At 56.3% G+C, this 57,671-nt stretch carries 52 protein-coding genes, 1 pseudogene and 2 riboswitches (2 of these 55 cut by a window edge); of the genes and pseudogenes, 21 read left to right on the forward strand and 32 right to left on the reverse strand.

What is annotated here, in order from left to right:
* The 6 genes from AC1RSM_RS06120 to AC1RSM_RS06145 all read left to right on the forward strand — a co-directional run.
* Positions 1-323 carry the final stretch of a response regulator transcription factor gene (locus AC1RSM_RS06120; protein ID WP_492930471.1) on the forward strand. Its footprint begins 352 nt before the window's first position, so only the last 323 of its 675 coding nucleotides appear in the window; its start codon lies beyond the left edge, outside the window; it ends in the stop codon at positions 321-323.
* Complete coding sequence (locus AC1RSM_RS06125) at positions 323-2,851, forward strand: sensor histidine kinase (RefSeq protein WP_492930473.1); 2,529 nt, start codon at positions 323-325, stop codon at positions 2,849-2,851. Before AC1RSM_RS06120 ends, AC1RSM_RS06125 begins: the two co-directional genes overlap by 1 nt.
* 104 nt (positions 2,852-2,955) lie before the next feature.
* A complete protein-coding gene (locus AC1RSM_RS06130; protein WP_492930475.1) occupies positions 2,956-4,041 on the forward strand; it encodes an ABC transporter substrate-binding protein in 1,086 nt (361 codons plus the stop codon).
* Between the two features lie 70 nt (positions 4,042-4,111).
* Positions 4,112-5,878 carry an ABC transporter permease gene (locus tag AC1RSM_RS06135; protein ID WP_492930477.1) on the forward strand — a complete coding sequence of 589 codons (1,767 nt, stop codon included), beginning with the start codon at positions 4,112-4,114 and terminating at the stop codon, positions 5,876-5,878.
* Entirely contained in the window at positions 5,875-6,945 is a 1,071-nt protein-coding gene (locus AC1RSM_RS06140; protein WP_492930479.1) for an ABC transporter ATP-binding protein, read from the forward strand. The genes AC1RSM_RS06135 and AC1RSM_RS06140 overlap by 4 nt, the downstream gene beginning before the upstream one ends.
* A 91-nt stretch (positions 6,946-7,036) precedes the next feature.
* Positions 7,037-7,124: riboswitch (glycine riboswitch) on the forward strand.
* Between the two features lie 4 nt (positions 7,125-7,128).
* Positions 7,129-7,207: riboswitch (glycine riboswitch) on the forward strand.
* A gap of 48 nt (positions 7,208-7,255) precedes the next feature.
* On the forward strand, positions 7,256-8,617 hold the full coding sequence (locus AC1RSM_RS06145; protein ID WP_492930481.1) for a D-amino acid dehydrogenase: 1,362 nt from the start codon (positions 7,256-7,258) through the stop codon (positions 8,615-8,617).
* Here AC1RSM_RS06145 and AC1RSM_RS06150 read toward each other — a convergent pair.
* The 3 genes and pseudogenes from AC1RSM_RS06150 to AC1RSM_RS06160 all read right to left on the reverse strand — a co-directional run.
* A pseudogene (locus AC1RSM_RS06150) lies at positions 8,562-10,739 on the reverse strand (ATP-dependent DNA helicase); the annotation flags it as partial. The gene AC1RSM_RS06145 and the pseudogene AC1RSM_RS06150 overlap by 56 nt on opposite strands.
* Positions 10,736-12,403, reverse strand: a complete 1,668-nt coding sequence (locus AC1RSM_RS06155; protein ID WP_492930483.1) for a VRR-NUC domain-containing protein — start codon at positions 12,401-12,403, stop codon at positions 10,736-10,738. The pseudogene AC1RSM_RS06150 and the gene AC1RSM_RS06155, both read right to left, overlap by 4 nt.
* Positions 12,404-12,441: 38 nt before the next feature.
* Positions 12,442-12,957, reverse strand: coding sequence for a MarR family winged helix-turn-helix transcriptional regulator (locus AC1RSM_RS06160; RefSeq protein ID WP_492930485.1), 516 nt, complete (start codon positions 12,955-12,957; stop codon positions 12,442-12,444).
* A gap of 85 nt (positions 12,958-13,042) precedes the next feature.
* Here AC1RSM_RS06160 and AC1RSM_RS06165 point away from each other — a divergent pair, with 85 nt between their 5' ends.
* Positions 13,043-13,927, forward strand: a complete 885-nt coding sequence (locus AC1RSM_RS06165) for an EamA family transporter (RefSeq protein WP_492930487.1) — start codon at positions 13,043-13,045, stop codon at positions 13,925-13,927.
* 89 nt (positions 13,928-14,016) lie between these two features.
* On the opposite strand, the gene AC1RSM_RS06170 is transcribed toward AC1RSM_RS06165, so the two are convergent.
* Positions 14,017-15,324, reverse strand: a complete 1,308-nt coding sequence (locus tag AC1RSM_RS06170) for an aminotransferase class I/II-fold pyridoxal phosphate-dependent enzyme (RefSeq protein WP_492930489.1) — start codon at positions 15,322-15,324, stop codon at positions 14,017-14,019.
* A 77-nt stretch (positions 15,325-15,401) separates the two neighbouring features.
* On the opposite strand from AC1RSM_RS06170, the gene AC1RSM_RS06175 reads away from it, so the two are divergent.
* The gene (locus AC1RSM_RS06175) at positions 15,402-16,205 is read left to right on the forward strand and encodes a YggS family pyridoxal phosphate-dependent enzyme (RefSeq protein WP_492930491.1); all 804 of its coding nucleotides are present in this window, start codon (positions 15,402-15,404) and stop codon (positions 16,203-16,205) included.
* The gene (locus tag AC1RSM_RS06180) at positions 16,202-16,471 is read left to right on the forward strand and encodes a hypothetical protein (RefSeq protein ID WP_492930492.1); all 270 of its coding nucleotides are present in this window, start codon (positions 16,202-16,204) and stop codon (positions 16,469-16,471) included. Before AC1RSM_RS06175 ends, AC1RSM_RS06180 begins: the two co-directional genes overlap by 4 nt.
* A 140-nt stretch (positions 16,472-16,611) precedes the next feature.
* Here AC1RSM_RS06180 and AC1RSM_RS06185 read toward each other — a convergent pair whose 3' ends face one another.
* Together AC1RSM_RS06185 and AC1RSM_RS06190 are read right to left on the reverse strand one after the other, a co-directional pair.
* Positions 16,612-17,928, reverse strand: coding sequence for an MFS transporter (locus AC1RSM_RS06185; protein WP_492930494.1), 1,317 nt, complete (start codon positions 17,926-17,928; stop codon positions 16,612-16,614).
* Between the two features lie 270 nt (positions 17,929-18,198).
* Complete coding sequence (locus AC1RSM_RS06190) at positions 18,199-19,338, reverse strand: FAD-dependent monooxygenase (RefSeq protein WP_492930496.1); 1,140 nt, start codon at positions 19,336-19,338, stop codon at positions 18,199-18,201.
* 413 nt (positions 19,339-19,751) lie between these two features.
* On the opposite strand from AC1RSM_RS06190, the gene AC1RSM_RS06195 reads away from it, so the two are divergent.
* The 7 genes from AC1RSM_RS06195 (at position 19,752) to AC1RSM_RS06225 (ending at position 27,869) form a co-directional block, all read left to right on the forward strand.
* On the forward strand, positions 19,752-20,231 hold the full coding sequence (locus tag AC1RSM_RS06195; RefSeq protein ID WP_492930498.1) for a MarR family winged helix-turn-helix transcriptional regulator: 480 nt from the start codon (positions 19,752-19,754) through the stop codon (positions 20,229-20,231).
* Between the two features lie 79 nt (positions 20,232-20,310).
* Entirely contained in the window at positions 20,311-21,474 is a 1,164-nt protein-coding gene (locus AC1RSM_RS06200; RefSeq protein WP_492930500.1) for an NnrS family protein, read from the forward strand.
* A gap of 96 nt (positions 21,475-21,570) precedes the next feature.
* Positions 21,571-23,571 carry a DUF8189 domain-containing protein gene (locus AC1RSM_RS06205; RefSeq protein WP_492930502.1) on the forward strand — a complete coding sequence of 667 codons (2,001 nt, stop codon included), beginning with the start codon at positions 21,571-21,573 and terminating at the stop codon, positions 23,569-23,571.
* A 244-nt stretch (positions 23,572-23,815) separates the two neighbouring features.
* The gene (locus tag AC1RSM_RS06210) at positions 23,816-25,249 is read left to right on the forward strand and encodes a hypothetical protein (RefSeq protein ID WP_492930504.1); all 1,434 of its coding nucleotides are present in this window, start codon (positions 23,816-23,818) and stop codon (positions 25,247-25,249) included.
* 302 nt (positions 25,250-25,551) lie between these two features.
* Complete coding sequence (locus AC1RSM_RS06215) at positions 25,552-26,037, forward strand: DUF2753 family protein (RefSeq protein ID WP_492930506.1); 486 nt, start codon at positions 25,552-25,554, stop codon at positions 26,035-26,037.
* Between the two features lie 53 nt (positions 26,038-26,090).
* On the forward strand, positions 26,091-26,702 hold the full coding sequence (locus tag AC1RSM_RS06220) for a superoxide dismutase (RefSeq protein WP_492930508.1): 612 nt from the start codon (positions 26,091-26,093) through the stop codon (positions 26,700-26,702).
* Between the two features lie 231 nt (positions 26,703-26,933).
* Entirely contained in the window at positions 26,934-27,869 is a 936-nt protein-coding gene (locus AC1RSM_RS06225; protein WP_492930510.1) for a helix-turn-helix domain-containing protein, read from the forward strand.
* A 45-nt stretch (positions 27,870-27,914) separates the two neighbouring features.
* Here the strand turns inward: AC1RSM_RS06225 and AC1RSM_RS06230 are convergent, their stop codons facing one another.
* The 12 genes from AC1RSM_RS06230 to AC1RSM_RS06285 form a co-directional block, all read right to left on the reverse strand.
* The gene (locus tag AC1RSM_RS06230) at positions 27,915-29,024 is read right to left on the reverse strand and encodes a class II histone deacetylase (RefSeq protein ID WP_492930512.1); all 1,110 of its coding nucleotides are present in this window, start codon (positions 29,022-29,024) and stop codon (positions 27,915-27,917) included.
* 86 nt (positions 29,025-29,110) lie between these two features.
* Positions 29,111-29,743 (reverse strand): ATP-binding cassette domain-containing protein, encoded by a 633-nt coding sequence (locus tag AC1RSM_RS06235; protein WP_492930514.1) that lies wholly within the window; start codon positions 29,741-29,743, stop codon positions 29,111-29,113.
* Positions 29,744-30,065: 322 nt separating this feature from the next.
* On the reverse strand, positions 30,066-31,004 hold the full coding sequence (locus AC1RSM_RS06240) for a ZIP family metal transporter (RefSeq protein ID WP_492930516.1): 939 nt from the start codon (positions 31,002-31,004) through the stop codon (positions 30,066-30,068).
* Between the two features lie 270 nt (positions 31,005-31,274).
* Positions 31,275-32,816 (reverse strand): GTPase, encoded by a 1,542-nt coding sequence (locus AC1RSM_RS06245; RefSeq protein ID WP_492930518.1) that lies wholly within the window; start codon positions 32,814-32,816, stop codon positions 31,275-31,277.
* A complete protein-coding gene (locus tag AC1RSM_RS06250) occupies positions 32,816-34,078 on the reverse strand; it encodes a GTPase (protein WP_492930520.1) in 1,263 nt (420 codons plus the stop codon). The genes AC1RSM_RS06245 and AC1RSM_RS06250 overlap by 1 nt, the downstream gene beginning before the upstream one ends.
* Complete coding sequence (locus AC1RSM_RS06255; protein ID WP_492930522.1) at positions 34,075-35,256, reverse strand: benzoate/H(+) symporter BenE family transporter; 1,182 nt, start codon at positions 35,254-35,256, stop codon at positions 34,075-34,077. Before AC1RSM_RS06255 ends, AC1RSM_RS06250 begins: the two co-directional genes overlap by 4 nt.
* A 140-nt stretch (positions 35,257-35,396) precedes the next feature.
* Positions 35,397-35,672 carry a muconolactone Delta-isomerase gene (gene catC / locus AC1RSM_RS06260; RefSeq protein WP_492930524.1) on the reverse strand — a complete coding sequence of 92 codons (276 nt, stop codon included), beginning with the start codon at positions 35,670-35,672 and terminating at the stop codon, positions 35,397-35,399.
* Between the two features lie 38 nt (positions 35,673-35,710).
* Positions 35,711-36,514, reverse strand: a complete 804-nt coding sequence (pcaD, locus tag AC1RSM_RS06265) for a 3-oxoadipate enol-lactonase (RefSeq protein ID WP_492930526.1) — start codon at positions 36,512-36,514, stop codon at positions 35,711-35,713.
* A complete protein-coding gene (locus AC1RSM_RS06270) occupies positions 36,514-37,179 on the reverse strand; it encodes a 3-oxoacid CoA-transferase subunit B (protein WP_492930528.1) in 666 nt (221 codons plus the stop codon). Before AC1RSM_RS06270 ends, pcaD begins: the two co-directional genes overlap by 1 nt.
* 26 nt (positions 37,180-37,205) lie before the next feature.
* The gene (locus AC1RSM_RS06275; protein WP_009454565.1) at positions 37,206-37,901 is read right to left on the reverse strand and encodes a 3-oxoacid CoA-transferase subunit A; all 696 of its coding nucleotides are present in this window, start codon (positions 37,899-37,901) and stop codon (positions 37,206-37,208) included.
* Positions 37,902-38,042: 141 nt separating this feature from the next.
* On the reverse strand, positions 38,043-38,978 hold the full coding sequence (gene catA, locus AC1RSM_RS06280) for a catechol 1,2-dioxygenase (RefSeq protein WP_492930530.1): 936 nt from the start codon (positions 38,976-38,978) through the stop codon (positions 38,043-38,045).
* A gap of 59 nt (positions 38,979-39,037) precedes the next feature.
* On the reverse strand, positions 39,038-40,222 hold the full coding sequence (locus tag AC1RSM_RS06285) for a muconate/chloromuconate family cycloisomerase (protein WP_492931477.1): 1,185 nt from the start codon (positions 40,220-40,222) through the stop codon (positions 39,038-39,040).
* 143 nt (positions 40,223-40,365) lie between these two features.
* Here AC1RSM_RS06285 and AC1RSM_RS06290 point away from each other — a divergent pair, with 143 nt between their 5' ends.
* The 3 genes from AC1RSM_RS06290 to AC1RSM_RS06300 all read left to right on the forward strand — a co-directional run bounded on the left by AC1RSM_RS06290 (position 40,366) and on the right by AC1RSM_RS06300 (position 42,714).
* Complete coding sequence (locus AC1RSM_RS06290; protein WP_492930532.1) at positions 40,366-41,238, forward strand: LysR family transcriptional regulator; 873 nt, start codon at positions 40,366-40,368, stop codon at positions 41,236-41,238.
* 106 nt (positions 41,239-41,344) lie between these two features.
* The gene (locus AC1RSM_RS06295) at positions 41,345-42,220 is read left to right on the forward strand and encodes an alpha/beta hydrolase family protein (protein ID WP_492930534.1); all 876 of its coding nucleotides are present in this window, start codon (positions 41,345-41,347) and stop codon (positions 42,218-42,220) included.
* A 26-nt stretch (positions 42,221-42,246) separates the two neighbouring features.
* Positions 42,247-42,714, forward strand: a complete 468-nt coding sequence (locus AC1RSM_RS06300; protein WP_492930536.1) for a MarR family winged helix-turn-helix transcriptional regulator — start codon at positions 42,247-42,249, stop codon at positions 42,712-42,714.
* A 184-nt stretch (positions 42,715-42,898) separates the two neighbouring features.
* Here AC1RSM_RS06300 and AC1RSM_RS06305 read toward each other — a convergent pair whose 3' ends face one another.
* Positions 42,899-44,566 (reverse strand): 2-isopropylmalate synthase, encoded by a 1,668-nt coding sequence (locus tag AC1RSM_RS06305; RefSeq protein ID WP_492931479.1) that lies wholly within the window; start codon positions 44,564-44,566, stop codon positions 42,899-42,901.
* 285 nt (positions 44,567-44,851) lie between these two features.
* On the opposite strand from AC1RSM_RS06305, the gene AC1RSM_RS06310 reads away from it, so the two are divergent.
* The gene (locus AC1RSM_RS06310; RefSeq protein WP_492930538.1) at positions 44,852-45,682 is read left to right on the forward strand and encodes an AraC family transcriptional regulator; all 831 of its coding nucleotides are present in this window, start codon (positions 44,852-44,854) and stop codon (positions 45,680-45,682) included.
* A 64-nt stretch (positions 45,683-45,746) separates the two neighbouring features.
* On the opposite strand, the gene AC1RSM_RS06315 is transcribed toward AC1RSM_RS06310, so the two are convergent.
* The 3 genes from AC1RSM_RS06315 to AC1RSM_RS06325 all read right to left on the reverse strand — a co-directional run bounded on the left by AC1RSM_RS06315 (position 45,747) and on the right by AC1RSM_RS06325 (position 46,911).
* Complete coding sequence (locus tag AC1RSM_RS06315) at positions 45,747-45,935, reverse strand: hypothetical protein (protein WP_492930540.1); 189 nt, start codon at positions 45,933-45,935, stop codon at positions 45,747-45,749.
* Positions 45,928-46,476, reverse strand: coding sequence for an ATPase (locus AC1RSM_RS06320; protein ID WP_492930542.1), 549 nt, complete (start codon positions 46,474-46,476; stop codon positions 45,928-45,930). The genes AC1RSM_RS06315 and AC1RSM_RS06320 overlap by 8 nt, the downstream gene beginning before the upstream one ends.
* Before the next feature lie 114 nt (positions 46,477-46,590).
* Entirely contained in the window at positions 46,591-46,911 is a 321-nt protein-coding gene (locus AC1RSM_RS06325) for an ArsR/SmtB family transcription factor (protein ID WP_492930544.1), read from the reverse strand.
* Between the two features lie 246 nt (positions 46,912-47,157).
* Between AC1RSM_RS06325 and AC1RSM_RS06330 the strand changes: the two genes are divergently transcribed.
* On the forward strand, positions 47,158-47,532 hold the full coding sequence (locus tag AC1RSM_RS06330) for a DsrE family protein (protein ID WP_492930546.1): 375 nt from the start codon (positions 47,158-47,160) through the stop codon (positions 47,530-47,532).
* 229 nt (positions 47,533-47,761) lie between these two features.
* Here the strand turns inward: AC1RSM_RS06330 and AC1RSM_RS06335 are convergent, their stop codons facing one another.
* The 10 genes from AC1RSM_RS06335 to AC1RSM_RS06380 all read right to left on the reverse strand — a co-directional run.
* Positions 47,762-48,196 carry a GNAT family N-acetyltransferase gene (locus AC1RSM_RS06335; protein ID WP_492930548.1) on the reverse strand — a complete coding sequence of 145 codons (435 nt, stop codon included), beginning with the start codon at positions 48,194-48,196 and terminating at the stop codon, positions 47,762-47,764.
* Between the two features lie 261 nt (positions 48,197-48,457).
* Positions 48,458-49,498 carry a hypothetical protein gene (locus AC1RSM_RS06340; protein WP_492930550.1) on the reverse strand — a complete coding sequence of 347 codons (1,041 nt, stop codon included), beginning with the start codon at positions 49,496-49,498 and terminating at the stop codon, positions 48,458-48,460.
* 4 nt (positions 49,499-49,502) lie between these two features.
* A complete protein-coding gene (locus AC1RSM_RS06345) occupies positions 49,503-50,693 on the reverse strand; it encodes an MFS transporter (RefSeq protein WP_492930552.1) in 1,191 nt (396 codons plus the stop codon).
* The gene (locus AC1RSM_RS06350; protein WP_492930554.1) at positions 50,690-51,883 is read right to left on the reverse strand and encodes an acyl-CoA dehydrogenase family protein; all 1,194 of its coding nucleotides are present in this window, start codon (positions 51,881-51,883) and stop codon (positions 50,690-50,692) included. Before AC1RSM_RS06350 ends, AC1RSM_RS06345 begins: the two co-directional genes overlap by 4 nt.
* Complete coding sequence (locus AC1RSM_RS06355) at positions 51,880-53,541, reverse strand: AMP-binding protein (protein WP_492930556.1); 1,662 nt, start codon at positions 53,539-53,541, stop codon at positions 51,880-51,882. The genes AC1RSM_RS06350 and AC1RSM_RS06355 overlap by 4 nt, the downstream gene beginning before the upstream one ends.
* Entirely contained in the window at positions 53,538-55,355 is a 1,818-nt protein-coding gene (locus AC1RSM_RS06360; RefSeq protein WP_492930558.1) for a CoA transferase, read from the reverse strand. The genes AC1RSM_RS06355 and AC1RSM_RS06360 overlap by 4 nt, the downstream gene beginning before the upstream one ends.
* An 83-nt stretch (positions 55,356-55,438) precedes the next feature.
* The gene (locus AC1RSM_RS06365) at positions 55,439-55,711 is read right to left on the reverse strand and encodes a MoaD/ThiS family protein (RefSeq protein ID WP_492930560.1); all 273 of its coding nucleotides are present in this window, start codon (positions 55,709-55,711) and stop codon (positions 55,439-55,441) included.
* A gap of 66 nt (positions 55,712-55,777) precedes the next feature.
* Entirely contained in the window at positions 55,778-56,185 is a 408-nt protein-coding gene (locus tag AC1RSM_RS06370; RefSeq protein WP_492930562.1) for a M67 family metallopeptidase, read from the reverse strand.
* Positions 56,186-56,204: 19 nt separating this feature from the next.
* Positions 56,205-57,377, reverse strand: coding sequence for a molybdopterin-synthase adenylyltransferase MoeB (moeB, locus tag AC1RSM_RS06375; RefSeq protein WP_492930564.1), 1,173 nt, complete (start codon positions 57,375-57,377; stop codon positions 56,205-56,207).
* Positions 57,378-57,538: 161 nt separating this feature from the next.
* Positions 57,539-57,671 carry the end of an MFS transporter gene (locus AC1RSM_RS06380; RefSeq protein WP_492930566.1) on the reverse strand. 1,103 nt of this gene lie beyond the right edge of the window, so 133 of the gene's 1,236 nt are visible here — the last part of the coding sequence; its start codon lies off the right edge, out of view; the stop codon is at positions 57,539-57,541.

Here is a 57,671-nt window from a genome sequence, read left to right on the forward strand (position 1 = left end):
GTCCTGCCAACACTCAAGCGGAGCTATGGCAATTAGGTCACTTGAGCATTGATGTCGCGGCGCGACGCATCAACTGCAAGGACCAGACCGTCGAATTTGGTCAGCGCGAGTTTTGTTTGCTGGAATTGCTGCTGAGCCGGGCCGGACAGGTGGTGACCAAAGATCGCCTGATGACCCAGCTATTCAACTTTGATGAAGACTGCAGCCCCAACGCTGTGGAGCTACATGTGTCGCGTCTACGACGCAAACTGAGCGACATTGCCATCCGCATCGATACAGTACGGGGCACCGGCTATATGGCCAGCCTGGGCGATGAACACTGATGCGTCGCCCCCTCTCTATTCAACATCGCGTGCTGGCCTTGGCAGTCTGCTTGCTGGCGGTGGCTTTGCTGGCACTGGGGCTGGCCTCTCGTCAATACGCCCAACGCGCCGCCGACTCTGCCTATGATCGCTTGTTAAAAGCGGCGGCTTTGACCATTGCCAATGCCATTCAAATCGACCAGGGCCAACTGTCGCTTGAACTGCCCTACTCGGCCATGGCCATGCTCCCAGAGCAGGAGCACATTTTTTATAGCGTCCACTCCGCTAACACCCTGATTTCTGGCTATCCAGACCTGGGAGCCAGTCTGCCTGCGGCCACCAGTGCCGAGCCGCGCTACGACACCATTTCCTATCAAGACACACCCGTGCGCATCGCCACCATAGGCCGTCTGCTAACGGGCGAGCACTCCTTGGGCCGGGGCTGGATCACCATACGCGTAGCGGAAACCTTGGGGACACGGCAGGCACTGGCCGATGAACTGCTCAGCCGTAGCACCTTATCGCTGGCCGGTCTGATTCTGGTGGCGCTGATGATTACCAGTTTAGGGATACGACGGGCCTTCGCGCCACTGGCCGAGCTGGAAAATGCCCTGAGAGAACGCTCTCACGACAATCTGCAAGCCATCGACACCCCCGTTCCTAAAGAAATTCGCCGTTTGGTGGAAACGCTGAATGCCTTCATGCAGCGCCTGCAAACAGCAGTTGGGACACTGAACAACTTGGTCGCTGACGCCGCTCATCAAATTCGCACTCCCTTGGCCGCCGTCCATTTGCAAACCCAGTTAGCGCTGGACGAGCCTAGCTCCGAAACCATACGCCCACGGCTTCAGCGTATTTTGAATAATGCTACCCATGCCACTCATTTGCTCAATCAGCTGCTGATGGATGCCACCGTCAGCCATCGGCTGGATCGCAGCACCATGCGGCCGCTGGACGTGGCTTCGCTGGTGCAGGAAATTCAGGGCCGAGTCGATCCGGATAGTGCACATCGCTTGCAAGTGCATATCACCCCCTCGGCCCGGCGTGCTCAGGTTTTGGGCGATCACGTGTCGCTGCGGGAAATGCTGCGCAATGTGATCGATAACGCCATGCTCTACAGCACGCAGCACGTTTCAGTACGTGTCTACACTCGGCCCACGGGGCTGGTCGTATTCGATGTTTCTGATGTCGGGCCGGGTATCAGCGACGAAGACAAAGTCCGTTTGCTTGAACGCTTCCAGCGCGGTCCGGCCAGCCAAGGGCGTCCCGGTTCCGGTCTGGGCCTGTCTATCGTCCGCACGGTTGTGCAAGCCCATCAGGGCACTTTATTGCTGCGCGACCATGCACCGCAGGGGCTGACGGTCCGCATTCAACTCCCAGCTCAATTGCATGCTGCACAAGCTGGGCTGACCGCCGGCCGCACTCTGGCTGCCCTGGCCTTGCTCGGACTAGGGCTGATCGCTCAACCCCAATCCGCTCATGCCCAGGAGTCGGCTTTGCGTGTGGACATGGGCATACGAAGCCACGACTATCCTGCCCTGGCCTCCAAATTAGCGCCGCAAGATCAGGCTTTGCTAGTCATCGCGGGCCCTACCGATACGGAGCTCTTTGAAGTGCTGGTGCATGACTTCCAGCAAACCCAGCCTCAGCTACGCATCCGTTATCACGAGATGGACTCCAGCGCTCTGTATCGGCACACCGTTCAGGGCAGTTTGCCCGCAACAGACCTGCTCATCAGCTCCGCCTCGGACCTGCAAGTCAAGCTGGCGAATGATGGCTACGCCCGCTCGCACAGCTCCAACTTGACCCAGGCCATGCCGGGCTGGGCGCGTTGGCGTGACGAGGTATTCGGCTTCACGCTGGAGCCCGCCGTCATCGCCTACGCCCCCTCCCGCCTGCCTGCTGATCTGCCGGCCTCCCGCGAGGCGCTGTTGCAGTTACTGGAACGCAATAGTGACGATCTGATGGGACGGGTGGGCACCTATGATATTCAGATCAGCGGCGTGGGATATCTGTTCGCTCTGTACGACGAACGCACGTCCTCCACCTTTTGGGGCATGGCCAACGCCTTGGGACGCGTAGGTACGCGGCTGTATGCCAATACCGCCGCCATTCTGGATGATTTGGACAACGGCACGCTGGATGTTGCCTACAACGTGCTGGGCTCGTATGCCCTGGCTCGCCAAAAGGCAGGGTCCAAGATTGAGATCGTCGTTCCCAGCGATTATGTCTCGGTGTTTACCCGCAGCGCGTTGATCCATAAACAGGCTCAAAGACCGGATTTAGCGGCCCTCTTTATCGACTATCTGCTCTCTGCCCGAGGCCAGGAAATAATCAGCGGTCCTGCCGGATTAGGTCCGCTAAAAGCAATCGAAACAGGCAGCTGGTTCACAAAAACCGTTGAAAATCAAACCATTGGAATCATTCAACCCCTGGTCTTGAACCCCACTTTGTTGGTTGGCCTGGATCACACGCGGCGGCAACGTTTCCTGCAAAACTGGCGGCGCCTGGTCACTGATACCCCTGCAAGCTTGCGCACGCTTCCCTGACAGGAGGTGACAGGTTGCTGACAGCATGAGTCAACACAATGAAATGACATTGATCCCTCTTAAGTCCCGCGCCACGACGGGACACTGAACCAAGGAGACTCCTGATGTCAACATTTACTCCCGCTCGCCGCCTGACCTTGCTGGCCCTATCCTTAAGCGCCAGCATGATGGCCGGCCAAGCGGCCTGGGCTCAAACTGATCTGAATGACGCAGCCGATAAAGAAGGCAAGGTCATCATCTATTCCACGACCGATACCAAAGCGGCCAGCCCCCTGGTCAGCGCCTTTGAAACGGCCCACCCCAAGATCAAAGTCGAATACCACGACATGAACAGCACCGAGCTGTATAACCGCTACATCAGCGAACAGGCCTCGGGCAGCAATAGTGGTGACATTGTGTGGAGCTCCTCCATGGATTCGGCCATGCGTCTGGCAACCGATTACGCGGCCAGTTACGAATCTCCAGAAATCCCGTCTTTGCCCAGTTGGGCGGTATGGGAAAACAAGGCTTTCGGCACGACGTACGAGCCCACCGTGTTCATCTATAACAACCGTTTGATCAAGCCCGAGGAAGTCCCCAAGACTCATGCAGAACTGGCCAAACTGGTTGAAAGCGATAAAGACCGCTTCCGCAATAAAGTCACCACCTACGATATTGAAAAATCCGCCGTAGGCTACATGCTGGCCGCTCAAGACAGCAAGAAGGGCCAAAGCTACTGGGACTTCATCAAAGGGGTAGGTTCGGCCAACCTGGTCTTGCAGTCCTCCACCGGCACGATGATGGAACGCGTGAGCTCCGGTGAAAACCTGATTGGCTACAACTTGCTGGGCTCGTACGCGGAGACCCGTGCCGTCAAAGACAAGTCCATCGGCATTGTCTATCCCTCGGACTACACCCTGGTCTTGTCACGTGTGGCTTTCATCAGCCAGAAAGCACAGCACCCCAATGCAGCGCGCGTCTTTATGGACTACATGCTGTCCAAAGACGGGCAGGACGTACTGGCCAACAAGTCCGAACTGGCCTCGATCCGCTCTGATGTGGAAGGCGACAATGATGTGGACGGCCTGACCAAAAAACTGGCCGGCGTAGAGCTCACTCCCATTCCAGTGGACGCCTCCTTGTTGGACTTTCTGAAGCAGAAAGAGCGCCTGGACTTCATCAAGCAATGGCGCGCTGCCGCCAATAAATAAGACACTCTGTCTTTGAATCGGGTGGCGGCCTGGCCGCTACCCCGTCTCTTTTCCGCCTGGAATCCTTATCATGCATGCCTTACGCCTTCGGTGGCAGGCCTGGCCGCGCCATATCGTCGTCCTGGTGACGGCCCTGGCCATCTATGTGCCGCTCAGCCTGATCATCATCCAAAGCCTGCTATCCGCCCCCTTTTTCGCGGCTGACAAGTCTCTGGGGCTGGATGCCTTCCGCTTCATTTTTGACGACCCGGACTTTTACAAAGCGCTGGGCAGTGGCTTCATCATGGCCTTTGGCCTGGCCGCCATCTCCATTCCTTTGGGGGGCATTCTAGCTTTCCTGATGGTGCGAACCGATTTGCCCGGCCGTACCTGGATCGAACCGCTGATTCTGGTCCCGATTTTTGTATCCCCCATGGTGCTGGGCTTTGGCTATATTGTGGCCGCCGGCCCGGTCGGGTTTTTCTCCACCTGGACGCTGGATCTAATCGGCTTTGTCCCCTGGAACATTTATTCCTTCACCAGCATCGTCATCATTGCCGGGCTGACTCACGTTCCACACGCCTATCTGTACATTTCTTCGGCCTTGCGCAGCATGGGCTCGGACGTAGAAGAAGCCGCCCGCAGTGCCGGTGCCAGCCCCTGGCAGGTGATGCGCTCGGTCAGCCTGCCCATGGTGCGACCAGCCATCCTGTATGCCGGTGTGCTGCTGTTTTTCCTGGGCCTGGAAGTCTTTGGTCTGGTGCTGGTCCTGGGTGATCCTGAAGGCCACTTGGTACTGGCGACCTATTTGTACAAGCTCACCAATAAGTTGGGCATCCCCTCCTATCACTTGATGGCAGCCGTCGCGGTCATTCTGATTGCCATGACCATCCCGCTAGTGATGCTGCAACGCCGTCTGATGCGCACCGCCAATCGCTTTGTGACAGTAAAAGGCAAGGCCTCCCAAGCCCGCCCCCTGCCACTGGGCCGCTGGCGCTGGACGGCCACGGCCTTGGTTGCCTTATGGCTGTTCTTCACAGTCATCGTGCCTATCGTGGGGGTGGTGTTGCGTGCTTTCGTGTCTAACTGGGGGATAGGCATTTCGCTGTTTGACGTGCTTTCTCTGGACGCATTCAGGCAAGTGTTCGGGCAAGCCAATCTTTTGCGCGCCATCATGAACTCGATCGCCATTGGTGTGATCGGCGGAGCGGTCGCCGTGGCCTGCTACACCTTTATTGGATTGGCCATGCACCGCAAGCCCGACGGCATCACACGCTTTTTGGATTACAGCGTGCTGGTACCACGCGCGGTGCCCGGTTTGCTGGCCGGTTTGGCGTTCTTATGGATGTTCCTGTTTGTACCCATGTGGCTGGACCAGTCCCTGGAAAACGGCTGGCTATCCGTTCTGCCCATGTCCGAATGGTTGCGTGGCGCCGTCGTCGGCCCCTTGCGCGCCCTGCGCAGCACTATCTTCAGCGTCTGGCTGGCTTATAGCGTGGTGTGGATGGCCTACGGTTTACGCCTGATTTCTTCCACCCTGCTGCAAGTGGGGCCGGAGCTGGAGGAAGCAGCACGCAGCACCGGTGCTCGCCCCGGCCAAGTGACCCGCCAAATTACCTTGCCTTTGGCGAAGTTTGGCCTGATCGGATCGTGGTTGCTGATGTTCCTGATCTTCGAACGGGAATACTCCACGGGCGTCTATTTGCTGACGCCCGGAACAGAAACTATTGGTTCCATGCTGGTCTCTTTATGGGCCACCGGTGCTATCGACATTGTGGCCGCCCTGTCCTTTATCAATATCGTGCTAGTGGTCATTGGCCTGACCATCGCATTGCGCTTCGGAGTGAAACTACGATGACCGAGCTGACTGTAGACAATATCCATCTGGCCTATGATCGCAACCCCGTGCTTAAAGGGGTGTCCATGAGCCTGAACAAAGGTGAAGTAGTATCCCTGCTGGGTGCTTCAGGCAGTGGCAAGACCACCTTGCTGCGCGCCGTGGCGGGTTTGGAACAACCCTCCCAGGGACGGATTGCCATCAACGACCAAGTTCTGTACGACTCCCAGGCGCGTCTGGATCTGCCTGCCGAAGATCGTAATCTGGGTCTGGTGTTCCAGTCCTATGCCCTGTGGCCCCACATGACGGTGCAGGAAAACGTCGCCTACCCCTTGACGCTGCGTAAGGTCAACAAAGCAGACAGCCGCCAAAAAGTAGACGCCATTTTGGATCAATTAGGTTTGAAGGGCTTGGGGGAGCGTTATCCCAGCCAGTTGTCCGGTGGGCAGCAACAGCGCGTGGCTATTGCCCGTGCCCTGGTTTACAACCCGCCTGTGATTTTGCTGGATGAGCCCCTGTCCAATCTGGATGCCAAGCTGCGCGAAGAGGCTCGTGTATTTCTGCGCGAGCTGATTGTGGAGATGGGCCTGTCGGCCCTGATGGTTACCCACGATCAGGCCGAGGCCATGGCCATTTCTGATCGCATCTTGCTGCTAAATGGCGGCAATATCGAACAGGAAGGCACCCCGCAAGAGGTCTACAGCTCGCCCAAATCCCTGTACACCGCCGAGTTCATGGGGTCCAACAACCGCTTGCAAGGCACGGTCAGCGAGCAACGCGATCAGCAAACCCGCTTGAGCGGGCCCGGCTGGGAGTTGTGGGGCCACGCGGGCGCAACCTTGACGCCCGGCCAACAGGCAACGGCGGTGATCCGGGTGGAGCAAGTGCAACTAAATAGCCAGCCCGGCCCCAACACTCTGCCTATGCAACTGTCTACCAGCATGTATCTGGGCGACAAATGGGAGCACGTGTTTCGCATGAGTGATCCCTCCGCAGGCACTTTGCGTGCTTTCGGACCGGAGCCTATACCGGGTGGCCTGCATCACTTGCAGATTCCGGCCTCCAAATTGTGGATTTACCCATCGTAGATCCGCTCTACCACCAAGAGCCGCTGGACCCGGCTCTTGGTTTACCCTGATTGCAAACTTTTGTAAGCACAGCTAATGTAGTCGCGTCATTGCAGGCGGTATGAAAGAGACCTGTTCAGTCAGGCGCCGACGGAGCAACCACCCCGGAATCTCTCAGGCAAAAGGATCGTACCAGCCCGACACTCTGGAGAGCGGCGCACGGCGCCCACCGAAGGAGCCCAGCCCATTAAAGGCTGGATAAACTCTCAGGTCACAGGACAGATGGGGTATTGCCACTATTGGGTGGCAATTCACCTGTCAGGAGCCTGTTATGTCGCATATTGCCGTCATTGGTGCCGGTATTTCCGGAATCACCACCGCCTACGCCCTTAGCCTGAAAGGCTACCAAGTCACCGTTATCGACCGTTTGCGTTACCCCGCAATGGAAACCTCCTTTGCCAATGGTGGGCAGCTTTCCGCTTGCAACGCCGAGGTCTGGAACAGCCGTGGCACGATTCTGAAGGGCTTGAAGTGGATGATGCGCAAAGACGCCCCACTGCTGTTCAATCCCAAACCCAGCTGGCACAAATACAGCTGGATGGCCCAGTTTGTGGGCGCCATCTCCGGCTACGAACGCAACACTGTTGAAACGGTGAAGCTGGCCATCACGGCGCGCGAAAACCTGTATCAGTGGGCCAAAGACGAAAACATCGACTTTGACCTGGAACAGCGCGGCATTTTGCACATCTACCACACCGCAGGTGGCTTTGAGTCTGGCAAGAAAGTCAGCCAGCTACTGCACAAGGGTGGTCTGGAGCGCCGCACGGTCACCAACGATGAAATCCACCAGATCGAACCTGCCCTGCAAGGCACGTACTACGGTGGCTTTTTCACCCCGTCGGACGCCACGGGCGACATACATAAATACACCCGTGGTCTAGCAGCCGCTTGCGCCAAGCGAGGCGTGAAATTTCTGCAAGACACGGACGTATTGGGGATTGATTGCGGCCCACCGCATCGCATCCAGCTGCGTACCGGCGAAGGCGCAGAGGCTCATACTCATACCCTGTCCGTGGATGCGCTGGTCGTGTGCGCCGGGGTAGGCAGCCGCCATCTGGCTCACCTGCTGGGCGACTATATCAATATCTACCCTGTTAAAGGCTATTCGATCTCTGCCTACCTGGATTCACCCGAAAGCCAGGCAGCCGCCCCTTGGGTCAGCCTGCTGGACGAAGAGGCCAAGATCGTGACCAGCCGTCTGGGCAAAGATCGCCTGCGTGTGGCCGGTACCGCGGAGTACAACGGTGGCAACAAGGATATTCGTGCCGACCGTATCGCCCCGTTGACCAATTGGACCCGTCGCAACTTTCACGATGCGGCCACTGACCGCGTCGTGCCATGGGCTGGTTTGCGCCCCATGATGCCGGACATGATGCCGCGCGTAAAAGCTGGCAGCCGCCCTGGCGTGTACTACAACACCGGCCACGGCCACTTGGGCTGGACCTTGTCTGCCGCCACTGCTGAAATCATCACCGAGGTGATTGCTCAGCACGAACGCCAGTCTGCACCTGCTCAATTTGCCACCAGTCCGGCAGCAACTGCTGCACCCGCCGCTGCCCATAGCGCTCGTCCAGCAGATACACAAAGCCTTGATCCTGTTCATCGCGAATCACACGACCCGCGGCCTGTGTAATTTTGCGTAGCGCCGGATAGAGGTAGGTATAGTCATAGGCCCGCCGCTCCCCAAAGAGCCGGGCCATGACTTGTTTTACAGACTCATTGGCGGGATTGAACTGGGGCAAGCCCAAGGTGGCAATAAAGGCGCCAATCAAGCGCTTGCCCGGCAAGTCCACCCCTTCTGAAAACGCCCCTCCCAAGACAGCCAGCCCCACACCCCGCCCTTCTTCTGTGAAGCGCTCCAGAAATTGCGCTCTTTGCAGATCGCTCATCCCTGCTTGCTGATGCCACAACGGCATCTGAGGCCAACGCTGTTGCAAGGCCTGGCTGACCTGCTCCAGATAGTCAAAGCTGCTCAAGAACAAGAGATAATTGCCCGGCTGCTCTTGATACGCCTGCCCGACAATATCGCACAGCCCGTTGAGGCTTTGCGCCCGATCGGCATAGCGCGTGGACAAATCCGTGTATTGCCGCACCCGTAGCTGTTCAGCCCGATAAGGCGACGCCACATTCAATTCGCTAGTGCTTTGCGGCAATCCCAACACATCACGGTAAAACTGCGCCGGGTTCAAGGTGCCTGAAAACAGCACCACACCATGCGCGTCACCATAACGCGCAGCAAGAAACGGGGCAGGCACGATATTGCGTATCGTGAGCACCACCCCATCGTGGCGTGCCAAAATATCAAATAAAGAATGGGAGCCGAATTGCCCGGCCAGCTCCACAAAATACAGCAGCTCGAAGTAGAACTGCAGCAAAGGGCTGTCCTGTGGCATGGGAGTATCCGCCACATATGCCCCCAAACGGGCGGACAGATATTCGCATTGCTCCAGCAAATCCTCCGGGATCTTCTCCAAGCCCCACTGGTCTGTGCCCTCCTCCGGCAGCAAATCATCCATCAGTCGCGTCAACGGAGCGAAATGACGTTTCAGGGATGAGGGCGAGGCTTTGCGTGCCATGCGCAAGTGCGTCTGCGAGAAAGACACGGAATACATGGAACGGGCGCGTTCGACCAGATTGTGGGCCTCGTCCACCAGCACCGCACTGCGCCACTGCTGCGCCAGGGTTTGGCTATAGAGCAAAGCATGGGTGTCAAAAAAGTAGTTGTAGTCCCCTACCGCCACATCCACCCACCGCAGCATTTCCTGCCCCAAGTAATACGGGCAAATGTGATGTTCGCTGGCGACCTGCTGCACATGATGACGATCCAGCATGGGCTGCTCCAGCGCTTGCTGTCGTGCGGCGGGAAGGCGATCATAAAAACCTTCTGCCAAAGGGCAAGACTGGCCATGACAGGCTTTATCTGGATTTGGGCATTGCTTGTCGCGCGCAACCATCTCCAGCACGCGCCATGCCCCCTCGCCCTCCGGGCTCAAACGGGTCAAGGCATCCAAGGCCATTTGTCGACCCGAATTCTTGGCAGTCAGATAAAACAGCTTGTCCAGACCGGATTCCGGCATAGCCTTCAGGCCAGGAAAAACCACAGCCAAGGTTTTGCCAATACCTGTAGGTGCTTGAGCCAAGACACATTGAGCATCACGCTGCGCCCGAAATGCGGCTACGGCCAACTCACGCTGACCCGCACGAAACTGCCCAAAGGGAAATTGCAATTCTGTACATGCTTGATCTCGCGCCAGGCGATGCTTTTGCTCCTGGCGCCCCCATTCCACGTAAGCGCGGCATTGCTGTTCAAAAAATGCCCATAAATCAGCGCGTTCCAGGTACTCGGATACAAAAGTCTCTTTGTGCTTATCTACGTGGTAATACACCACGCTAACCGTCACTCCGGGAAGATCCCGCTCCTGGCACAACATGGCCGCATAGACCTTTGCCTGCGCCAGGTGCAGGCGACGATGATGCTCGGGAATCCCTTCAAACGTGCCGCGATAGGTTTTTAACTCTTCCAGGCAGGCGGTTTTCGGATCAAAGCCATCAGCTCGACCCCGCACCAGCAAGCCATCCATTTCATGGGACAGGGACACTTCAGCCTCGTAGTGGCTGGGCCTGCGCAAGCGCAATTGCTGGTGGCCCAATATGCCCTCTTGAGCCGTAGCGGCCGGGGTAAATCGCAAGTCCAGATCACCACTACGAGCGGTAAATTCGCATAAGGCTCGAACGCCTACCGTCCAGGCTTTCATGAGAGCTCCGGCCGGGTCACGTAACAAACACGTGCCGGAATGGCATGCTGCTCGAAGTAACTGAGCCAACGACGTTGATTGTCCTGTAGGCGATCACCCGGACCTTTTACTTCAATCAATTCATAACTTTGCTGGGAGGGTATAAAGCGGACCAAATCAGGCAAGCCGGATCGGTTATCGCGCCAATCTTGCAAGATGCGCTTGAACACCAGTTTCAAATGTTGGGGCGGGATGCAATGCAAGGCCTGCTCAATAATGGACTCACCCAAAGCGGGCCAGATCAGCAAGGGGCATTGAATCCCCTGCTTGTCCCGCCACCGCTGCCAGATCAGAGCCTTATAGTCAGCCCCTTCCAAGACGCTTAAGGCCTCATCAAACAAGGCTTGGCGACGGGAGACAAAATCCGGGTTTCCCCAATCTGCCGGGCAAGACTGGTAAGGATGAAAAAAAGCGCCCGGCAAAGGAGCGAAAATCGCCTCCCAGGACAATAAGCCCAATAAAGCGGGAAACAGCGCATTTTCAACATAAAACACGGGGGCCAAGGGACTATCGAAATGAGTTCGCACTTGTGATTCGACCCGGCGGCCATCATCATCCAGGATCAAATCACTGCGTTGGGTACGACCACGGGGCTTGCTGATGCTGTGATCAGGGGGCGGGTCCACCAACAATTTGCGACGCATACGAGGCAACATACGCCGCAGTTTTTGTGACTCACTTTCGTTCTCGGGTTCTGTCCAAGCCTGACAAAACAAAGGCCATGCCCCTGCATACTGCTCTTGGCGTTCCAGCACCCGAAGCTGACGATAGCGCGCGCCTGGCCAGGCTGTGGTGCAATAGGCTTGCTCGGCCAGGGGCCACCACATCTGGCGCTCGGCCTGCTGGCCTAACTGAAACAGGGTCTTGGCCTTGCGACGCTGCAACCACTCGCTATCCGTTTCTATTGCCAACACGGCATCAAAACGCTGTGCCCACTGCTCGGGGTCGGCCTGATCCCCACTGTCACGCAACTGCGACAAGGCCTCGTACAAACGCACATCATCACTATGGCGAAAGGCGCGGTTGGACTGATCCAGCGCCACACGCTCATAGCGATACAAGCCTAGATCGCTCAGCACGAACTCTGACCAATCCTGATAGTGGTTGCCAAAAAACAGCAGCTGCAGGCGCTGTCCCCAATGCATCACTTGGGGGGATAAACGCAATAAGGGAGCCTGCAAGCTCAGGTCCTTACACCAGTCCACAAATGGGCGGGCCTGTTCACCACGCTCTTGAGCAAGCCATTCCCGATAGTCCGACTTACGCCCACCTGCGGGTAAGTCGCTGAACAGACGGCGCAATTCCGGCAAGGTATGGACCGAGAACAAGGTCTCCAGATCCAGCTCCGGATCTGTATAAATCAAGCCGCACTCGCTTAAGGCCTGCACGGCAGCACTCAAATCCGGGATTTCCGGATAGCGCAGCTTGTCGATACGAAACACCGGTCCTTTGCGCATCAAAAGCCGGACCAACAAGGCTTGGGACGCTTGCGAGGACTGCCGAAAAAGATGACCGCATTGGACGTGCTCGTCCTCCAGCAGGTCCGAACTGGCGTGCTGGACCCACTGCAAAACCTGATGGAAATTATGCAGATAGTAAAAAGGAGGGAGCTCTGGCGGTGTCATAGTAGGCTGTGTATATATCCAGCTACTTTAGCACTCCTTCACGCTTGGCGCGACTCCAGCAAGCGCATCCAATCCCGCAGCAAGGCGTTCAAGCTGTGTCGCTGTGTCTCATCCAGGCCTTCCAGCAAGCGCTCCTCACTGGCCAAGTGATCGACAACGACGGCGTCCACACAGGCCAATCCGGCCGGGCTCAAACGCACCAAAATACGACGCGCATCCTCTGGGTCCGCAATGCGTTCAATCAAGCCCTGTTTTTCCAGGCCTTGCAAGCGATGCGTCATGGTTCCCGAGCTGACCATCAAGCTTGAAAACAAGGCGGTGGGAGCCAAGGTATAGGGTGGCCCGGAACGTCGCAAACTGGCCAGCACATCGAATTCCCCTAATTGCAGGCCATGACGCCGAAAGTTTTCGCCCATCTGTTTTTGCACCAGCTGAAAGCAGCGTGTCATGCGTCCCAACAAGGCCATCGCGTCCAGCCCGTCCAGATCAGGGCGCTGCTCGCGCCATTGTTGGATGATCAGGTCTACCGCATCGTGTTCTTGGCTTGTACTCATGATTTCTCGATTTCGTAATTTATCTTGATATTAAGATAAATCATCCCTACACTGGCATTTATCTCGACATCAAGATACTTTCACCATGAATCGACTTTCTCTTTGGATTGTGACGGCGCTGACCGCGCTGGGGCCCGCTATCTGGGGCTCTACGTATATCGTCACCACGGAAATCCTGCCGCCGGACCGCCCTTTTATCGCCGCTTTTTTGCGCTGTTTCCCAGCTGGCCTGATGCTGTTGTTGTGGAGCCGTCGCATGCCGGCTCGCAGCGAATGGGGACGCACGCTGATTTTGGCCGCTTTGAATATTGGGGCTTTTCAGGCGCTTTTGTTTGTGGCCGCGTACCGCTTGCCCGGCGGCTTGGCGGCAGTCGTCGGCGCCGCCCAGCCTTTGGTTGTGATCGCCCTGGCCTGGGCCCTGGAAGGTAAACGCCCTGTGACTATGGCCTTGGTGGCCTGCATGGTAGGCATTTTCGGCATGGGTATTTTGCTCTTGTCCCCTGAAAGCCAGTGGGACACCTGGGGCATGGTGGCAGCCATTGTGGGTGCTTTGTGCATGGCCTTGGGCACCTATTTGTCCCATCGCTGGCGCAGTGGCCTGCCTATTCTGGCTTTTACAGCCTGGCAACTGATACTGGGCGGTTTGATGCTCGCCCCCTTGGCGCTATTGCTGGACCCACCACTGGATAGTTCGCTCAGTGCTGTGCAGATTGGCGGCTACTTCTACCTGTGTTTGGTGGGAGCGCTGCTGGCCTACACCTTGTGGTTCCGCGGTATTGCCGTACTGCCCTCGGTGGCCGTGTCTTCGCTTGGCCTGCTCAGCCCGCTGACTGCCGTGATACTAGGCTGGCTGATTTTAGGCCAGGCCATGACAGGCACAAGCTTGCTCGGCATTATCCTGGTGATGGGCAGTGTGCTGGCGGTACAGTGGATCAGTAATCGCCCCCGTCAACAAATCTCTCGGCCATAAAAATAGCGCCCCCTTTTCTGTCTGAATGGGTGGGCGCAATACTTGAAAGTCACTATCTTGCTGCTCCCTCAGCAACAGCAAGATAGTGATTAATAGCGTTCTTGAAGCACCTGGGCTAAATCCGTGGCAAAGCGCAAAGCGCCTTTGGCATCCAGATTCGCAAAACTGACCCGCAAGCCTTGAGCGGGACTGCTCACGCCAAATACCTGCCCTGACCTCACAAGCCAACCACGAGCGGCCAGTCCCGCCAAGACCGGTTCGGCTTCACGATCCAGCGGAATCCACAAATTAAAACCTTCTTCGCTATCCCAAAAGGGAATCCCTTGCTTTTTCAAAGCTTGCATTACGTCGCTGCGAGCCTGCACATAAGCGGCCTGGGCCACACGAGTCTGCGCCTTGATATCAGCATCGGTCAGCCCGTGCACGACCATTTGCTGCAAAAGATGGCTGACCCATTGAGCGCCGGAAGCCAGGCGCTGCGATAGACGTTCACTGGTTTGCAGATCAGAAGCCACCAGGGCAACGCGCAAATCCGGGCCCAGCCCTTTAGAAACCGAACGAATCAAGGCCCAACGCAGGTGATCAGCGGGAATGACATTGCGGTAAGGGGTGCTAGCCAACATCCAGAAATGATCGTCGATCATCAGGAGAAGCTCAGGATAGCCCTTGAGGATTTGTTCTATTTGCTTGGCCCGTGCACGGCTGAGCGAACAGCCCGTTGGGTTATGCGCCCGGGGCGTCAAAATCAAGGCACGCAGACCATCCGCCAAGGCTTCTTCCAGGGAGGCAGGCACAATGCCTTCGCTATCGACTGCGATACCAACCGGCTTATAGCCCAAGGTATTCACTGAATTGATGCTGTTCAGATAGCCGGGGTCTTCAATCCCGACTTTGTCGCCCGCCAATAAAAAAGCCTGCAGCAAACGCTCGATGGCGTCTACCGCCCCGTAGCTGACGTGGTAATCCGTTTCCAGTGGCGTATCTTTATGGAACACCTGCTGGCATACCGCGCGCAGTTCCGGCACCAAAGGATCTGCACCATACAAAGCTTGGCTGTGGCCGCGCACACCGGCAATCAATTGCGTCGGGGCGGGCAAATACGTCAATGCTGGATTGCCACTGGCCAAATCCTGCAGGGCCGAACTGGCACCATGGCCTTCGCGCGCCAACTCCCGGATGGCTTCACGAATACGGGTACCGCGGCGGCCTTGCGCATCGGCGACACCGGCAGACACCAAGCGCTTGTAAGCCAGTGCGACAGTGTTCCGGTTCAAACCCAATGTCTGGGCTAATTCGCGCACCGGCGGCAAGACCTGGCCTGGAGCAATACGCCCCAGTGCAACCTGCTGGCGGATATCATCGAAAAGTTCCTTCGCATTGCTTCCCTGGATATTCATTTTGACCTATGACATAATAGTTTATGCGCGACCCGCAGGGTCGAGTTTATCTTTTTTTTCTTCCTTACTGGTGCGCCATGTCCGAATCCGCCCCTGATGTACTTCACACCGAGCATTATCCCACCTCCACCAGTGTAGAGGCATTTCGGGAACGCATTGCCCTGGTACAACAACGAATTGATGCAGCCTGCCTGCGCTACGGGCGGGCGGCTGGCGATGTACGTTTGCTGACCGTCAGCAAAACCTTCGGGCTAGACCGCATTCGCCTGGCCTACCAAGCGGGCTGCCGCTTGCTGGGCGAGAACAAGGTGCAAGAGGCCGAAGGCAAGTACGAAGCCTTGCGCGAAGAACTGCCTGATCTGGAATGGGCTGTTATTGGACACCTGCAAAGCAATAAAGCCAAGTCCGTTGCACGTTTCGCCTCCGAATTTCATGCGCTGGACAAACTCAAAACGGCCGAAGTGCTGGACCGCCGCTTGCAAATTGAAGGGCGCAGCCTGGATGTCTTTGTGCAGGTCAACACATCTGGCGAAGAGAGCAAGTTTGGTCTGCCGCCTGAAGAGGTTCATGCGTTTGTGCGCGAATTACCACAGTTTTCCGCGCTGCGCGTTAAAGGTCTGATGACCTTGGCCTTGATGGATGCCGACCCGGAACGGGTACGGCCTTGTTTTGCCCTGCTGCGTAATTTGCGCGATCAACTGCGCAATGACATCGCCCACGCCGAAGATATACGCGAACTGTCCATGGGTATGTCGGGCGACTACGAAGTCGCTATTTCCGAAGGCTCCACCATTGTGCGCGTCGGACAAGCTATTTTTGGTGCTCGCGCCACGCCCAACAACTTTTACTGGCCCGTCTCTGAAACGGCAACAACATCATGAATCCATTACGCCTGATCCTCCGCCAAAACGGCAAAGAAGTCGGACACTTTGAATCCAGCCCTTGTTGTCCCCCCGAGCAGCTCGTTGCCGTTGCCCGTCACTTAATGACACTGCCTGATAGCGAACTGGAATTGCAGCAAGCCAAGGGCGAACACCGCATCCTGGATAGCGGCCCCCACGGCTTACGTGTCCTGAGCGCGCAAGTGCTTTATGAAACTGCGGACTTGCACGCCTGGTTGCAGCAAGGCAGCAAAGTTATTGCCTAAGCCGGCTTTGTGATCAGGCCACAAGCCTGTCACAGCCATTGGGCAACGCGGCGCATCCCACGCCGCACCCTTCAAAAAAAACCTACCCGGCTATTGGCCGGGTAGGTTTTTTCATTCAGACGACACGCGTCTTTCAGCGCTTAGCGGTTTACCTGTTTGGCAGGCAAAGCGTAGGCCAACAAGCAACTGACCATCAGGCTACCGGCAAACAACCACAAGGCGGCACTGCCCGAACCTGTCAAATCCGTCACCCAGCCAATCAGCGAGTTACTGACCAGACCAGCAATATTGGCCAAGGAACATGCCAGAGCAAAGCCTGTTGCCGCAGCCGTACCTTTCAAGAAAGTAGCTGGCAAGCTGAAGAACACTGGCACCGCACCCATAATCACTGCTGAAGCAATGGTGAAGGTCAGAACCGTCAACCAGGCATCGTGCGCAACAAAGGTGCTGGCGACCAGAGCAATCGCACCGATAGTCAGCGGCACAATCAAGTGCCAGCGGCGTTCACGGCGACGGTCCGAGCTGGCACCGATCATCAACATACCCACCACACCCGCCAGGGAAGGAATAGCCGTCATCAAACCAATCTGGAATGGATCTTGCACCCCTGCAGCCCGAATAAAGGAGGGCATCCAGAAACTGATGGAATAGGTGCCCAGCAAAATCGAAAAGTCGATCCCGCCCAACATCCACACTTTCAGGTTGAAAAAGCCGTCTCTAAAGCTGTGTTTGACGCCCTTGCCTTCAGCATCGTCGGCAGCCAGATCAGCAGCCAGACGAGACTTTTCTTCATTACTCAACCAAGGGGCAGACTGATAATTATTAGGCAATGCCCAGAACGTCAGGAAACCGAGCAAGACACTGGGGATCGCTTCCAACAAGAACAGCCACTGCCAACCGCGCCAGCCGTTCATGTGATCAAAGTGACCAATAATCCAGCCCGACAAAGGACCACCAATCACGCTGGACAAGGGCAAGCCAATCATGAACAAGGCAATGATCTTGCCGCGTCGATAGGTTGGGAACCACAAGGTCAGGTAGTACAACACACCCGGCAAAAAGCCTGCTTCAGCCGCACCCAGCACAAAGCGCAGAATGTAGAACTGCGTAGGCGTGGTCACAAACATGGTCAGGCCCGACAACAAGCCCCAGGTAATCATGATGCGGGCAATCCACAGCTTGGCGCCCACACGTTCCAGAATCAGGTTGCTGGGCACCTCGAACAGGATGTAGCCCAGAAAAAACAGACCGGCACCCAGACCGTAAGCCGTCTCGCTCCACTGCAAATGATCGAGCATCTGCAGTTTGGCAAAGCCGACGTTAATTCTGTCCAGATAGGCAGCCAAATAACAAAAACACAGAAAAGGGATCAGACGCCAGACGATCTTCTTATAGAGATCTCCGTTACCGTCCCGGTCTGCAGGCACAGCCGCAGGACTTTGGATGGATGAATGCACCTTGTATATCTCCAGATAATTATTGGTATGCCTGGTGAACCAGAAAACTGCCTAAAAACAGCGCCTGACAGAACACAGCAGGGCCCTTAACGTGTCCGCACTCCCCCCAGTGGGCGGCAGACCGTCTTCAGATTGAGGGTGATGTTCCAACGGTGACTCCCGACGTGCTCACACCGATCTCTATAGAGTGGCCATGCAGCAAGGCGGGACCCGATCAGACTGGCACCGCACCGAACCCGGATCGCTCCCGGATTCAGCGCAGTACGCAACTTAGCTGGACTTCAGATCCTGACCGTACAGGTCGTAGCCGTATACCCAGGCCGGGTCTTCTTGCGTGCGCAAGAAGGTATTGGCGTTGGATACGGACTGAACACGAGTAGCGCGCTCTTTACGGTTGAGCTCGTACAGATCAAAGGCTGTGCGGAAGTCCGACAGGCCCGTCTCTTGCAAGCAGCGTGTCAACATGGCGGCATCTTCAATCGCCATGCAAGCGCCTTGTGCCATGTGCGGCTTCATGGGGTGACATGCATCGCCCAACATGACCAGGCGACCACGGCTCCACAAAGGCAGAGGATTACGGTTGCGCAAAGGCCACTTGGTAATGCTTTCTGTCGATTTGATCAGGTTCTGAACGGTGGAATGATAGCCGTCAAAAGCTTCCAGCATCTCTTCTTGCGAGCTGTCCACAAAGGCACCCTGGAAATCCCAGGCTGGATGTGGCACACCCGTCACAAAGTAGTATTCATCACGACGGCCTGTGGTGTAGTACACCATCATGTGGCGATCATCCGTCCACCACTTCACACAGTCCTCGAACTCGTCCGCAAAGCGGGCCAGGTTTTCGCCACGGATCAGGGCACGGTGAGCCACCCAGCCGCTGTAAATAGGGTCTTCTACACCCAACAAGGTCTCGCGGATCTTGGAGTGGATGCCATCGGCGCCAATCACGATGTCAGCAGTGACCTTGGTGCCATCCGCAAATTCCAGCAAAACGTCGTCGCCGCGGTCCACCAGGTTTTCCAAACGCTTGCCAAAGTGCACAGTGCCCGGCTTGATGCTGTCAATTTGCAAGGCATGCATATCGCCACGGTGCACAGTGATGTAGGACGCGCCGTATTCTTTCTTGGCAAATTCACCCAGAGGGATGCGGGAGAAGTAATCGCCCGTTTCGCCATCACGGCTGAACCAGAAATCAGGGTGTGAACCCATTTGATCCAGTGCATCTTCCAAGCCCATGCGGCGGAAAATCTTCATCACGTTCGGGCCTACGTGGATACCGGCACCCAAACGCGAGAACTCTGGCGCCTGTTCAAATACTTCTACCTCAAAGCCTGCTTGCTGCAACAGAGTCGCCGCAGCGGCTCCGCCAAGACCGGCCCCTACAATCGCAATCTTGACTGTCTTTTCCATCGTTAGCTCCAAATCACGGCACTCGTAAAAAGTGCTCACCACATGTTTTTTAGTAGTGTACACACTAAGTTTAAGCATGAAAACAGGGGTTGTAGCTAGGGTTTATACCTAGCCTAGGTGATTTTAAGAGCTGCTAAAAACACGTGGAAAATGATTTTTACTATATTAATATCAGTTACTTATAATTAAAAACAAAAGTAAAAATAAGCTTTAAGCTTGAATACATAGATTTTGTTTAATTTTTAGAATTATCAGTGTGTAGACTCATTTAATGCGGTGCACACCCTATAAGCGCTGACACTTCAAATAAGAAAGAACTGATCTGGATCAGGCATGGGACAAGCGCTGCGCGGGTATACTTGCCAAGTTGTTACGCCTCTAGCCTGCCCATTCCACAACAAGACAGAAAGACTATGCAGCCTACTACCCCTTCAGCCCCCCCCGCTCCCTTGTCCTACGATGTCACCGAACAAATCGGCCACCTGCTGCGCAAGGCGGGACAGCGACACACGGCTATCTTTCAACATTACGTAGGCGACACGCAGCTGACAGCGATTCAATTCGTGACCCTGTGCGCACTGCGCGACCACGGCCCCAGCTCCCAGACTGAACTGGTGGAAGCAACCGCTGTAGACCAGGCCACCATTCGCGGCATTATCCAGCGTCTTAAGTCCCGCAATTTGATTGAGCTGGCTCCCGACAAGGATGACCGCCGCAAAGTCATTGTGGAATTAACGCAAGAGGGCTTGGACTTGCTGGATCGCGTCATTCCTCGCGCCCATACCATCAGTGAACTGACCATGGGCAACTTGAACCCGGCCGAACGCGTGGCCATTGTTTATTTGCTGCGCAAAATGATCGATAGCACGCTGGATATGTCGGACAAAGAATAAGTTCCGCCAGAGTACCAAGAGGCTATTTTTTATTCGGCCTTTAAGATATATTTAAAATACATCTTATAACTTATCTGCCATGACTCCCTTGACTGCTTCCCCCGCCTCTAGCCGCCCTCAGTGGCGCGCCTTCCTGGAACTGGGATTTCGCCCGCTCTATCTTTTAGCCACGCTTTGGGGCGCCGCGAGCATTGCTCTGTGGCTGTATACCCCCGGCTGGCTGGCCAACGCCGCCATCCCTTCCTTGTACTGGCATGCCCATGAAATGCTTTGGGCCTTTATCGGCACGATTGCTGTGGGCTTCTTGCTAACCGCCAGCGCCACCTGGACCGGACAAGCCACCTTACGCGGCCCCTCGCTGGGGGCTTTGTGTCTGCTCTGGATTCTGGCGCGCTTCAGCCTGCTTGTACCCAATGGACAAATGGCGGCGCTCATTCTGGACGCCTTGTTTTTTGCCGTAGCTGCCGCCGAGCTGGCCCGCGTCATCCTGATCGCTCGTAACAAGCGCAACTACGGCATCCCGGTCGCCATCCTGGCATTGGGTGTCAGCCATAGCCTGTTCATGTATAGCCTGATGCAAGGCCAAGATCCCATGCCCTACTTCTACAGTGGCTTTTGGACCATGGGCCTGATCACCTTGTTGATTGCGCGCCGCATCATCCCCTTCTTTGCTATGCGCGCCCTGCCCGGCCTGAGCTTGCCTGCCCAGACGCGCAGCGGGCATTGGCAAATGGGCTTGAGTGCACTTGCCATTATCTTGTCGCTGACACCCTGGCGTATGCCTTTAGCTATCGTCCTGGCTGCTCTGGGCCTGATTGCCTGCTACCAATGGACGCGCTGGCAGCCTTGGGCCAGCCGCAACACCCCTTTGTTGTGGATTCTTTACCTGGGTTATGCCGGTCTGGCACTGGGTCTGCTCAGCGCAGCCGCCTATGAAGCGGGATGGGTGTTACGCGCTGCCTGGCCCGTCCATATCGTGGGGCTGGCTGGCTTTAGCGTCATGATCATCGGCATGCTGACGCGCACGGCACTGGGCCATCTGGGACGCCCACTGCGCGCCTCCCCTAAAGTGGTTTGGAGCTATGCCCTGTTGATTGCCGCTTGCGTACTGCGTTTGCTGGCTTTGATCCCTAGCAGCTGGAGCCTGCCTCTCTTGCATATGGCGGGCCTATTCTGGATTTTGGCCATGCTCAACTACCTGCATCAGTTTGCACCCATGTTAATTCGCCCCCGAATGAACTGATCGCGGCATCGGCGCCACACTTTGAAAAGCAAAGCAGCTGGCGCCGTTTATCTTTATTTTCTGCCTGACCGTGCCTGCTTATACTAAGCAGGCACGTTGGTTACGCCCTCAGTCGCCAACGCGGGACGGATCGCTCTGATCCTTGTTTATCCGCGCTCTCATCCCCCCATGCCTGCTGCCTCTTTGGCCTGCGCCACCGTAAAACGCCTTCTGCTTGCCGGACTGTGCGCCCTGCTCTTGCCCCTGTCTGCGCTGGCCGCCAATGATCCCTGCCATGGCGGGCGTGACCTGGTGGTTGTTGGCCATATGGATGACGACTTGCTGTTCATGAATCCTGACTTACTCAATACCATTCAGTCCGGGGCCTGCATGCAAGTGCTGTATCTGACAGCCAGCGAACGCAAAGGGGGACTGGACTATATGTATAGCCGCGAGCGTGGCGTGCGTGCAGCCTATGCCTATATGAGCGGCTTGCCCAATGCCTGGCAGCAAACCCGCCTGATGCTGGGCAGTGCCTCTGTGACGCAATTTAGTTTGTTGGCCCGTCCGGGCATTCAACTTAGTCACTTGCGCTTGCAAGATCCGTGGCTGGGCTCAGGCTGGGGTAGCCTGACTCCTTTAAGCCGTGCCGAGTCAGAGCCCGGCCAAACCGTACAGACTCTGGATAGCCCACAACAAAGCCTGAACCGAGAGCAGTTGGTCCAGCTGCTGGCGGCTTTGATCCGGCAATACCGCCCCACCAGTGTGCGTTATCTGGACGACACCAATCCAGTGCCCTACATCAAGCTATGCTGGCGCTGTCCCGGCCATGGGCATCCAGACCATATCGCCAGCGCGCGTTTGGTCAGAGAAGCCATGCTGGCCGCCCCTGGCAATTACGCCCAAACCGGCTATGTTGACTACCCCATTCAAGAGCAAGCCCGCAATCTCACCTTGAGCGAGATTCATCACAAAACAGAGATTTTCCGGCGCTACGCCTGGCACGATCAGCACGCGTGCAAAGGGCCTGCCATCTGCCAGGAGCCTGCCGGCCCCGCCGCGGCCTGGGTGCAGCGCAGCTATTACACCAGCCGTGCCGACTACCCCGCCAGCTTGCTGAGCGATGGCGCAGGCAAGCTCAGTTTTTTTGCCTCTGGCGAACAGAACGATGCCATCAATCAATGGGATCTGAATCAGGAACGCTGGACCACCTTAGGCGGGCGCACCGCCGATACCTTAAGTGCCTTTCAATATCCCGATGGCAGCCCTGGGCTGTTTGCCCGTGACGCAACCGGGCAGGTCTGGGTGAGCCGTTCAACAGAAGACGATCAATGGCAAGCCTGGCAAAAAGTGTCCGGCCCGCGTGTCTTGCATACCCCTCTGGTCAGCCGCCATACCAGCCAGGCAATTGCGATGGGGACAGATGGGCGCTTTTACTGGAGCGCTGCCCGCCAGCCCGATTACGGCTGGGCCAGTTGGCAAGCTTTGCCCGCCTTGGAGCAAGCGGTTTACCCCGCCACACTAAGTGTCGATACCCACGGGCGTGCGCATGTGTTTGCCAGCAATCAACACGGTCAGTTGTTCCAGACCTTGCAACAGCGCGATTCGCAGTGGCAGCCTTGGCAGGCTATTCCCTCTGCAGCGATCAGCGGTGGGCTGGCCTCGATTCTGAACGCTCAAGGTGGCATTGAACTCTTTATGCGTGACCGGCAGAACCAGCATCTGCTGCGACTGACGCAAAACCCGGACAATCAACAGTGGTCCCCGCCTGTCGATCTGGGCCTGAGTTATGTCGGCACTCCTGCCCTGAGCCTGGATGAACAACAAAATGTCGTGGTGGCTATTCAACAGCGCCCGGGTGGAGCCATTCTTCTGGTGGACAAAGGCAAGGTTCACGAAGTGGAAAAACAGTCTGCCTCCCAACCCGCGCTCTACAGGCTGGACGGTGTTCTGTATTTGGCCAGTCGCCCGGTAGGCGCCAAACAGCGCTATCGCCTTCTGGAGCGCCGCCAAGGCAAGTGGATGCAAGTTGCCCTGACGCCAGCCCCGCCTGCCGGTGGTGGGCGCTCATTTAGTGACGCGCCCACGCTGATCACCCAGCCCTATGTGCAGCCTTAGCACCAAATTAGCCCTTTAAAACGTAACAAAGTACGCGAACCCAGTTTGCGCGCCAGCGTCAAGACCAGGTCAAAAAATGAATCCTGTTACTGATCCACGCCCCGCAGGAGGCACAGGCTTAAACACAGTTGCAGTAGTATCTTGTTGCAAGGGCGTACTCTAGCCCTCTTAGCTCCAGTACAATCGCCCGCTGACGGTTCCCGGCCTATCGGGCCCACTCTATTTAGCTACTCTTTCAGAGATCATGAAGCCAACTACCTTATTTGCTGCCCTGCTGGGCGTAGTCATCGGCGCTGGTGGCGCCATTTATTACGCTAAAAATGTCCCTACCCCGACAACAAACAGCCCGCTCAGCGCACCGAACACCACCGGTTCTGCCCAGACCCTGACACTGGGTCAATCCAGCTCGGGCGAATTGACCAGCAAGAGCTTTTTGAACCTGAGCGACGGCGTACGCAGCAGCTTGTTCGACGTTAAAGCCGAAGCGGGCCAGATCATCAAGATCAAAGTAACCGGTCCTTTGCGCCCGCAAATCAGCGTGCTGCGCAATGGCGAACTGATCTCGCGCACTCAGCGCTGCGAAGACTGCCCTGAAAGCGAAACCAAGAACCAGGCAACTACCCTAGGCTTTAAGGCCGACTTTAACGACACCTACCAAGTTGTCGTCAGCGGCTTTAACACCAGCGCTTACGGCCCCTTCCAAGTGAATGTGGACACGCTGGAATCCTACTCCGGCGAACCCTTGCGCCAAGACCAGAGCATTAATGACTGGGCGATGGGCGGCCAAAAGCGCTACCGCTTGAATATCGAGAAAGATGGCTTGTACAGCCTGACCATGAAGGCCGAGCAAAACAGCCTGGACGCCTACCTGAAACTGATGGATCGTCGCGGCATTGAACTGGCTTCGGACGATGATAGCGGCGGCGGCACTGATGCTCGCATGCAGGTCTATCTGAAAGCAGGCGAATACATTATTCAGGCCAGCTCGGCTATCGGTTCGCAAAACTTCCAGGGCGGTTTCTCGCTGGAAATCAAACCTGAAGAAATGACGGGCGAGATCGAGCTGAAATCGGGTGATAGCCTGAGTCTGGACGGCGACGGCAAGACGGGCCTGTTCACCGGCGAGAGCCAAAGCTACAGCTTCACCCTGTCCGAGCCCAAGCTGGTAACCGTGCAAATGGACGCCCAAGGCTTCCAGGCCGGCCTGCAAGTGGATTCGATCACGGCCAATCAGTACGGCGATGAATCCGGTCAGCAACGTGTCCGTGGCGTCATGGGCGCAGGCGAACACCGCGTGACTATTTCTGGCTCGAGCCAAGCCGGTCTGTTTGTGCTGAACGCCTCGGCTGATGACGTTCCTGAAAACGCCGGTGGTGGTGTGCTAAAGGTGGGCGAACCTCGCCAAGCCTTGATGCTGCGCGGTATTACCAGCGACAGCTACCAGTTGAATATTCGTCAGGCAGGCCACTATGTCATTGACATGACCTCCCCGACCTTTGACACCTACCTGGTTCTGCGCAAGAACGGTCAAACCGTGGCCGAAGATGATGATAGCGGTGGTGATCTGAATGCACGTCTGGAAGTCCAGCTGGAGCCGGGCGAGTACGAAGTCAGCGCGACCTCTTTGGGCAGCTATGACCAAGACATGGAATATGAGTTGACCGCTACACGTCGCTAAAACGACCCTGGCGGGATGAATCAAGGCTGAAAGCGCTATTGCTTTCAGCCTTTTTTCTTGCCCAGACCTAGGGATTGCTTGATCTGAAACAAGCCTTATCAGGCTACAGGGTATTCACCTAAAGAGCACGGCCCCCACTCGAAAGCCCGCGAAAACAAAGGGTTTGGGAGCTATTTTTAGCTGCTTTGCAGCGCAGGTTTGATCTGCTTACGATTTGCTTCTGGGATTTTCTTGATAATATAAATGCAAATCATTATCATTAATTTCATTATTGATGCGCTACCTTTTATCAGGAGCAATGCATGCAGACGCTTACTCAACAGCCACAGAACGCCCTGGTCCACCGTGACGAACTCGCCTCCTGGCGCAATTTGATTGCTCAAGGCAATCAGGCTTTCCAGTCATGCAATTACGCCGATGCCATCGCGCACTATCAGCAAGCGCGGGCCTATGTGAAACCATTGCTGTTTGGCTCCTGCGATGGTGAAGGGGCAGACGCAACCATCGCCGCCTGGGTCATTGCCCACTTGAATCTGGCGGATGCCTGCGAGCAACTAGGCCAAAGCGATGAGCAAGGCTTGCACCTTTGCACCGCCCATGAAACCCTATGCTGCGCTGCGGCGAATACTCGTCTGGCGGATGACTGGCGCATGGCAGCCTGGCAACACAGCCGACGCACCTATGCCGAACTGGCCCGCTACGCACGCCGCTACCCTCATCATGTCCCTACCTGCTCTGCCCTGTTTTTAGGGGCGGTCAGTCCGCAGGAACGCGCCTTTTCTCATTGATTTTGACTCAACTGCCCAAGCCTGTTGTGCCTGGGATTATCAAGGAGTGTGTCTTGTCTTACACCTTGCCCGACCTGCCCTATGCCTACCATGCGTTGGAACCGCATATCGACACCCGGACGATGGAGATTCACTACAGCAAGCACCATCAGACCTACATCAATAATCTGAATGCGGCGATGGAGGCAGCCGGTCTGCCCTGCCCCCCTATTGATGAATTGCTTACCGGGCTCAATACACTGCCGGACAATGTGCGCGATACGGTACGCAATAACGGCGGCGGCCATGCCAACCACAGTTTGTTCTGGACGGTGATGACACCGGATTCGGATCAGACCTTACCCAAAGATTTGGCTCACGCCATTGACCGGGACTTGGGTGGATTCGAGAAGTTTAAAGAAGCCTTTACCAAGGCCGCTATTTCCCGGTTTGGCAGCGGTTGGGCCTGGCTGAGCGTGACGCCAGAGAAAAAGCTGCTTGTGGAAAGTACGGGAAATCAGGACAGCCCGCTGATGCATGGCAATACCCCCATCCTGGGTCTGGATGTGTGGGAGCATGCCTACTACCTGAAATACCAGAACCGCCGCCCTGAGTACATTGCCGCGTTTTTTAATGTGGTCAATTGGGCCGAAGTTTTGAGGCGCTACCTGGAAGCGGTCAAGTAATTTGCTTCAGGAATGACCCTAGCCGTGTCCATTGGGGACGGAAATCACAGCACTACTGCCCCCCCTGCAATACCCTCAAGTGAACCCTCCAAACCGGAGGGTTCTTGTTTTTGGCTAAGGCAGTGCAGCATTCTCAACCCGGTGACCGGGGTTTGGCCTGATTGCGCTCACCAGTATCAAACGCTATGTTGATAGTTAGCGTCCTTAGCAAATCCATCCTCAGGCCCTGCCATGTTGAGTCTCTGCGATCGTATTCAATCCCTGCGTTCCTTGTTCCACTTCGATGCGGTGCAGCTACTGGGTTGTACACCGCAAAGCCGCACGCATTTGGAGCTGCATTGCGAAGGCTATAACCGAAACTGCGCTTCTGCCTTGGGAACCGGTTTTCCACAGATTTACGCCCCCGGCTTTACGGCGCAGGCGTCACCCCACGACTTGTTGCCGCCCTCTATTTCAGAGTGTTCAGACACGATGGACCCGCCTTTTCGCAGCACGGCCATCTATACCGATGCGCTACTGCAAGGCGGATTTCAGGACGGGATGACGGTAGAGCTGCAACGCGGGGGCAGCTACTTGGGCATGATCCACTTTTCCTCTCAACAAGCCGGGCGCTTTAATCGCCACGTGCGCACCCTGGCGCTGGGTGCGAAAGTACTAATGGAAGACGCTCTGCAAAGCATGAGCACGGAAAATGGCAGCGTCTTGCATCTGGTCCCGCAGGCAGGTGGGCTGGTCTTGCGTGAAGATATGGCCAAGGGGGCATCTGAATTCAGCCCCGCACTGGGCCAAGCGCTGTCCTACATGCGTCAGGACAGCTCAAACTTGCAGGCGTTTTGGTTGGAGGGAAAGCGTAGCTACCGATTACAAGCGCAGCGATTTCCTAAAGGGGATGTATTGGTACGGCTGGCTCCCGCCGCCTTGCCCGCCGCGCTAAGCGCCAAGGAAATGCAAGTCTTGGGCTGGCTTATCACGGGTTTTACCGACCGGGAAATCGCCGCCAGCTTGTTTCTTAGCGAGCGCACGGTGCACTCCCATGTCACCTCCGTACTGCGCAAGCTGGGCATTACTCGACGCACAGAGGCCGCTGTGAAAGCGGCCTTGAATCATTGGTATGTCCCGGATGCGCACGGCGCCATTTTGGCCGCCGTGCCCGGACTGTGCCACTGAGGGGCTAGCTCCGGACACAGCGTGATCTACGCGGCAAGGAGCCGCTTAACGCAGACCACTCAGCAAGCCAGCCGCCTCATCCACGCAGGCACGTTCGGCATCCAACAGAGTATCGCCACCCATCCCTCCCAGGAATTCCGCATAGGGATCTGGCAAGCTGCGCACGCCCGTCAATTCCTCAATAACGGCTTGACCGCAAAATGGCAGATAGTGTGGGCTGTAACCCCCTTCCTGCACGAAAGCGATGCGACCCTCGCAGATTTCTTCTGCGCAGTCGATGACCTGACGCGCCATCTGCCGAAAACCAGATGCGGTCACCATCATGCGAGCCAAGGGGTCCATCATGCTGGCGTCAAAACCCGAGCCCACAATAATCAGCTGCGGTTTATACGCTCGCAGAGCAGGCAGCACTACTTTTTCCATCGCATAGGCATAGGCTGCATTACCGCCACCGGGCGGCAATGGCACATTCAGGTTGTAGCCCAGGCCTTCGCCTTCACCACGCTCGCTTGTGTAGCCACTATTGGCTGGGAAGCACAGGTGCTGATGCAAAGAGATCGTCAGCACCGAAGGATCATTCCACCAAATATCCTGCGTTCCATTCCCGTGGTGCACATCCCAATCCAGAATAGCGACGCGGTCCAGACCCAGTTCCTCGCGGGCATAAGCGGCGGCTACGGAGGTGTTATTGAAAATGCAAAAACCCATCGCCCCGGCGCGTGGCGCATGGTGGCCGGGCGGGTTGACCAAGGCATAGCCGTTGCTGACTTCGCGGCTGACAACTTGCTTGACCAGTTCAATTGCCCCACCAGCGGACAGCATGGCAATTTCCAGTCCGCCATTTCCCATGGTCGTGATGCCATCGCCCGTGTCGCCGCCTGTCGGCAAGGCGCTGACACGCTGCATATTGGCCAAATGCTCTGCCGTGTGAACACGCAAAATATCCTTGTCCCGCGCAGGCTTGGCTTTGATGCTGGTCAGATGGTCAATTTGCCCAGATGTGCACACCAATTCGTGAAAGCGGCGTTTTGTATCCGGATGAGCCAGATGGTGGCTGATGGGCTGCAAGCGTGCAGCCAGACTCGCGGAAGCCAGACTGCCCGTTCCGGTGTCCACCCAGCCGTACAGCGTATTCCAAACATATCCTGTCGCCATGTCGTCTCCTTTGTTTTGATTTACTTGGCATGACTATGGTAGTTATCTGGACCGCTGAAAGAATCCGTAGGATTGCCGAATTTGGGTTAGACAATCCGCGATGCGTCCCCGAGCGGGGCAAGCTCCATAAGCTGTGCTCCACAGGCCTGCACCAGCTCAGCATCGTGACTGGCAAACAAAACGACGCGATCCTGGGACCAGATTTTGAACTGTTCGGCCAGGACGACACGCGCCTGCGTATCCAGCCCGTTACTCGGGCCGTCGGCAATAATGACAGCGGGGTCACCCAAGGCGGCCGCCGCGAGGAATACCTTGCGACGCGTCCCTGTCGACATCTGCTCAAAGCGCTTATCCAAATGCTCCTCCAGCCCCAGGTCATAGGCCAGATCCAGCACGCTCGCATCTAGGCCAGTATTCTTTTCCGCAGCCATTTGCTCCAAAAATCCGCGCCCTGTTTGCGAAGGAAAAATCAGGCAATTGTCCGGCACATAGGCCATACGGGCCCTGGCTTGCTTGGGCGTTTGAGCCAGCGAATGGCCGTCAACCCAGACCTCTCCGGCATCCGGCTCAATAAGGCCGGCAATAATGCTCAACAAGCTGGATTTCCCCGTGCTGTCTTCTTCACAGAGCGCAATGCATCCGGGCGAAAAAGTACGGGTCAGCCCTTGGAATACCTGATGGTCGCCGTAGTGTTTACTGAGATTGTCGATTCGTAGCATGCTGGAAGTCAGTGATAAAAAAGCGCCAGAGCTGAAAAACCCCTTAACTGGCGAAATAAAAATTGAGCACAAGGCTCTCTCTTCATGGGGGCTTTAGTATAGGCCTTCGCGATGGGCCTCTTACAGCCGATTGCGAACCCTGGACTCGGCACGGTTTCAGCATTCTTGACTCAGCGTTTTATCCCGCCGTTCGCCTGCTGTGACCCGCCTTTGTCAACACGCTTTGATCTGAAAAAAATAGCCTGAAACAAGGCAGGCTTGTTCAGGCTATTTTTCAAAGGACTAGGTTGGTGCGTGGCGGCTCGGTGCCCGCTTTCAGCACTTAGCCCAAGGCAGTATCCAGCAACATCATCAAGACAAAGCCCACCATCAAGCCACCCGTTGCAAAAGTCTCATGCCCTTGCCGGTGTGACTCCGGGATGATCTCGTGGCTGATTACAAACAGCATGGCACCCGCCGCAAAGCCCAGACCAAAAGGCAGCAAAATCAGCGAACTACTCACTGCCACAGCTCCCAAAACGGCACCAATGGGTTCGACCAAACCACTGGCCATCCCCAACAGAACAGAGAAAGTGCGGCTATAGCCTGCTGCCAACAAGGCCAACGCTACCACCAGGCCTTCGGGAACGTCCTGGATAGCGATACCTGTGGCCAATGCATTGGCACGTACACCTTCATTGCCCACATAGCCCACACCAATTGCCAAACCTTCAGGAAAGTTGTGCAGGGTAATGGCAATCACAAACAGCCAGGTGCGGCGCAGCTTGCTGGCGGACGGGCCGTCCGGCCCTTCACGACCTTTAATAAAGTGCTCATGTGGCAAGATGCGATCCAGCAGCATCAAGGCCGCAGCACCTAGCAAAATGGACAGGCCCACAGCGGAGCCTGCGCCCCAACTACCGCCCCCAAAGACTTGCTGCTTCTCGGCCGCTTCCAGACCTGGCAAGACCAGCGAGAAGGCACAAGCGGCCAGCATCACCCCTGCTCCAAAGCCATAGAGCGTGTCTTGTGTGCGTTGCGACATGGTTTGGGAAAACATGACAGGCACGGTTCCCAGAGCTGTTGCCAAGGCAGCTACCGAACCGCCGACCAAGGCCTGCAAAACCACGGGGTGATCTTGTACGTATAGCCAGAACTGGTGACAGATGGCCCACACGCCCCCCATGGAAATAATCAGCCCAATCCAGAGCCGAAAATGCTGTCGCCAGTTCGGCGACGCTCCCTTACCGGGCAAAAAAGTGTGGCTTATTTTCGGTTTCATACCGGTGCGCCCCCAAGAAAAATACGCTATCCCAGGATGCCCCTCAGACGGCAAAGAGCCGTAAAACGGCTCTTTGCAAGGACATGGATGCAGTCAAAACCATCATAGCGACTTCCTATTCGATTTAAAACATAAATATTGAAATGCTAACAATTCTCATTAGCATTTCAGCAAATATGCCACAATTCAGGAAAACCGCTCTTGCCTGCTCAACTTTAATGCGTAGTTTTAAGGGGCCAGCAACAGGTCTACAAGGACAAATTCAGCGCCTTATGTTGCGTGCAATTGCTGCTTGATCAAGTCCAGACCTTGAGCTTGCGTGAGCACGGCCTCTTGCAAATCGGCCAGCTCTTGCTTCAATTGATCCAGGCTACCTTGTGCTTGTGCCACCACTTGCTCGGCCATCTCTTGAGCATGGCTCATGACCACATCGTTCAAACTCATATACAAACGGTTGTAGTCAATCAAAGGCGGCTGCCCTTCCCCTTGGTCTTCGAATACCTCGTATTTGATGTGCGCTGGCAAACTGAACTGGGGCGCAGCCGGCTGCGTCAATTGATAGTTGGCCAGGACGCTGCGGGTCTGCAAAGCAAACTCATCACTCAGGATCTGACGTAGCTGGGAACACGCTGCTGCCACATCCTGACTGGCGGCATGATTCTCCAACACCTGCGCCAATTGGGGGACCACTTTGCGCCATGTGCCCTCGGACAAGGTCTGAACAGCTCCTTGCAGCACAGCGGTTTGCTCGCCAATTGCTTGATTCAATGGGCTAGCCGCCTGCTCCAGCGTTTGACTGAAAGGGCTCAAGATGAGCTCTTCAATATGATGCAATTGCAGCTCCGCCGGTTTGCGTTGCTTATAGGCCAAGGCCGGTACCAACAGCTTTTGCAAAGCCACATACAAGCGCTCGAAACCGGCCTGCTCCAGCGCTAGCTCCGAATCATCCTGGCTACGAGCCATATGAACCGACAAGGACAGGGCGGGTTTCAGCAAGGTACTGCTCAGGCCCCAATGCTCCAAGGCTTGTGCAGCCCGGCTCATCACGTCCTCTTCCTGCAACTGCCGGTTCTCCAGCGTTTTATTGCACAGGACTTTGACGATTTCATCGTCAATTTCGTCCTCTTCAATACGGTCGCTGCGGGTAATGACTGGCAGCAAAGGTTTGTTGCGACGCAATTCCAGCAGCAAGTCTCCCAGCTCCTGAACTTGGCCGGGCGCACTGGAACTGCTCAGCCACAAAAGGGCATCCGTACTTTCTAAAAACTGCTGTGTCAGTGCCGCATTATGAGCATTGGCCGAGTGCAAGCCGGGGGTATCCAACAACACCAGCTTGTCGCCCAGGCATACCCCTTGCAAAGCCACTGTGGTTTCGGTGGCCCCTTCCTGAAACCCCTCCGGCATGGCCTGCATCTGACCATCAGCCAAGCGGAAAAAATCGACGCTTTGACCTTGGCGGCGAAAACGATCGGCCAAGAAATTACACAGAGAACTTTTGCCTGCATTGAAAGAGCCAAACACCAGCAACATGATCCGGTCACGAAAACGATCCGCCAGATCTTGAGCCGGGGCCAAGGCCGTCCAGGACTGAGCCCAACTGTCTCTTTGCAATTGCAAGGCTTGATTCAGATGCTGCGCACTCTGCGCCAAGCCCGCATCCTGAACCAGACCTGTCTGGCTTAAGGACTTGTCCTTTGTTGTCTGGCCCAGGTCCGCCAGCCACTGTTCCATCTGTGCGATGGCGGGCTGGTTATCCTGGCTGGCGGGCTGCAGAGCAGCAACCGCCTGGATAAAACTGCTTTCCACCGCCATTACGACTGCTCCAAAGAAGACAGGCTATCCAAGGCCCGACGGGTCTGTTCAAGCTGCGCTTGCGTGCTTTCAATCTGCCTTTCCAACGCAACACGGCCATCCGACACTTCAAAGTAATGGCTGAAATCCTGCACCAACTTGTCACGTCCGGCTTGTTCACAAAAGATTCGGCGCAAATCGGCGCGGTATTTCACCGACACCCCCATTACTGCAATCATGACGGTATCCATGCTGCGAACGGAGGTACGCTGCGCAGCAGGCAGACCTACGGCGCCATATTCCACCAGATGACCGTTAATGGCGATACATGCGCGCGAGTAAGCAATCTGCAAACGAGCACGCTCCTGCTTGCCGGCTGTCATCTTGAAGCCAAACTCGAAGGTATCCGGCACCAGGGACTGGTCGACACCGGGGGCATTGATCACCGGCTCCAGATCCTTTTCTATCCCTTCCAGAATTTGGCGCAAACCTTCACGGAAAGCGATGCCCTGCTGCTTCTGAGTGTCTTGCAGGCTGGATAAGCGTTGCGCTTGATCTTGCTGCAAGGCCTTCAGTTCCTGTGTCAATTCGGCCAACAAGGCAGCTCGCTCGAATTCACGCGCTTGTGGCACACGCTGCAAGGCCGCTTCCAGCGACGCTTGCAAAGTGGGGATACCGCTTTTCTCCAGCATGCGCTGCTTTGCGCCCTCGCGCCCTTGGCGGTAACGCGTGCTGGACACAGGATGCAGCGTCACACCAGCGCATTGCTGCTGAATCGCCGTCAGCACCTTGTCTTGCTGTTCATCATCGGCCAATTGGTCGATCTGGCTGATAACCACCAGGTTTTGACGTTGGGAGCGCTGATGATCGGCCGCCAACTCTTGCAGCAGATTACTTTCCAGCGCATCCAGTTCGCCTTCCTTGGCGGCATGGACAAACAGGCGAATGTCAGCCTGCAGCCCCATCGCTTCCCGAGCCAGCGCATCGTCCTGCAGGGCGACGTCAGCATACAGACCAGGCGCATCCAGCCAACGCACACCCGCTTGAACGTGCTCGGCCAGGGCGACGGTTTCGCGTCGGTCTGCGACATTAAAAACATCGCTGCCCATCAGCTCGTTCAGCAAACGGCTTTTGCCGTGATTGTATTTTCCGACTACGGTCACCGTTGGCGGCACGTTCTGCTGCAAAAGAACGCACAAACGATCCAAATCCCAGCGGCGCTGCGGCAATACCGCCAAAACAGGCTCTAATACATGATCAAGGGATGGTGCCAACTGATTCATAGTCTCTTCCTTTTTTCAACTTTGCCTGGACCTAACAAACGGTAGGCCAACAAGCCGAACACCACACCCCAAAATGCGGCGCCCAGTCCAAACAAGCTCATTCCTGATGCGGTTGTCAAAAACGTGATGACCGAGGGCTCTATATAGCCACTTTCACTGACCATCACCCGCATATTGGCCACAATGGCCCCGATCAAGGCCAGACCCGCCAAGGCTGCAATCAGCGAGGCAGGCAAAGCCGTGAACAGATAAACAATGGCACCGGCAAAAGTGCCACCCAATAAATAGAACACCCCATTGGCAACCCCGGCCAGATAGCGCTTATCGGGATCGGGGTGCGCATCCTTGCCGGTACACAGCGCTGCTGTAATCGAGGACAGCACAATAGTGATGCCGCCAAAACAGGCCACCAAAACCGACGCCAGACCTGTGCCCGCCAATACGGGACGCGATGGTGTGGGATAGCCAGCCAGCTGCAAGACCGCCATGCCGGGCAGAAACTGCCCCGTCAAACTGACCAGCACCAAGGGCAAGGTCAGGCTTAACAAGGTAGCGATATTAAATTCCGGGGTGATCCAGACCGGACGGGCCAGTTCCAGCTGAAAGGCTTCCATGTGGATTTGCCCGTTCAGCATGGCCATCACAAAACCGGACAAGGCCACCAACACAATGGCGTAGCGTGGCAAGAAACGCTTGCCCAGCAAATACACCGCAAACATCACCAGGACAATGGCGGGCATATCACCGCTGGACTTGAACGTCGCCATCCCGAACTGCAACAAAATACCGGCCATCATCCCGCCGGCAATGCCTTTGGGAATGAAGGAAAGAATCTTCTCAAAACCACCTGTCAAACCGATGATGACAATGATCAGGGCTGCGCTCAGGTATGCCCCCACCACTTCGGGCATGCTGATATCCGGAAACAAGGTCAGCAACAAGGCCGTCCCCGGTGCCGACCAGGCCGTAATAATGGGCAGCTTCAAATAGGCACTCAGGAGCAAACCGCTCAGACCCGCGCCTATGGAGATCGCCCAAATCCAGGAGATCAGTTCTGCGTCAGCAATCCGTCCTACCTGTGCCGCCTGAATAAAGATCAGCAAAGGCCCTGCGTAGGCAATCAATACCGATAAAAACCCGGCCACCCACACCGATGCCGATCCAGTTTTCAATCCCATCGTTTTGTCTCCCAAGTCTCGTTTTTTTAGAATTCTCAACTGTACTCGTGCTCAGGCTGCCCTGGGATCGCAGCCCGAGTTTTTTACCGCCCGGCCACACGCCAAAGACACAGCGTGGGGCCCCTCTCCAGCTAAAAAACTTAAATAGCCGAAGGGTGCGTGGCCATCGGGGTAACAGAGATCTGCATGTAGGGGAACAAAGGCAAGGCGCTGAGCACGTTGTGCAGCTCTTCATTGCTTTCCACATCGAACACGCTGTAGTTGGCGTACTGACCCACCACACGCCACAGATGCGGCCATTTGCCCGAGCGTTGCAATTCCTGCGAGTAGGCCTTTTCTTCGGCCTTGATGCGGGCGGCTTCTTCGGCAGGCAAAGAAGCAGGAATATCAACAATCATGTGAACCAGATAAAGCATGGTGTTCCTTTCTAAAAACGACAATCAAGCTCGGGCACTCAGGCCTGGGCTAAAAAACTCAATACGGCGCGCTCGAAGGCTTCGGGCGCTTCCAGATTGGACAGGTGCGAGGCCGGTACGATAGCCACCTTAGAACCGGCAATGCGGGCCTGCATGGCCTGGGCATCTGCAACGGTGGTGACCGGGTCCCACTGACCGGCCAGCAGCAAGGTGGGAACCGTAATGCTGCTGATCTGTTCGCGCAAGTCCGAATCGGCCAAGGCATCGCAGCAAGCGGCGTAACCCAAGGGGTCCAGCTTGGCCAGACTGTCCTGCATCTGCTTAACCAGCTCAGGCGACTGCTGAATAAAGGTCTCGCCAAACCAGCGTGAAGGAGCCGATTCAGCCAAGGCACGCATCTGCTCGGCACCACCTTGGCGCAACGTGTTGGCCCGTTCATTCCAGGCTTGGGCAGTCCCGATTTTGGCGGCGCTATTGCACACGACCAAGGCATTCAAGCGCTCGGGGGCATTCACACCCAGCCACAAGCCGGTATGACCGCCCATGGACAGGCCACAAAATGCGGCGCGCTCAATATCCAGCGCATCCAGAATCGCCAGGACATCGCGCCCCAAATCCTTGAAGCGGTACGGGCCCGGCGTGACCGGGCTGCCACCATGACCACGGGTGTCGTAACGGATCAAGCGATAGGATTTGGAAAAACCCTTGACCTGCGGGTCCCACATTTCCTGCGTGGTCCCCAGGGAGTTGCTCAGGATCAGGGCCGGGGCCAGCGGATCACCCTCAACGCTGACACGAAACATACCCTGAGCCGTATTCAATGCACTGGCTGTCATGCTCATCAGCCCTCTCCCTGAGCGGGAGGAGCAATGGGCAAGCCGACCATCTCTTCCAAGGCTTCACGTGTCAATCCGGGCACCAGATCAATCAATTGCAAGCCATCCGGCGTGCAAGCCAAGGTAGCCAGATCGGTATAGACGCGCTTCACACACGCCAAGCCCGTCAAAGGATAGCTGCACTGCTGCACCAATTTGCTGACACCTTGCTTGGTCAGCACGTCCATCATGACCCAGGTCTGTTTGGCACCGATAGCCAGATCCATGGCACCGCCTACAGCTGGGATCGCACCCGGTTCGCCTGTGCTCCAGTTGGCCAGATCACCCGTGGCCGACACTTGAAACGCACCCAGCACACAAATATCCAGATGGCCGCCGCGCATCATGCCAAAGCTGTCGGCATGGTGAAAAAACGCACCACCGGGCAGCAGCGTCACCGCTTGCTTGCCCGCATTGATCAAGTCGTAATCTTCCTGGCCTGCGGCCGGTGCCGGACCCATACCCAAAATGCCATTTTCACTGTGCAGCACCACTTCCACGCCTGCGGGCAAATGGTTGGCTACCAAGGTGGGCATACCAATGCCCAGATTTACATAGGCACCATCATGGATGTCCTGGGCGACACGCTGCGCCAATTCGTCTTTACTGCGGCGCTGATAATTGAGCGTCATGCTATCCCCCTTCATGCTCTGTCCATTCATGCCTTGAACCCGCCTGCTTCTGTGCGGCTGCGTGGCACCACCACGACACGACGCACGTGAATGCCTGGCGTCACAATCGTTTCCGGGTCCAGCTGACCCAATTCGGCCAGTTCAAACACACTGGCAATCGTGGTGCGAGCCGCCGTGGCCATGACGGGGCCAAAGTTGCGCGCCGCCATGCGGTAGGTCAAATTGCCCCAACGGTCCCCCCGCTCGGCTTTGATCAGGGCGACATCCCCATGAATAGGTTCCTCATAGACATGCCAGCGGCCATTGATCAAACGGGTCTCTTTGCCCTTGGCCAGTTCTGTGCCATAGCCTGTCGGGCAGAAAAAGCCACCGATACCCGCACCGGCGGCGCGCAATCGTTCGGCCAGATTGCCCTGGGGCACCAGTTCCAGCTCGATCTTGCCGCTGCGATACAAGTCATCAAATACCCAGGAATCAGCCTGACGGGGGAAGCTGCAAATAATCTTGCGCACCCGGCCCGTTTTGAGCAAAGCCGCCAGCCCCACGTCGCCATTACCCGCGTTGTTGTTCACGATGGTCAGATCACGAGCGCCTTGCTCGATCAGCCCGTCGATCAACTCTGTGGGTATGCCAGCCGTTCCAAAACCACCGACCAGAATCGTGGCGCCGTCCTGCACATCATGCAAAGCCTGTGCAACACTGCTTACCTGTTTATCGATCACTCCGTTCTCCGTATAAAGCACTGACGCTACGGATGGGCACAGCAAGCGCGGCGGCTTGCCTATGCCCTTACGTCAGGCACAACACAAACGAATCAGTCCAGGCCCCGGCGTAACACGCAGGGGCCTGGACTAATGCAATACTTAGGCGGCCAGACGTGCGCGATTCACGACCTGGTTATCCTTGCCATCGACCAGCGGGGTCAAGGCAATATCAAACACAATCTCTGCAAACGGGCCGTCCAGATTTTCAGCCGCGATACGAGCAGGATCTGTGTGCTCGGTCAGCGGTGGCACCAGGCCGTCACGGGTGGCGTAGGCGAAGTCGTCATACACCAGCGGATCGCCATCAATATTGATCTGCGTAGTCAGCTTGCGGTGGCCAGGAGCCGTCACAAAAAAGTGAATGTGGGCAGGACGGTTACCGTGACGACCCAGCTCGTTCAGCAAGCCTTGGGTAGGACCATCTGGAGGACAGCCGTAGCCCTTGGGCACAATGCTCTGGAACTTGTAGCGGCCGTTTTCATCGGTAATGATGGTGCGGCGCATATTGAAGGCTTGCTGCTCGCCCGTAGGGTCAAAGTGCGAGTAAAAACCTTTGGTATTGGCATGCCAGACTTCAACCTGGGCACCCGCAATAGGCTTGCCGTCCGCACCGGCCACTACGCCGTGCATGATGAGAGTTTCGCCAGCGGTATCGGAACCATCGTCCAGACGTGCGAAACCTTGCTCCACAGGAGCGCCCGACACGTACAAAGGACCTTCAATGGTACGTGGTGTGCCATTGTCCAGACCCAGTTCCTTGTCCAAAGCGTCCATGCGCATGTCCAGGAAACGGTCAAAGCCCAGACCGGGAGATACCAGACCAGCTTCACTGGCTGTACCCACACGGTTCAGGTAGGCCACGGCAGCCCAGTACTCGTCGTTGGTGATTTCCAGATCTTCAATGGTCTTGAACAGATCGCTGATGATGCGATACATGATCTGTTTAACGCGTGGATTGCCACCGGGCTGATCCAGGCCAGCGGCCAAACGCAGGAAATCTTGTACATCGGGTGTGTCAAAAATTTTAACGCTCATTCTGTGTCTCCTAATATCTTGAGAGAAGTGTTCCAAGCAAGACCGGTATGTCCGACCTCTTATTTCGCCATGGCGGCCGAAGCGACTCGAACTTGCGTCTTGTCACGGCGGAAATACTGGACGCGCTCCTCGTCCAGTACGATACCCAAACCCGGCCCCTGAGGTATCTGTAATTCAAAATTGCTGTAATTCAGTGGCTCTGCCAGAATTTCTTCGGTCAGAAGCAACGGTCCGAACAACTCCGTGCCCCACTGCAATTGGTTAACCGTTGCGAACACCTGGGCGGCGGCAATCGTACCGATCGCCCCTTCCAGCATGGTGCCGCCATACAATTCAATACCCGCTGATTCTGCTATGGCAGCAACGTGCAGCGCGGCACGCAAACCACCGGATTGCTCAATCTTGATGGCAAACACATCGGCAGCACCATCACGAGCCAGCGCAAACGCAGAGGCCGGTCCAGTCAAGGATTCATCAGCCATCAGAGCAATCGGGAAGCGGCCTTTCAGATCCGCCAAAGCATCCGCACGGCGCACCGGCTGCTCGGCCAGCGAACAACCTGCATCTACCAGACCCGCCATACCGTACTGAGCCTGCAAGGGGCTCCAGGCCATGTTCACGTCCACGCGAACATCAGCACGATCGCCCAATGCTTTTTTGATGGCCGCCACGTGAGCCACATCATCCTTGACCGGACGACGACCAATCTTGAGTTTGAAAATACGGTGACGTGCTTGCGCCAACATGCGCTCGGCCTCGTCAATGTCCTTGGCGGTATTGCCCGATGCCAGCGTCCAGGCGACCGGCAGGCTGTCACGCATGCGTCCACCCAGCAAATTGGACACGGACAGGCCCGTGCGCTTGCCCAATGCATCAAACAAAGCCGTTTCTATAGCGCTCTTGGCAAAGCGGTTTTCCTGAATGGCGGTGTTCAAACGCGCCATGATGGCAGGTACGGCATTGGCATTGGCGCCCAGCAGCAAGGGCGTAAAGTACGTGTCGATGGCCAGCTTCATGCCTTCGGGCGACTCGGCGCCGTAGGCCAGACCACCAATGGTCGTGCCCTCGCCCAGCCCAACCGTGCCGTCCGAACAGTACAAGCGCACCAGCATCAAAGTCTGGCCTTGCATGGTCGTCATCGCCAATTGATGAGGACGGATCGTAGGCAGATCCAGCAGCAGAGTCTCCACCCTTTCGATCAGGGCTGGAGCTGCTAAGAGTTGAGAAGATTGCGTGTGTTCCATGGCTTGATTGAACACGAAGCAGGCCAGCCATATCCAAGACTAAATAGGTCTAGTTCTATACCTTATGGGTATAGTTTCTGATATAAATATTAAAAATCAAGAAACTAAACCCTCTCAATTCAGCCAAGGTATGGTTTTCCCTTATGGATCTACGACAACTCCGCTATTTTGTCGCGGTCGCCGAAACACGCAACTTCACGCGGGCCTCCGAGCGCCTGCACATGGCTCAACCGCCACTCAGTCGCCAGATTCAGTTGCTGGAAGAAGAACTGGGCGTCACCCTCTTGCTGCGCAACGCTCGGCCCTTAAGGCTGACCGAAGCGGGACGGGTCTTTTATGAACAGTCCTTACAGATTCTGAGCCGGGTTGATCAGCTAATCCACACCACCCGGCAGATCGGCCTGCATCAACGCCAGACCCTGTCCATCGGCTTTGTGGCCTCCACCTTGTATGGGGGCTTGCCAGCCTTGATGCGCAAGCTGCGTCACCAATACCCGGAAGTGGACATGCAAACTGTGGAGCTGACTTCCATGCAGCAACTGGATGCCTTGAAGTCGGGGCGCATTGATGTGGGCTTTGGGCGCATCAGATTAAATGACGCGTCCTTGCAAAGGACGGTATTAAGAGAAGAACAGCTGGCCCTGGCCATTCCACCCAGCTCGGAACTGGCGGACTCCGATGCCCCTTTAAGCCTGAAACAGGTGCAAGGTCAAAAACTGATCGTCTACCCGAAAGAGCCCCGGCCCAGCTTTGCGGACCACATTTTGCACCTCCTGCATGACCAAGGCATACGCCCCGCTGAAGTCTATGAGGCAGGAGAGCTGCAAACCGCTTTAGGTCTGGTCGCGGCCGATTCCGGACTGTGCTTAATTCCTACATCAGCCCGGCTGCGGGTGGATCTGCACTATCGCTTAGTGGAAGAAGCCCAGGCGACCTCACCAATTATTCTGACGCACAGGATTAACGATCAGGCCTGGTATATCGACGCGATCAAGGAATTAGCTGCGGACATGTAAAACCGCAGTCAACCTGCCCGCCTACCCCTATTTCCTGGAACGCGATTGACGGCTGCTTGAAGCCTCTCTAATATCGTTAACACGTTAAATAAAATTAGAGACAAGCATGGAACAGCTAGAGATTCATATCACAGGCAAAGATCCTATCCGGGCCACTCTTTGGACAGCGGCATCCCCTAAAGCGTTTGTCCTGATTCAACCGGCCACCGGCGTTCCTCAAGATTTCTACCGCAGTTTTGCCGAGTATCTGCACGGACTGGGTTTCCATGTGCTGACATACGACTATCGCGGCATTGGTCGTTCTTGCTTGAAGGATATTCGTCAGTACGACGTATCCATGTCTGACTGGATGCTGGAGGACACGGTTTACGTGACTGACTGGGTAAGGGAACGATTTACGCAGCTGCCTCTACTGGCGGTAGGACACAGTGTGGGCGGCCATGCAATTGCCCTTTCATCCGCTACCCAGGCTCTACGTGCCGGGGTGATGATCGCCTCTCATGCAGGGATTACTGCTTTGATCCAGGCCCCTATGGAACGCTTGCGGGTGGGAATGGTGATGCGAGTCTTGGCCCCGATTCTGTGCCGTTTATGCGGCTATATGCCGGCCCGTCGTTTGGGCTTAGGGGAAAATCTGCCGCGTTCGGTGATGCAGCAGTGGAGCCGCTGGACCCGGCTAGCCAATTATTTCTATGATGATCCGCTGCTGGGTGCCAGGGAACGCGCCAGTCAAGTGCGAATTCCTTTACTGGTCTTAGGCTTTGATGATGACCCTTGGGCCAACCCCCAAGCGATTTCGCAATTGTTAGGGCCCATCAAGAACGCGCCCATCGAGCGCCTTCACATTCAGCATAAAAATGTCGGTGTGCCTGGAATCGGGCATATGGGTTTCTTTCGTAAACGCAATGCCCAGGCACTTTGGCCTATAGTGGGCGACTGGCTACTCAAGCACAGCCAAAGTAGCCTTACAGCACACTCATAAAAAGCTTAAAAAGACCCTACCGAGACATGAGCACTCCGTCCCAACCGCGTTTTGTTTTTCTGCTGAACCACGCCCATAAAGCTTTGCAGCGCTGGATACAAAAGCAGCCCGCCGCCTGGACGGACATTAGCGCCGCGCAAGTGGGAATGCTGTTTCTGATTCGCTCGCAAGGTTCAGTAACGGTGGGCGAAGCCGCCAATGCGTTGCAAGTTGCGCCGGCCGCAATTACCGGGCTGTCCAAGCGCATGCAGGCTGCCGGGCTGATCCAACGTCTGGTTGATGATGTTGATACGCGCAAAATTTGTTTGACGCTGACACCCGCCGGGGAACAAGCCAGTGTGCAAGCCAAAGCGACCTTGCAGACATTGAACCAGCACTTGTCGGACGGGTTTAGCGAAGAAGAATTAAACGTGGTGGCCCGATGGCTCAATCAGGTGACTCGCCTGGACCATCCCGTCGAAAAAGACGACTCTGCCACAGTTCCAAAGTCTTGATTTCAGCAGGCCGCTACGGTTCTGAGGCCACCCAGGAAAAGCAGCCTGCATAGGCATCAAATAGCGGCATCGTCTTTCCCGACAGCTCAAGCAGATAAGCGGAATACCCCGCTCCACCAATAAAAGAACGGCTAAGCCGCATCTGGCTTGCCGTTCCTTTCTATCAATCAAGCAACAACCAAGCTTAGGCGTCGACCATCTCAAACCGCGCCGCCGCGTTCATTACCGCCATCACGCTGGCTGTAATGATGTTTGCGTGCTTGCCTACCCCAAATTTGGAGCCGGGCACGCCAGGCATGACGGCCTCAACAATCGCCATGGCGCAAGCATCCGCTCCTGAGCCCAAGCTGCGCTCTTCATAGCTGTCGATACGCAAAGACAGATTCAAGGCAGCCACTGTTGCGGCGATCGGGCCGTTACCCGCCCCCGTATAGCGTTCTGCCTCCCCATTGGCATTAATGCAGAGCAATTCAATGCCCTGCCCTTGAGCATCGTCGAACAAGCGATGGGATTGATAGCGAACGCTGCCTTTACTGTGGTGAGCCTGCAAATAGCTTGCCTCGAACAGCTCCCAAATCTGCTGACTGTTCAATTCTGTCTCGCTGGAATCGGCAATCTGCTGAACAATGGCGCTGAACTCCACCTGCATGCGACGCGGCATGACGATGCCGTAATCACGTTGCAGCAAAAAGGCAATTCCGCCTTTGCCAGACTGGCTGTTCACGCGCACGATGCTGTCGTAAGTGCGGCCCAAGTCTTTAGGATCTACGGGCAGATACGGGACGCGCCACGGGGCATCTTCTTTCTGCACCGCAAAACCTTTAGCAATCGCATCCTGGTGGGAGCCTGAAAAAGCGGTGAACACCAAGTCCCCTACATAGGGATGGCGTGGGTGAATAGGCAAGGCTGTCGCCTCTTCCGCGATACGAGCCACGGCTGAAATATCGGAGAAATCCAGCCCCGGAGCGATGCCCTGGGTGTACAGGTTCAGCGCCAAAGTCACCACATCCAGATTGCCGCTGCGCTCGCCATTGCCAAACAAGCAGCCTTCCACGCGCTGCGCACCGGCCAGCATGGCTTGTTCAGCGCAAGCAACGCCCGTACCGCGATCGTTATGCGGATGCACCGACAAGACGATATGTTCACGTCGATCCAGATGGCGGTGCATCCATTCAATCTGGTCTGCAAACACATTGGCCGTGGTCACTTCTACCGTCGTGGGCAAATTGATAATCATGGCTCGATTCGGGCCTGCATCCCAAGCCTGAATCGCCGTATTGCAAACTGCTAACGACACCTCCAGCTCGGCCATGCAGAAAGTCTCAGGCGAATACTGCAATACCCATTCGGTTTCGGGATGCGCGTCGGTCAGGCGTTTGAACAGCTCCACATGATGCCGCACCATTTCGATGATTTGCGGCACGTCCATCTTGAACACAATTTCCCGAAAAGCAGGTGCGATGGCATTGTAGAAATGCACAATCGCTCGCCGTGAGCCCGCTACGCTACGCACCGTGGTTTCAATCAAATCTTCACGCAGCTGGGTGATGACCATGGGCGTGACATCGTCCGGGATCATCTTTTCATCAATCAACTGGCGAACGATATCAAAATCCGTTTGCGAGGCGGACGGAAAGCCCACCTCAATTTCCTTGAAACCAATGCGCACCAGCTCCTGGAACAGACGCAGTTTGCGTTCACGGTTCATGGGTTCAAACAGGGCTTGATTGCCGTCACGCAAATCGGTGGACAACCACACGGGTGCCTGGCTCAGCGTGCGCTGGGGCCACTGACGATCAGGCAAGTTCACGACGGGAAAGGGACGGTATTTATGGGAAGGATCAGCCAACATAGAAGCCTCGAAGATAGGGAATGACATACCTGGCTTCCCTGCTCCAAAGAGCTGGCTACCGTCGGGGTCTGGGGAAACCAGGATAGGACCATTCGCAAGCGCATGCGTACGGACCCCGACGGGATGTCAGGGCTAGTAGGCTTAGCGATAGCAAGTGCAAATGAGTCACAACAGGTTCAACCCCAAAGTGCTTGATGAAGACGATAAAAGCACTTTAGACTGCAAGACGCATGACCTTCTATCAAAAAATAGTCATTTGTTTTATCAATTTGGACATTACGCACCATGGGCTATGCCTCTCCCCAGCACGGCGGGCAAGCATTGGATCTATCGCACTCCGATAGCTCCCCCTTGCTGGTCAGCGGTGTCATCGAGCACTATCCGGCCGGGCACGAAGTCCCCCGGCACAGCCACCCCCGTGGTCACCTGCTGTATGCCACCCAAGGCGTATTGCTGGTGCAGGCCGCCACGGGCCAATGGCTGGTGCCGCCCACTACCGCCGTCTGGCTACGTCCGGGCATCCCGCATCAACTCAGCGCAACAACGGCCGTGCATGTACATGGTTTGTTTATTGATGAGATTCTGGCCAGCCAATTGCCCGCCCATGACTGCGTATTGCATGTCACCCCTTTAGTGCGTGAATTGATCGCCGCCGTGGTGCAGCTTGTGCCACAAGCCAATCCGCCACTGCGAGACACCCTGCTGGGACAGCTTTTAATTGAAGAGCTAAGCGTGCTGCGGCCGCTGCCATTTCATTTGCCCTGGCCAGAAGAGGCGCTAATGAAGCGTATATGCGAAGACCTGGTGGGATCGCCCTCACAGCAAAGCACCGTAGACGAACTGGCACACCGCTATGCCCTGACGCCCAAAACCTTGCATCGGCGTTTTCTGAAAAGCACGGGAATGAATGTAGGGAGATGGCGGCAACAGATGCGGCTGATGGCATCCATCCAGCTCTTGCTGCAAGGCATGTCCATCACGCAAGCCGCGCTGGAAAGCGGCTATGAAAGCTTAAGTGCGTATTCAGTGGCGTTCAAAAAGAGTTTCGGCTATCCGCCCTCCGAGTTCCTGGCGACATTGAGCCAGTACCCGCAGCAGGACATGACGTCCCCATAGCTTGGAGTCGGCATCGAATACGGCAACAGACATCAAGACTAAGCCGCCACTTAGCCTGGCAAGATCAGCTCTTGCAGACTTCCTGCCGCAATTGCTCGGCCGACAGCTTAATCATCTTGCCGTTTTCAAGCAGCACGACCGAGGTATTGGTCTGCATGGCCACAAAGCGCGCGGACTGCGCTGCGCGCTCCAAGGCTGCCAAGGAAGCCCGCAAGTCCGGGTTTTTTGCTTTGGAAATATCTTCTTTATTCATCTTTCTCTCCCCACTCCAACAGAACCGGCACACTGCCTGAGTTGTCGTACAACACCCAGTCATCCACTCGATCTCGATAGTGGTGCAGGAAATTTTTCATGCCAGCCGCAAAGCGGCGGCGAATAACGGGTTCAGGAATATTATGCCCACCCTGCCGCACCCGTTCAGCGACCCGCGCTATTGCCATATCCGCACTGGGCAAGCTCAAAAAATACAAGCTGACTCTATATCCTAGTGACTGCCACTTCTCGATATGACGCACATAGCCTTGACCGGACAAGGTGGTCTCCAAGGCAAAGCTCTCGCCCTGGCGTACTACCTCCCTGAGCTCATCCAGCATCACACGCCCAGCCTTGATGGCCGCATTTTCCGGTGCAAAAGGCGACAAGCCCGCTGCAATCAGATCTGCATTAATAAAGCGCAGCACCTCGGCCTCGGCGGGAAGGAAAGAACGTGCAAAAGTCGTCTTGCCCGCCCCGTTTGGGCCAGCAATGATCAGAATCTTTTTGCTCTTGCCCACGTCAGCGTTGTTGCCAGACATAAATACACCTAAACAATGTCCACATTGAACAGATTTGTATCATAGATTGATGGGCAGGCCGGGAATGGGCATGGATTAGGCCACCCCGTATCCGCTTGGAATACGCTGTTGTGCTCATTCTGCAGGCGGGCAAAATATATCTTTCAGCGTAGCAATCAGCTTGGCCACATTCGGATTCTCAATGCGGTAATAGAAGGTTTGAGCCTGCCGCCTATAACTGACCAAGCCCTCCTGGCGCATACGCGCCAAATGCTGGGACAAGGCCGAGGGGCTCAGCGCCACCATCTCGTTTAAGGCCCCCACGCTCATCTCCCCTTGCGCGGTCAACAAACACAGAATGACCAAGCGCTTAGGGTTACCAACCGCCTGTAATAAGGCCGCCGCCTGATCAGCACTGTCCTGCAAGAGTTCGATATCGGATTTGCCTTGGATCATGGTCAGAGACCGCCTTGATACTTATTAATTTAGAGAAAACTTAATTTAGCATATACTGAATTACTGTAATCGAATATCCGTTACCCCCAGACGCACACGCCAGCAGAAAACCGCGATCCACCGGGACGCTCTTGATCCCCACACGGCATAGCTGATAGCGTTGAACAAGCGTGGCAACTGCGTGCAAGGGCGGGATGTGGTTTCCCAGCAAGGCTCGAATCACTGACTGAATCAAGGAGAGTGTTTATGACTAAAACTGCTGCTTTTGTGTCGACTCTGTTTCATGCGCAAGGCAATCCCGACAAGGTCACAGTGGCGCTGACAATGGCCGTCAACGCCGTTCAGAAAGGCCACAGTGCTTGCCTGATTTTGATGGCCGAAGGTGTGGCGTTGGGCGTGCCCGGTGCTGCTGACCCCATTCGCATTGGCGAACCTTTTGAGCCGGCGGCCGATCTGCTCAAGAAGTATCTGGATCAAGGCGGACGCGTGGCCGTGTGCAAATCTTGCATGGTGCACAATGGCTTGACTGCCGAACAGATGGACCCACGCTTTGAGATCATCACCGCCCCCGATGTGATCGATTTGTTGATGGGCGCGACAGGGACCTTGCAGGTTTCTTGAGCCTGCACCCATCTGCCTTCAGAACGAACAGGCCAAAACCTTATTGGGTTTTGGCCTGTTTCGTTAAAGCCTTGAAAAACAGCGGTCTTATAAGTAAGTGGGCTAAATGCAAAACGGCCGTACCGCACACACAGAAGACACGCAACCCACAGCGCTAAAAACTCACGCTTCAGATCACAAAGCATGCATGTCTATTGAAGACCAGCTGTAGTCCACGCGGCTGAACCCGCTATTGCCCTGGCAACTGCCGAGACAAAGACACAAACACGATCTCCGGATCATTTTCATCCAGATTGTCGATCACACCGCTTTGCTGAAAACCTAGTTTTAAAAACAAGCGCTGCATGTCTTGATTGGACTGGTTCGTAGAGGAAAACAGCTTTTCAGTACCGCTAATCTGCCTGAAATAGTGCAGTAAGGCAGACCCGAGTCCTTGCCGACGACCCTCTGCTCCCACCATCAGCATCTCCACAAAGTCATGGCCGAAAAACTGATGGCTCAAGACGCCATAAGCCAGCAAGATGCCCTGCTTTTCCAACACATAACAATCAGACTGCTGAATCCAGGAGCGGATCTGCTGAGCTCGCTCAGGATCGCGCGGCACCACCGTATCCAGGGCCAGCAAACCTTCGTAATCGTCTAGCGTGGCTACTCGTATATTCATCTGCTTTTAGCCTTGTCCGTGCGCTTGCCAAGTACCGTCGGGCAAACGCTGATAGGTGCTGCGTCCAGAAACAATCACGCTTCCGGAACAGGCAAACCTGCATGATACCGGCACTGTCACGGGCCTACATCCTGACTTTTGAAAAGACCGTAAACGACTGACATTGCGCGCCCTGCACTGCCGTCCGGACAGACAGACAGGCTGACTCGCTGCAACGAGCGGTTCTTTATTCAATCGCCCAATTAGTCCCATCCCAAACACTTACGCTGAATGAGCCAGCAAAGCCTCCAGCAAAAAGAAAGTAGCGCAAGCGGACTCCACCAGTTCAGACTGGCCCGGTGCAACTTTATACAAGTGCCCCACAAAACGTCCCGTCTGACCGAGCTCTTCGTTTAACAAGGCATCCAGATACGCACGCGACTGCTCCAGCAGCCACTGCTGTTCCGGCAACCACTGCGCCAGCTCATACATGGCCAAGGATGCAATCGCCCAGGCGCTGCGGTCCAAGGGCATCACGGGGTCTGTTTGCCGAAGCAAACCATCCGCAAAACGCCCCCAACGTTCTTGCCAATATCGGCATGCATTAAGCGCGGCATGGGCATAAGACTTCCTGCCGTACACACGTACCGCCGTTGCCATACCTAATATGGCCCAGGCCTGCCCTCTTTGCCACGTCGCAGCCCCTTGTTCGGCCAATATTTCCTGGCCCCGCAGCAGCACCGTGTCCCGCCAGGCACCAGATCTTTTTTGCAGATAGCGCAGGCAGGCATCCACATGCCATTGCCCTAGCTGACGCGCCACCGGTCCACCCTGCGCATCCAATATCAGAAGTGTCGGGGCCAAGGCATCTACATTCAGAATATGCGCGCCAGCTTCCCCGCCCCCCATGCCCGAGCCCAACGGCCAGAATCCGCTGCTGACATCAAAGCTATCCAGCAAAACTTGGGCGGCCTGGTCCAACATGGCTTGCGCCTGCCTGTCCCCATGCCAGACACTGCCCAGACCCGCGCCATACCAAAACACAAAGCTGCGGTTGATGCTGGGTTCATCCCGCCACACCTGTAGTTTTTGGCTCCACAGCAAGGCCTGCTCTTTATCCTTGTCTTGGCCGCTGATCAAAGCGCGTCGCCACCACAATCCAGCCCAAAAACCACCCATCCAGGAGCCACGCCGTGACAGCGTCCATTGCTCTGCATTCGCCTGACGAAACAAAGGAAACTGATCGCCGCACTGCTGCGCTACCCGGTCCATATTGTTAAAAATGGCCTGCACCGTCGCGCTTGTCGCTACTTCTATCGTCATCCCGTCAACCCTCTGTAGACCTGCGACGCACTTGGTACAGAACCAGGCACAACAAGCTGGCGCACACCAAAACCCCCATCAAGAATGGCCAAGCGTTTGCAAACCCTTGCGAGGATCGGAGCAGCACGCCGAATAAAGGTGGGCCAAAAGCAAAGCCACCAAAAAAGCCCACCGAAAGCAAGCCAGCGGAGCGAGCAGGCGCACCAAAACGGGCATCGCGCAGCAGCATACTCATGGCAATCGAATTGGTGGCGACCAAGGTCAGCCCTATCGCCAGGACACCCAGCCCCAAAGGCCACAGGCGCTCCGGTGCCGCCAACATCATCAGCAGCAACGCCCCAATCGGGATCACAAACAAGATGCCCAGCAGCAAGGTTTCATCACCAAACCGGGCGGCGATCGGCGTCAACAAAACACGAGACACAATTCCCATCACCCCGAAGCCGCTAACCAGAATGCCGATCCAATAGGGAGACACCCCCAATTGCTGCGCAAAGACCCCTAAAAAGGTAATGAAGGAGGACAGCACCAAACCCGAGCACAGCTGAATTGTCATCAAGAGCCAAAGCTGCTTGCTGGGCCAGGGCAGGCGCAAGGACAAGGGGGCCGCGTGGGCCTGGGCAATCGCCGGCAACACCTGCAAAGCAAAATAGGACAGGCACAGCATGGCGGGAACCCACACCACAAAGGCCCCGCGCCAACCCAGCTTATAGGCCAGGACTGGCAGCACCAGCCCCGCCAAAAGCGCCGAAGCCTGCACCCCTGATTGCTTGATCCCCACCATTCCTGCTTTGCGCTCTGGTGGGACTAATTGCGCGATTGCTTGATTGGTCACTGGATTGGCCAAGGACTGCGCCAAGCCGCAGAGCAGTAGCGCAGTCAGCACCCCATAAAATCCGGGCAAGACCGCAATCAGGCTAAACGACATGGCCACCAGCAGGAACAACAAGAACAGACCCTGCCGATTCCCCATGCGCTGCACCAAAGCCCCCGCCCACGGCGAGAGCAAGGCTGCCAACCCAAATGTGCTGGTAGTGAGCCAGCCCAATTGTTCACGCGAAATACCCAGGTCCTGAATGATCTGCGGGCCCAGCACGCCAATGGCATAAAACACCATCATGGGCATGCCCATTGCCAGCGTCATCAGGCTGGCCAACATCCAGGGCAACCGGGCGGTACTGGTGGAGGCCATCATGCTACGGCCTTGTTCATGTCAGCCTCTTCCTGAATGGCGTATTGAGCTTGCAGCAAATGCTTGCCCACCGTGCTGATCAGGGCGTCATCGGCGCCGTCCAGAATGTGCGTGGTACGTGCTGCCCGATAAATACCGGACAGGGGGCTCCAATCGGCTAAACCTTCCGCCCCCATGATCTGAATCGCGGAATCGGCTGCTTGGCTAAGGGCATCGGAAGCCGCCAGCTTGGCCACATTAACCTCAACCGCATTAGGCAGGCCCGCGTCGAATTTAAGCGCGGCTTCTCGAAGCAGGCAGCGGGCAGCGCTAATGGCTCGGTAGACGGTGTAGACCCGCGCCCGAACCAACTGCTTGTCCGCCAAACGGGCCATCTGGCCCCGCTCCGAATGGATGCGCTCGCACATGATCTCAAAGCTGCGTTGGGCCAGACCCAACCATTGCACGGACCGCAAGACACGGCCCAAGGCCAGCCGCTTTTGCATCAAGGCTATGCCCTGCCCGGCCTGCCCTAGAACATAGTCCTCCGGCACCTGAACATGATGAAAGGACAGTTCATTTTGACCCTGGTAGCGCCCCAGCAAGGATATGGGCCGCACAAGCTTAAAACCCTGCGCATCGCTGGGCACCACGATCATGGACAGAGATTGATCAATCGGCCCGTCCGAACTGCGCGCCACAACGGTGGCAAAGCTGGCCACCTGGGCACGGCAAATAAACCATTTGCGGCCATTAATATGCCATTTCCCGTCCTGCAAATGCGCCTGACATTGCATGGTGGCGGGAATCGAACCAATGCTGTCCGGTTCGGACATGGCATAGCTGGACACCGCGTCACCCTTGAGCAAAGGGGTCAGGAAACGCTGCTTGACGCTGGCCGAGCCGTGTTGGCTAAGCATATAGGCGTCCAGCGTGGCATCCGCCCCAAAAATACCCGGCCCATATTCGGACCGGCCCTCTTGCTCGGCCACGGATAAATAGTCCACCAAGCTGCCAAAACGCCCTCCCCGATGCAGGGGGTAAAAGCTGCCGAACAAACCCGCCTGTTGAGCGCGACGGGTGAGGTCCAAGGTCAGCTCTCGGGCTAGATTGTCCCCTTGAGCCAAAATGCCCTCATTGGGGATGATCTGGGTATTGAGAAACTGCCGCAGCTTGCGGCCCAAAGCGGCACTGCTGATGGCGACCTGGCTCATGCTGGTATCCCCGTCGCTGCCGCTGCGCTAGAACCCACAGCCGCCGCATCGGCAGCCAAAGCGCGCTTGTCGATCTTGCCCGCAGGAGTCAAAGGCAGACTGCGATAAAAGCGCAAGTATTCCGGCAATTTGTTCACTTCCAGGCCCTGGTCGCGCAAAAAGTCCGTTATGTCCTTAAGCGAAAAGCGCGGTGCTTTATCGCGCACCGTCACGCACAGGCAAATCCTCTGGCCCAGATCCGCATCTGGCACGGGCACGCACGCGACAGTGACCACATCAGGATGGCTCATCACCAAGCCTTCAATCTGCACCGGGCTGATATTGGCACCACCACGAATAATGATGTCTTTTTTACGCCCCGCCAGCACCAGTTGCCCTTGGGTGTTGAGGTAACCCAAATCACCTGTTTTGACCCATCCCTGCTCGTCCCGATACTGTGCGTCCAGCTCCGGCGCATTCACGTATTGCATGGGGCTTAAGGGGCCACGCGCCGTGATCTCACCCACATCGCCCTGGGGCACTTCTTCACCTTGATCGTCGACTAGGCGGATTTCGCACACCTGGGGATTGGGTGCACCCACGCTGTTCAAGACCACCTCGATCGGGTCGTCCAAGGTGTTATGACAATTAACCCCATCGGCTGATCCGTACAGGCTGATAAAGCCGCATTCGAACGCATCCACGCAACGGCGCACCGTCGCTTCGTCAATCACCGAGCCGCCCACAATCAGCCCGCGCAAGCTGGATTTATCCGCTTTTTCCAGTTCAGGCGCAGCAGCAATGCGTTGGAACATGGTCGGCACACCCAGGATAAAGCTGGGCTTGAAGGCATTGATGGCCGCTATCGCGCTGGGCACATCGAACTTGGGCAAAACCACCAAGGAACCGCCCAACCAGCACAACACGCCAAAGGTGGCGGTTGAGCCAAAGGACGAGCCTAGAGGGACCAGATACATACCCCGGAATTCCACATCGTTGGGGGAAATGCGTTGCAAGAAACGCCCGCGCCCACCCACCAGCGCATTATGTGAATAGGCCACCAGCTTGGGTTCGGACTCGGTGCCCGACGACACCAGCAAACGCACCGGGGAATTGGGCGAGACCTCAGGCAATTCCGACCCGTCCAATGGCTCACCTTCCAACAAGGTATCCAAACTGACCCAACCTGGACGCGCGGGCCCTTGCACAATCAAGACGCGCAATGACAGCAAGGTCGGGCGCAAAGACTCGATCACCTCGCACAGATCAATGCCTGCATATTCGTGTGGCACGATCACCGCCCGCGCATCGCAGCGGCGCACCAGCGACTGAATATCCAGCTTGCCCCGGCCCGGTGGAAACGGCGCCACAATCGCCCCCAAGGCCGCAGCGGCCAGATCAATGGCGCAGCACACCCAATGGTTGCTTAGCTGATAGGCCACCACATCGCCTGCCATCATGCCGGCCCGCCGCAAGCTGCCTGCCAGACGCAAGGCCGCTTCCATCAAGGCGCTGTAGCTGATATTGCCCTGCGGCGAGAGCACCGCCAATTTATCTGGATGAGCCCGGGCTTTTTCTGCAAAGAGCGTGAAGACGGGCTTGTTCGGGTAGGTGCCGTCCTCTATCCAGCCTTGTCGCAATGACGCAGGGACCAGATCGATGATGCCAGCGTGGTTCATAAAAACCTCCAGGGAGAAGAAACAGACGAATAGCCCTTGTCATGGAAAAGAGACGCCAAGCGTGGATCAGCACGCAGTTGCGCCAAATTGCGGTGAACGGCCCGGGCGGGTATGCCCAGCACATCCATCTGCGCTTCCAGACTTTGGGCTGACTGGGACAAGAGACGATCTGGCAAGACCGTCCAGACCGCATCGGGCGACACATTCAGCCACCCTGCCAGGGCGTGCAGATGCGTTTGGTCCTGGCAGTCGATGACTATGAAGCCATCGCCCGTCTGGAACACCGCCGAAACGCCGGTTTTTGCAATGGGAGACACGGCGTGCATCAGATGGTCAGCCGTGGCTAATAAGGAGCTATTTACCCGCAGGCCAACCCCTGTCAGGCTCCGGCGCAGCAAAGCCGCACTGATGCCCAACGCGGCCATAACGCCCCCTAAGACATCCAGCACCGTAAATAGAGAACCACCACGCGCGTCCGAGGTCTGAGCAATGGTGTGCGCCACTCCTGACCAGGCTTGCACGGTGAAATCAGTGCCAGGCGCATCCACCTGGGCATTACTCCAGCCTCCGGCGTAGGCGTATACCAGGTCCGGTCGCACGGCATGCAGGTCTTGCGCATCTAGGCTCAGTTCAGCCGCTTTGCCGGGTGCCCAGTTATGCAGGAACACATCCGATTCGCGCACCGAGTCATAGATAGCCTGCCGGCCAGCCGCCGATTTGATATCCACTTCCTGCACCGTCTTGAGCTGATTCAAGGCATCAAAGCGAACCGAGCAGCCATCCACGCACGGGGGCATGGCACGCAAGGGATCGCCACCGGGCGGCTCCAGTCGGATTACTTCAGCCCCTAGCAAGGCCAAGAGATGGCCAGCAATCGGGCCCTGAATCCGACGGCACGACTCCACTACTCGCAAGCCCCGCAAGGGCAAGTCTGCGCGGCTGTCCAAAGCACGTAGCGATGCGGGCGCGGCATGGGTCTGGTGCTGCCATAAGCCCGCAGAAGCCGCATAGTCCGCATCAGCCTGCCGCTGCGCAGGGGTACGCACGGGCAAAATCGCCATGCCGGTTTGTTGAGCCAAGTTCTGCAAACGCACAAAGCTGAAAGTCTGCAGGCGGCTTAAACATTCAGCAGGCATAGGGCACATCGCCTTGGCATATCGCAGCAAAAAAGCCTTCCAGGCCTGACCGGCCAGATCGGCCGATACCCCCGCGGCTTCCCAAAAAGCCCGCCACGGCTTGGGGTCCAGCGTTTCCAGTTCAAAGACCACGCCATCCTGCGAAATAAAGGGTGGCCGCAAACCGGGATCGTAACTGCCTGCCAGCAGCTCTTCTGGTTCCTGGGCGGCTGTGGCGCCCGCCAGATACTGGCCGATGCTTAGTAGACCGCAGGCCAGAGGTGACACCGACACCTTGGAGAAACGCCCGCCCCGCAACTGGCCTAAAGCGGCGGCCAAGCTTGCTTGCAAGGTCATGGCCGAACTGAGTACAGCCAGATAATCCAGCCCCAACGTCCCGGCCAATCCGCTGGAACGCCCATGTACGGACAAAATTCCGCTGGCGGCCTGTAGACTCAGCTCGCTTAAGGCGGCTTGCGTCATGCCACCTGCCTCGGTTTCCAGACCTGTACTAATCGTTCCAAAATCAGGCGAGTGCAAACTGAATGCAGCCCCGCCTTCCTGACCTACGGATGAGCTGTGTTCAGACAGGCCCAGCAATCGGGCCTGACGCCTTAACGCGGCAGGCAAGCCCGCCCAATACGGGGGAGCTTGCCCAATCTGCCAGCTTAATCCGCAGCCATGTAGTAATTCAGACATAGTTCCAAACCAGTGTGATGCGCACGCCAAGTGCTGATTTCAGAAACCAGCACTTGCACCATGAAAATCCAGACCAGGCGGTCTTAGCCCCCTGCTACGGCAGGCAGTACAGTCAGGCTGTCGCCAGAGCGGGTGGCAGTTTTCAAGCCATTGCTGAAACGGATATCCTCTTCGTTCACGTAAATATTCACGAAACGATGCAGGTCTTCGCCGCTCATCAGGCGTGCTTTAATGCCGGGGAACTGATCTTCAAGATGCTCGATTACTTCGCCTACCGAAGCGCCCTGGGCCTGGACGTTCTTCTCGCCGTTCGTCAGTGGACGCAGCAAGGTCGGAATAGAGACTGAAATGGACATGGTTGAAAACTCCCTTTGAAATGGTGTTGGAGAATGTGCGCCCCCTGTCAGGCAGCGCCACTCTTCCTAGACAAGAACGATGGTTTCTTCGGTCACACCGCCGTCAATAATGCGGAACGACCGAACCGGCACGGTGGCCTGATCCCAGGTCGACACAATCAAGTAATGCAGCTCCGGATAGCCCGCAAACGCAATATCGTCCTGACTGGGGAAGGCTTGACTGGCCGTGTGCGAGTGGTAAATGGCGCGACACTCCAGATTCTTGTCGTCCAGATCCCGGTACACCTGAAACTGCTCGCGCGAATCAAACTGATAAAACACTTCCGAGGCCGCCCGGTTCGTCATAGGCAAGACACGATCTGCCACCGCCTGCCCTTCCCGACCCGCGACAAGTCCGCAGGCTTCAATGGGGTGGTCTTGCTTGGCATGATTCAGAATCTGTTCCAGCGCTGCGCGACTAAGCTGCAAAGCCATGATGTGCTCCTTGCCAGACTTAGTAAGACGCCAGCTCAGGCGCTACCTGATCAACCCAGGCCAGCACCCCACCCTCCAGGTTGCGCACCTTGGAGGCCTGTAGCTTGATCAGCTCTTCGCACACTGTTTTAGAACGTGCACCGGAACGGCAAGAAATCACCAAATCCGCATCCGGGCCAAAGGCGGCCAGAATCTGTGCCGCTACCTGCGGGGACTTGGGCATCAAAACCGCCCCGGGGATGTTGACGATTTCCCATTCATTGAGGTCGCGTACGTCCACCAGAATCGGTGCCTTGTCCTGTTCAAACAGCGCTTTCAGCTCCAGTACTTCCATCACCGGCACGTGAACCGCTGCTGGATCTACAGGCGGATTCAGGCCGCAGAAGCTTTGGTAATCACCCAGCTCAGTGACAGGGGCACGATTAGGCAAACGGCGGATGGGCAATTCGCGGTAGCGCATGTCCAGCGCGTCATAGGCGATCAGGCGGCCGATCAAGGGATCGCCGATGCCAGTGATCAGTTTGATGGCTTCAGTGGACATGATTGAAGCAATGGAGGCGCACAAAACACCGAACACCCCACCCTGCGCGCAAGAAGGAGCCAACTCGGGAGGCGGCGGCTCCGGGTACAAGTCCCGGTAGTTCAGACCGATGCCGCCAGGCGCGTTTTCCCAGAATACGGAGACCTGGCCTTCAAAGCGGAAAATGGAACCCCAGACATAGGGCTTGTCGGCCAGCATGCACGCATCATTGACCAGATAGCGGGTCGCAAAGTTGTCCGTGCCATCCAGAATCAGGTCGTAACGCGAGAACAGCTCCACCGCCATTTCTGGCTCCAGCCTGTCGGTATGGGTTTCTACCATTACATGCGGGTTCAGATTGTGAATGGCGCGTTTGGCACTCTCCACTTTCAACTCGCCAATGCTGTCAACGGTATGGATGATCTGGCGCTGCAGATTGGATTCATCCACCCGGTCAAAATCAATAATGCCCAAGGTCCCCACTCCGGCGGCCGCCAGATACAGCAAGGTGGGCGAACCCAGGCCACCGGCTCCGATAACCAGCACCTTGGCATTTTTAATGCGGCGCTGGCCCTCCATGCCCACATTGGGGATCAAGAGGTGGCGGCTGTAACGGTTGACCTCTTCGCGGCTTAACGCCTGCCCGGGTTCGACTAATGCTGGCAACTGCATAATGACTCCTGGTTAGATCGATATAAATACGAACAAGACTTATTCTCAAGCAAGGCACGGGACGACACAATTGCCTGCAGGCGCTAATTTCTATGCGAAACGGAGCAAAAACGATGAACGCCACAACCAACTGCTTGCCATGGCGGTTTTCAGGCGCTGGCTTACTGGCCGCGCAGCAATACTTCGGTGCTGGCACCCACGCTATGACGCACGCGCCACGCCAGTACAAAGGCAAACAAAACGCCTAGGGTCAGGGCACCCAGCATCACCACTTGTCCGAAACGATCCAGCAAG

Source organism: Alcaligenes sp. GW821-FHT11D07 (genome assembly GCF_058808495.1).

Coding starts and splice junctions, on each gene's coding strand:
- AC1RSM_RS06230 (WP_492930512.1), bottom strand. CDS start 29,024: ATGGCGACAGGATATGTTTGGAATACGCTGTACGGCTGGGTGGACACC.
- AC1RSM_RS06190 (WP_492930496.1), bottom strand. CDS start 19,338: ATGGAAAAGACAGTCAAGATTGCGATTGTAGGGGCCGGTCTTGGCGGA.
- AC1RSM_RS06235 (WP_492930514.1), bottom strand. CDS start 29,743: ATGCTACGAATCGACAATCTCAGTAAACACTACGGCGACCATCAGGTA.
- AC1RSM_RS06240 (WP_492930516.1), bottom strand. CDS start 31,004: ATGAAACCGAAAATAAGCCACACTTTTTTGCCCGGTAAGGGAGCGTCG.
- AC1RSM_RS06200 (WP_492930500.1), top strand. CDS start 20,311: ATGACTCCCTTGACTGCTTCCCCCGCCTCTAGCCGCCCTCAGTGGCGC.
- AC1RSM_RS06195 (WP_492930498.1), top strand. CDS start 19,752: ATGCAGCCTACTACCCCTTCAGCCCCCCCCGCTCCCTTGTCCTACGAT.
- AC1RSM_RS06290 (WP_492930532.1), top strand. CDS start 40,366: ATGGATCTACGACAACTCCGCTATTTTGTCGCGGTCGCCGAAACACGC.
- AC1RSM_RS06155 (WP_492930483.1), bottom strand. CDS start 12,403: ATGACACCGCCAGAGCTCCCTCCTTTTTACTATCTGCATAATTTCCAT.
- AC1RSM_RS06140 (WP_492930479.1), top strand. CDS start 5,875: ATGACCGAGCTGACTGTAGACAATATCCATCTGGCCTATGATCGCAAC.
- AC1RSM_RS06340 (WP_492930550.1), bottom strand. CDS start 49,498: ATGACGATAGAAGTAGCGACAAGCGCGACGGTGCAGGCCATTTTTAAC.
- AC1RSM_RS06365 (WP_492930560.1), bottom strand. CDS start 55,711: ATGTCCATTTCAGTCTCTATTCCGACCTTGCTGCGTCCACTGACGAAC.
- AC1RSM_RS06245 (WP_492930518.1), bottom strand. CDS start 32,816: ATGGCGGTGGAAAGCAGTTTTATCCAGGCGGTTGCTGCTCTGCAGCCC.
- AC1RSM_RS06330 (WP_492930546.1), top strand. CDS start 47,158: ATGACTAAAACTGCTGCTTTTGTGTCGACTCTGTTTCATGCGCAAGGC.
- AC1RSM_RS06295 (WP_492930534.1), top strand. CDS start 41,345: ATGGAACAGCTAGAGATTCATATCACAGGCAAAGATCCTATCCGGGCC.
- AC1RSM_RS06345 (WP_492930552.1), bottom strand. CDS start 50,693: ATGATGGCCTCCACCAGTACCGCCCGGTTGCCCTGGATGTTGGCCAGC.
- AC1RSM_RS06350 (WP_492930554.1), bottom strand. CDS start 51,883: ATGAGCCAGGTCGCCATCAGCAGTGCCGCTTTGGGCCGCAAGCTGCGG.
- AC1RSM_RS06300 (WP_492930536.1), top strand. CDS start 42,247: ATGAGCACTCCGTCCCAACCGCGTTTTGTTTTTCTGCTGAACCACGCC.
- AC1RSM_RS06145 (WP_492930481.1), top strand. CDS start 7,256: ATGTCGCATATTGCCGTCATTGGTGCCGGTATTTCCGGAATCACCACC.
- AC1RSM_RS06175 (WP_492930491.1), top strand. CDS start 15,402: ATGTCCGAATCCGCCCCTGATGTACTTCACACCGAGCATTATCCCACC.
- AC1RSM_RS06310 (WP_492930538.1), top strand. CDS start 44,852: ATGGGCTATGCCTCTCCCCAGCACGGCGGGCAAGCATTGGATCTATCG.
- AC1RSM_RS06255 (WP_492930522.1), bottom strand. CDS start 35,256: ATGGGATTGAAAACTGGATCGGCATCGGTGTGGGTGGCCGGGTTTTTA.
- AC1RSM_RS06125 (WP_492930473.1), top strand. CDS start 323: ATGCGTCGCCCCCTCTCTATTCAACATCGCGTGCTGGCCTTGGCAGTC.
- AC1RSM_RS06210 (WP_492930504.1), top strand. CDS start 23,816: ATGAAGCCAACTACCTTATTTGCTGCCCTGCTGGGCGTAGTCATCGGC.
- AC1RSM_RS06130 (WP_492930475.1), top strand. CDS start 2,956: ATGTCAACATTTACTCCCGCTCGCCGCCTGACCTTGCTGGCCCTATCC.
- AC1RSM_RS06250 (WP_492930520.1), bottom strand. CDS start 34,078: ATGAATCAGTTGGCACCATCCCTTGATCATGTATTAGAGCCTGTTTTG.
- AC1RSM_RS06355 (WP_492930556.1), bottom strand. CDS start 53,541: ATGAACCACGCTGGCATCATCGATCTGGTCCCTGCGTCATTGCGACAA.
- pcaD (WP_492930526.1), bottom strand. CDS start 36,514: ATGAGCATGACAGCCAGTGCATTGAATACGGCTCAGGGTATGTTTCGT.
- catA (WP_492930530.1), bottom strand. CDS start 38,978: ATGAGCGTTAAAATTTTTGACACACCCGATGTACAAGATTTCCTGCGT.
- moeB (WP_492930564.1), bottom strand. CDS start 57,377: ATGCAGTTGCCAGCATTAGTCGAACCCGGGCAGGCGTTAAGCCGCGAA.
- AC1RSM_RS06160 (WP_492930485.1), bottom strand. CDS start 12,957: ATGAGTACAAGCCAAGAACACGATGCGGTAGACCTGATCATCCAACAA.
- AC1RSM_RS06180 (WP_492930492.1), top strand. CDS start 16,202: ATGAATCCATTACGCCTGATCCTCCGCCAAAACGGCAAAGAAGTCGGA.
- AC1RSM_RS06325 (WP_492930544.1), bottom strand. CDS start 46,911: ATGATCCAAGGCAAATCCGATATCGAACTCTTGCAGGACAGTGCTGAT.
- AC1RSM_RS06215 (WP_492930506.1), top strand. CDS start 25,552: ATGCAGACGCTTACTCAACAGCCACAGAACGCCCTGGTCCACCGTGAC.
- AC1RSM_RS06360 (WP_492930558.1), bottom strand. CDS start 55,355: ATGTCTGAATTACTACATGGCTGCGGATTAAGCTGGCAGATTGGGCAA.
- AC1RSM_RS06370 (WP_492930562.1), bottom strand. CDS start 56,185: ATGGCTTTGCAGCTTAGTCGCGCAGCGCTGGAACAGATTCTGAATCAT.
- AC1RSM_RS06225 (WP_492930510.1), top strand. CDS start 26,934: ATGTTGAGTCTCTGCGATCGTATTCAATCCCTGCGTTCCTTGTTCCAC.
- AC1RSM_RS06315 (WP_492930540.1), bottom strand. CDS start 45,935: ATGAATAAAGAAGATATTTCCAAAGCAAAAAACCCGGACTTGCGGGCT.
- AC1RSM_RS06320 (WP_492930542.1), bottom strand. CDS start 46,476: ATGTCTGGCAACAACGCTGACGTGGGCAAGAGCAAAAAGATTCTGATC.
- AC1RSM_RS06165 (WP_492930487.1), top strand. CDS start 13,043: ATGAATCGACTTTCTCTTTGGATTGTGACGGCGCTGACCGCGCTGGGG.
- AC1RSM_RS06170 (WP_492930489.1), bottom strand. CDS start 15,324: ATGAATATCCAGGGAAGCAATGCGAAGGAACTTTTCGATGATATCCGC.
- AC1RSM_RS06270 (WP_492930528.1), bottom strand. CDS start 37,179: ATGACGCTCAATTATCAGCGCCGCAGTAAAGACGAATTGGCGCAGCGT.
- catC (WP_492930524.1), bottom strand. CDS start 35,672: ATGCTTTATCTGGTTCACATGATTGTTGATATTCCTGCTTCTTTGCCT.
- AC1RSM_RS06305 (WP_492931479.1), bottom strand. CDS start 44,566: ATGTTGGCTGATCCTTCCCATAAATACCGTCCCTTTCCCGTCGTGAAC.
- AC1RSM_RS06135 (WP_492930477.1), top strand. CDS start 4,112: ATGCATGCCTTACGCCTTCGGTGGCAGGCCTGGCCGCGCCATATCGTC.
- AC1RSM_RS06335 (WP_492930548.1), bottom strand. CDS start 48,196: ATGAATATACGAGTAGCCACGCTAGACGATTACGAAGGTTTGCTGGCC.
- AC1RSM_RS06285 (WP_492931477.1), bottom strand. CDS start 40,222: ATGGAACACACGCAATCTTCTCAACTCTTAGCAGCTCCAGCCCTGATC.